This window comes from Microcella sp., from assembly GCF_051860105.1.
Classification (GTDB): domain Bacteria; phylum Actinomycetota; class Actinomycetes; order Actinomycetales; family Microbacteriaceae; genus Microcella.
Genome location: NZ_JBHYEO010000007.1, coordinates 1 through 57307, shown reverse-complemented (window position 1 = coordinate 57307; position 57307 = coordinate 1). Strand labels below are relative to the sequence as shown.

Below are 57307 nucleotides of genomic sequence, written 5' to 3'. Positions count from 1 at the left end.
GATGGGCTTGTAGAGCGCGACGATGCTGCGGCTCGCGGCGACGACCGCGAAGCACACCTGGCGATCGAGGGCGAGCAGGTCGGTCATGCCGCCAGGATACCGGGCGTACAATTGATTCGTGCGCAAAGTAAATCCGCTGAACCCGTTCAACAACAGTCGGGGGTTCTTCGGCGCGCTCGGGCGGACGCTGTGGACGGTCACGGGCCCGGCGGCGGTGGGAATCGGGCGGCCCGAGCAGCCGTATGTCGCCCCCGCCGACCCGCGCTGCCCGCTGTGCAGCGCGGCCATGGCCGAGCACACCATCGAGCGCGGCGCGGGCACAACCCCGACCCGACTGCACTGTCCGCCGGCCGCGGTCTGACGCGGCCGCATCCGGAAGCCTGCCGTCAGCTCTCGCGCGTGATCTCGACCGTGACGAAGAGCTTCGAGCTCGACGGCCCGGCGTAGACGCCGCGCAGGGGCGGCACGTCGCGGTAGTCGCGACCGCGGCCGACGATCACGTGACGGTCACGGATCTCGAGCATGTTGGTGGGGTCGAAGCCCTGCCACTCGCCGTCGAACCACTCGACCCAGGCGTGCGACTCGCCCGCGATCGTCTCGCCGATCTGCGGGTCGCGCGAGGGGTGCAGGTAGCCGCTCACGTAGCGCGCGGGGATGCCGATCGAGCGCAGCGCGCCGAGCGCGAGGTGCGTGATGTCTTGGCACACGCCCTTCTTGTGCGCCCAGGCTTCAGCGGCCGTGGTGTGCACGCCGGTGATGCCCGACATGTACTGCACCTCGTCGTAGATCCAGGCGCATATCTCGCGCGCGGCCGCCTCGGGGTCGGCGGCCGCGGCCGCGAACTCGCGCGCGCGCTCGGCGACCTCGTCGGGCGGCGCCGTGAGCTTCGTCTGCACGGTGTTCTCGACCGAGCCGACCGTCTTCTCGACCGCGACGGCGAGCTCGGCCCAGCTGATCGAGCCCTCCTGCGAGCCGCGCGGGCGCAGCTCGACGAGGCTGTCGGCGGTGAGCGACAGCTCGTGGTGCTGGTCGAGCTGCTCGAAGGCCGCGACGCGCGTGCCGAAGTAGTCGACGTAGTGGTGCTGCGACGAGCTCGGGCTGATGGCGAGGTGCGAGTGCAGCACGACTTGTCCGTCAGAGCTCGCGGGGAGCATCCGTGCCTCGTTGTACGACGCGGTGACGTTGCCCTTGTAGTGGTAGCCGGTGATGTGCCGGATTCTCAACCGGTTCATGTCTTCTCCGCCACCCAGCTCGGCGCCGCGTTGGTCGGGAAGTACCGCTGGCGCACGGCCTCGCTCGTGGCGCTCGTCGCGAGCTGCACGGCATCCATGTGCCGCTGCAGGTCGTCGAGGATGTCGGCGATCGGGCGGTACTCGAGCTCGCTGCGGATCTGCCCGAGCTGGCGCAGCGCCTGGTCGCCGATGCCCGCGCGATCACTGCGTGGCTCGATGTCGCGCAGGCACTGCTCGGCGCGCGTCACCGCGAACAGGATGGAGCGCGGGAAGAGCCGGTCGAGCAGCAGGAACTCGGCGGCGTTCTTGGCGCTCGGCACGCCGCGGTAGGTGCGCAGGTAGGCCTCGTAGGCGCCGACGCTGCGCAGGATCGTCGTCCACGAGGGGCCGGAAGCCTCGGTGAGCGAGCGCGTCGCCAGCAGGCGGGCCGTCATGTCGGCGCGCTCGAGCGAGCGGCCGAGCGTGAAGAACGAGTAGGCCTCGTCGCGGCTCGTCGCCGATTCGACGATGCCGACGGCGAGCGCCGAGCGCTCGCGCACCCAGCCGAAGAACTCGTGCACCTTCTCGGGGGCGACCTTGCGCGGCATGCGCGCCCGAGTGGTGTTGAGCACCTCCCACAGCTCGGTGCTCACGACCTCGCGCGCGCGCCGCGCGTTCTCGCGAGCGGCACCGAGTGAGTACGCGATCGATGCCGGATGCGAGCGGTCGACGGCGAGGATCGCGAGCACATCGGCCCGCGTGAGCGCGTGGTCGGGATCGACGTCGCTGCCCATGACGCTCAGCAGCGACCGGCACGCGGTGTCCTCGTCGATCCACGGGTCTTCGAGCAGCAGCTGCAGGTGCACATCGAGGATGCGCGCCGTACCATCGCTGCGCTCGACGTAGCGCCCGATCCAGAACAGGCTCTCGGCGATCCGACTCAGCATCACTCGACCCCCCTCGAGACTGCGGGAGCGCCATTGCTCTGCTGTTGTGCTTGTTGTTGCTGCTCCGACTGCGCCCGACGCGGGTCGTCTTGCGGATTGTGGTCGATCGCGTGCGCCGCGGCGTCGGTGATGATCGGGATCGACTGGGTGACGGTGGCCTGCTCGGCGACGATGCCCTGCACGTCGTGGCTGTCGGCGACCATGGGCAGCTGGCCCACGACCCAGGTGTCTTTCGAGCCGCCGCCCTGGCTCGAGTTGACGACGAGCTGCCCCTCGGGCAGCGCGACGCGCGTGAGCCCGCCGGGCAGCACCCACACCTCGCGGCCGTCGTTGACGGCGAAGGGCCGCAGGTCGGCGTGCCGCGGACGCATGCCGTCGTCGACGAGCGTGGGGATGGTCGAGAGCTGCACGACCGGTTGCGCGATCCACCCGCGCGGGTCCTCCTGCAGGCGCATCCGCAGCTCGTCGAGCTCGGCGGCACTCGCGGCCGGGCCGACGACGAGGCCCTTGCCGCCCGAGCCGTCGACGGGCTTGACGACGAGCTCGTGCAGGCGGTCGAGCACCTCTTCGAGCGAGTCGGGGTCTTCGAGCCGCCACGTGTCGACGTTGGGGATGATCGGGTCTTCGTTCAGGAAGTAGCGCGCGAGGTCGGGCAGGTAGGTGTAGACGAGCTTGTCGTCGGCGACCCCGTTGCCGACCGCGTTGGTGATCGTGACGTTGCCGAGCCGTGCGGCGAGCATGAGGCCGGGCGTGCCGAGCATCGAGTCGGCGCGGAAGGTCAGCGGGTCGAGGAACTCGTCGTCGACGCGGCGGTAGATGACATCGACGCGCTGCGGTCCGGCGGTTGTGCGCATGAAGACGCGCCCGCCCGAGCAGTACAGGTCGCGGCCCTCGACGAGCTCGACGCCCATGAGCCGAGCCAGCAGGGTGTGCTCGAAGTAGGCCGAGTTGTAGACGCCCGGCGTGAGCACGACGACGGTCGGGTCGTCGACGCCCGAGGGGGCGGATGCCCGCAGCGCGTCGAGCAGCCGCGTCGGGTAGTCGCCCACGGGGCGCACGCGCATCGACACGAAGAGCTCGGGCAGCGTCTGCGCCATCACCCGGCGGTTCGAGATGACGTAGCTCACGCCGCTCGGCACCCGCACGTTGTCTTCGAGCACGCGCCAGGTGCCGTGCTCGTCGCGGATGAGGTCGATGCCCGAGACCTGGATGCGCACGCCGTTGGCGCTCTCGATGCCCGCGGCCGAGCGGTGGTAGTGGCTCGAGCTCGACACGAGCCGCGCGGGGATCACCCCGTCGGCGATGCAGCGCTGCGGGCCGTAGATGTCGGTGAGGAAGGCCTCGAGCACGCGCACGCGCTGGGCGACCCCGGCCTCGAGGTGGCTCCACTCGGCGCGTTCGATGACGCGCGGCACAGCATCCAGCGGGAACGGCCGCTCTTCGCCGGCGAAGTCGAACGTGACGCCCTGCGCGAGGTAGCTCGAGGCGAGCGCCTCGGTGCGACCGCGCAACTCGTCTTGCGACATCTGGGCGAGGGCCGCGTGGATCTGCCGGTACGGCAGCCGCACCTGGCTGTCGGGCGTGAACATCTCGTCGAAGGCGACGGCCGAACCCGACCGGGCGGCTGTCGCCGTGTACCCGTCGAAGAGGTCGGCCATGACGTGAGCCTAGTCGGGGCGTGTTGCGGCGATGTTTCGGTGGATGCTCGCCGCGCGCCTGATCAGAGACGATGCGTGTCGACCACGCCGACACCGCGCACGGTGATCAGCGCGGCTTCCCCGTACCTCAGCGCCACGGTGTGCTCAACATTGCCGGGAAGGCTCAAACGGGTGACCCACTCGCCCTCGGTTGACGCGCGGAAGCCCTCTTCCATTTCGCCGACGAGCACGCGACGGTGGCCGTCAGCACCCACCCAGGCGGTCACCGCCATCGTGTCGTCCCACGCACGGGGGCTCACGCTCAGGCAACCGGCTTCGCGCAGAAGTCGGTTGATCTCGCGTGCGGCCATGACGTATCCGAATGGGCTGCCCATGAGGTCGGGCGTTGACTCATCGACGGCATGACGACCGAAATCCCACTTGCCCGAGTACTCAACCAGTCGATGTTTGACGTCGCACGGGTCCCAGAGCAGCACGTTGCCGCGCCGAATAAGCACAGCAGAACCCTGCACCGAGTAGACAACGTCGACGTCGTCGACGACGGTGTTCGAGCTCCAGTGCTGACGAATCGCGAAACTGTCAGGAAGGTCGGCGTGGCGCTCTGACACCCGCACTGCCTCAAACACCCACTCGATCGGGTAATCGCTGTCGGTGGCGACCCCCGCTCGCTCGAGAATGACCGGATCGATTCCGCCCGCCGGGCTGCCCGCGATCACGAGCGGTCGGCCCGCATCCATCGCCGCCACGACAGTGGTGCGGTCGGCGTCAGTGAGATGCACCGGAGTAGAGAAATAGAAGAGGTCAGAGTCGACCGACGGCAGATACTCGATGCGCGTCGCTGACGAAACCGGAACCGAGAACTTCGCGAGGAAACCCGCTTGCTCATCGGCCCACTCTTTGATGCTGACCTCAGGCCGAGTCGCGTTCATGTGACTCATGGCATCGCGGGCGTACACAAGGGTGGGGCCGTCAACGGCCGTGGCCCCGCGGGCGTCAAGCGTCGCCTCGTTGATGTTCTGGGCGAGATAGGCGACATCGCCTTCGCTGAGCAGACGCTTTCCTTGGTTGAGCCACGAGATGTAGGTGCCGCGTGGGGCAACGAGACCCGTCGGAGTCTTCACGAAGGCGTGCAAGTAGGCCCAAATACCCCAGGCCAATCGCGACGGTGCGGTGTGGATGATGTCCCACGACTCCCACGCATCGAACGTTTCGGTCAGTACGTAGTGTCGGGTGGGGGTTCCGGCCAGAATCGCAGCCCGCATCAGAACGAATCCGAGCTGGTTGGTCCAGCCCTGCAACGGCAGGTTCCAGAAGATGTCTTCTCGGGCCCCGACCTCGTTCCAAGCGCCCGCCCACGTCTGGTCGATCCAGGCGTCAAGGTGGCCCTCGCGGGCGATCGACTCGAGGTCAACGCAGTTGACCCGCCAGTCCGCGACAGCGCTGGCTGCATTGGAGTATCCGATGACCAGAGCGTCGGGGGCGGCGAGCTTCGTCTGGCGCACCAGGTCTGCCGTGGCCTCGCTCCACCGAATGACATCGGCGGGATCCTCGGGGCCTGTCGCACCCCACGGCCCGACCCGCTCGTAGATTCCCTGACCAATCATCGAGTCGCGCAGCACAATCGCGTCGAGACGGAGGTCGCGCGAGAGGGCGCCCCACTGTCGGCCGAAGAACTCGGTCAGCGGAGTGCCGTCGGCGATGCCGTCGGGGTACGCCGCGTAGGGCGTGGCGTCGGCCGTCAACAGAGCGGGAACGTTGAGCAGCTGATCAACCCACGGCCCCTTGAAGAAGGCCTCGGGGTGACGCTCTGACCATGGCGAGAAGTCACAGTGGTAGATGCTGTTCCAGCCGATGACGAACGTGCCGACGCGTACGTTGTCGATTCCGAATACGTCAGCCCCGATCACACGAATCGACTCCGCCACCACGGCGAACTGCCCGTACGTCCAGTCGGGGTACGACTCACCGTCGTGGTCGGCGCGCGACTCGAAGCGTTCTTTCCACTGGTGCTTGCGTTCTGCCTCGGTACCCAGCAGGGGCGAGGTATCGGTGAAGAACTTGTCTTTCACCAGGCCCGCAGGAAAGGGGATTCGCTCGTCGAGATTGCCGTTCCAGGCCATCACGTGATCGACCAACCATCCGGCGTTGACGATGACACCCTTCCAGCCGTCGATCCCCTCCATCAGCGGAGCAAAGCGATGCCAGAACTCGCGAACCGAGCCGTCAATGTCTTGCCGATTGAACCAGTACAGGTCGATTTCGAGCCAGCGGTCGGCGTCAATAGACACGGGTGATCTCTCCATCACAATCAGTGGTCGTCGGATGATGTCAACGCGTGCGCCATGTCTCGGGGAAAACGATGAACCACAGCAACGCCGTACTGCTCAAGCCGTGTCTGCCTCGCCGCCTGACCCGAGAGCAGATCGAGGCCGTCGAGGTCGACGACGTAGGGGCCTGTACCGTGGTTGATCACGACGGTTACGTCACCTCGAGCCACCATCTCCACATCAGGGCCCGCACTGCCGGTGGGAGCACTGTTGAGGCCAGCATCCGTCAGGATCGTAGTCACTAACGTCTCCAGCGCCGACCCCGTCGGTTGGGTCGCCACGTACCAGGCAGAACCGGCGCTGTGCTTCTTTCGGGTGACAGCGGGCCACGACCCATCTCCCTGGGCGAATACCGCACGCACCTCTGCGTCAATCACGCGAACGTGTTCGGCCCAGGTGGTTGCGACTCCAGGCCCGCCTAGCGCCTCACCCTCAATGGGCACGAGGGGGGGCTGCACAGTGTTCGTGTACTGCGGATCAGCTGCGGCAGGCGGGGTGAACTCTTCGATCCACACACCGAGAGTGGTCGACAGTGACCCCAGATAGCCACCCGAGCGCACACACAGTTGCTCGTCGTTGATCGCGCTGAGGTAGGTCACAGCAAGAACGTCGCCCCGCTCGACAACCCCGTTCAGGTTCAGCAGATCGGCGTCGCTGGCGACGAACAGGTGCGGCGCGATGACCACGCGATACCCAGAGAGGTCGCCACCCGGCTCCACAAAATCGACGACCACTCCCCTGCGGGTGAGTTCGGAGTGCCAGGCCTTCATGGCGTCGAGATAGCGAATCTCGGTGGGGTTCGCGTCTTGCTCGATCGCCCACCAACTGTCCCAGCTGAAGACGAGGGCGACCTGGCTCTCAGGCTGGTGCCCAACGATCCCCTCGATGTGCTCAGCTGACAGCATGGCGAGTTCGCCGCCTAGAGCAACCACCTCGCGCCACACTCGAGTGTCAGTGCCACTGTGGGGCACAAGGCCCGAGTGGAAGCGCTCCGCCCCGCGAACCGACTGCCGCCATTGGAAGTACATGATGCCGTCGGCACCGCGTGCGAGCGTTTGATAGGAAGTTGCCCTCATTTGGCCCGCCCGCTTCGCGGCGTTGTGCCGGCGCCACTGCACGGCACTCGGGGCCTGCTCCATCAGCAACCATCGCTTTCCCCTGGCAAGGGAGCGCATCAGATCAGAGCCCATGGCAGAGGTCACCCACGACTCCGGGTCGGCAGGGTCGGGATACGCATCATTCGAGATGATGTCGATCTCTTTCGACCACCGCCAGTAGTCGACGCCTTTCCACAGCCCGATGAAGTTTGTGGTGAGAGGAATGGATGGGGTGACGCTGCGCAGGAGACGAGCTTCCGCTTGATAACAGGCGAGCAACTCATCCGATGAGAATCGTCGGTAATCGAGCATCTGAGCGGGATTGCGGAATGTCGGCGTCACGCGCGGCGGCAGGATCTCGTCAAAGCTCCCGTACCGTTGTGACCAGAAGTCCGTGCCCCACGCGGCGTTCACCGCGTCGACGTTTACGTATCGCTCTCGCAACCAGCCACGAAAGGCCTCGGCCGATACGTCGCAGTAGCACTCCGCCACGTGACAGGCGTACTCGTTATTAATGTGCCACATCTCGAGAGCAGGATGCTCGCCATAGCGCTCGGCAAGCTTCTCTACCAGCCGGATCGCGCGATCACGATAGATCGGCGAACTCGGACAATACGACTGTCGGCTGCCTGGCCACAGCCGCGTCCCTTGGTCAGTGACGGGCAGGGTCTCTGGATACTGACGACTCAGCCACGCTGGAGGAGAAGCGGTGGCCGTAGCCAGGTCGAGTCCGATTCCGTGCGCGTGCAGCGTTTCGATGACCCGATCCATCTGCACGAAGTCGAACTCCCCTTCAGCAGGCTCAAGGCGGGCCCAGGAGAAAACTCCTACCGTCGCCAGGTTCACGCCAGCATGAGTCATCAGTCGAACATCTTCTGCCCACACGTCTTCCGGCCACTGTTCAGCGTTGTAGTCGGCCCCGAACCAGATCTTTTTCGTCACTTCTGAGAAATCCCTCTTCTTCACATCACGATCGATGGTGGTGGTGGTGCCCGTCGCCGACGAGCGATGGTTAGCCCTTGACGCTGCCCGTCGACAAACCGTTCTGCCAGTAGCGCTGCAAGAGAAGGAAGGCGATGACCAGTGGGATGAGCGAAATGAACGAACCCGTCAACACGGTGCTGAACTGCGCTGCTGCTCCCCCGCCCGCAGCGCTTGCGGCTTGCTGCGTCGCAAGACCCACCGTGATCGGGTAGAGCTCAGACCGGCTCAGCATGATCAGGGGAAGGAAGTAGTTGTTCCATGTGGCGACCAGCGCGAACAGGAACACGGTCACGAATCCGGGGCCCAGTAGCCGGAAGCCGACCTGCCAGAAGATTCGCGCCTCACCCGCGCCGTCAATTCGGGCTGACTCGATCAGAGAATCGGGGATGGCGTCGGCCGCGTACACCCGCATCAGGAAGACTCCGAACGGGCTCACCAGCGACGGCAGGATGATCGCGAGCGCGGTATTGGTGATACCGAAGTTGCTGAACAAGAGGTAGGTCGGCATTGCGAGTGCGGTCAACGGAATCATGATCGCGCCGAGAACAACGCTGAACAGAACCGTATTGCCTCGAAAGCGATACTTCGCGAAGGCATATCCCGCCATCGTGGCAAGAATCGACGCCCCCAGTGCACTCACCGTGGCATAGATCGCCGTGTTCACCGTCCATCGCAAGTAGGCGCCATCCTGTGTGGTGAACACCGTCTGGATGTTGTTCCACAGGTTGAACTCGTTGCCAAACCAGAAACCGAACGTGGTGAACAGGTCGGTGTTGTCCTTTGTCGACGCAAAGAAGAGCCAGACCAAGGGAAGGATGAAGTAGAGGCAGCTGACGGCAATCAACGCGGTCAGCAAATTGCTGCGCCGCCGCTCGCGACTAAAGCTCTTGGGTTGCCGACGCCGATTGATCGGAATGACGGGGTCAACTTTGCTGACGCGCTTGTTGTCAACGACGGTCACAGCGCCCGTGAGAGAAGTCATGACCGCGTACCTTCCTTCTTCTGGCTGATGATCTGAACGACGTACGAGAAGACCGCGATGATCAACCCGAGCAGGAATGCCACGGCCGCGGCGTAGTTGACGTCAGAGTTGGTGAAAGCGAGGTTGTAGGCGTAGAAGTTCGGGGTGAACGAACTGTTGATGACCGTCGGTGCGAGGTTGCGCAGAAGGCTCGGCTCGTTAAAGAGCTGGAAGGAGCCGATCACCGAGAAGATCACGGTGAGCACAATGGCCGGCCGAATGGCCGGAATCTTGATGCTCCACGCGATCCGCCACTCGCTGGCACCATCGAGCTCGGCTGCCTCGAAGAGTTCATGGGGAATCGAGCGCAACGCCGCGAACATGATGATCATGTTGTAGCCGATGAATGACCAGGCAACGATGTTCATCATCGACCCGAGCACGTTCTGCTCAGAGAGCAAGTTGGGAGCAGTGAGGCCCAGTGCTCGAAATGCTTGAGAGATCGGGCCAAAGTCGAGACCGTAGAGGTAGCCCCACATCAAGGTGGCGACGACTCCGGGTACGGCATAGGGGATGAAGATCAACAGCCGCATCACACTCATGCCGCGAACGCGACCCGAGTCAAAGGCCAGCGCGAAGAACAGCGCGATCGCCAGCATGATCGGAACTTGGATGACCATGAAGAGGGCAACTCGACCAAGTCCCGTGAGGAACCCGATGTCGGTCAAGGCACGAATGTAGTTCTCAAGCCCCGCGAAGGTCTCGCCGCCCACGAGCTTGGTCTGGAAGAGACTTAAATAGCCCGAGTACAGCAACGGAATGATGAGCATCGCGATGAACACCACGAAGAACGGAAGAATAAAGAGGTAGGCAGAAATCGCCTGGCGCTTCTCGATCGAGCGACGCTTCTGGGGGTTGCCCCCTCGTCGCTGAGGCCCCGCGCTCGTGGTCTCGATTGCCGTCATGTCTCTGGGTTCCGTTCTTCAATCGGTGCGTGGTCCACACAATGGTGCTGCCGGTGGCGCCTCAGCATTGCGAGGCGCCACCGGCAGGTGGGGTCAACCGCCGTTGACCGTGAATCCCTGCTGCGTGCCGTACTCGACAAGAGCGGCCTGCCACGCGTCAAGACCCGCAGCGAAATCACTCTTATCGGCGATCGCCTTGCCAATGGTCTCCGTGAACGTCGAGTACACGACGTCCATGTACGGAACCCAGTCGAACTCGGTGTCAACAGTGGTGGAGATCTCACCGAAGACACCGTTGACCTGCTGTCCGCCGAAGAACTCGAGCTCTTGCTCCGACCAGGTCGTGTCTTCCAGCACCGAGAACTTCGTCGGGAACAGGAAGCGGTCAAGCGAGAGCTGCAGCGCCACGTCGTCGGTTGCCGTCAGCCACTTGACCAGCTGCGCGGCCACGATCGGGTTCTCGCTCTCGGCCATAACCGAGTATGCCGATCCGCCCCAGTTGCTCGAGACGTTCTGGCCCTCTTCCCACTGCGGCAGCGGGGCAGCGGTCCAGAGACCCGAGGTGTCGCCAGCGGTGCCCTGCATGAACACCGGAGCCCACGCAGCCGTGAGCCAGCCGGCGTACTTGCCGTTCGCCAGACCCTGGTACCACCCATCGGTGAAGTCGGGGTCGACACTGATCAGATCGGCCTGAACGAGTTCCTGCCAGTACGCAGCCAGCTCCTTCGCTTCAGGACCGTTGACATCAACCGTGACCGCCTCAGCACCGTCGAAGCCGAAGGGCTTGATGCCCTTCTGCCACATGAGCGCGATGAACTGGCCAGCCTGGTTTGCGGCCAGGTTGGAGATGTAGGAGCCGGTCGTCTCCTTGACGACAGCGGCCGCCTCGGCGTACTCGGCCCAGGTCGCGGGGGGGGTGTCGACCCCGGCGGCGGCAAGAATGTCGTTGCGGTAAACGTTGCCCATCGGGCCCGAGTCGCCCGGAAGCGCCCACACGCTCTCCGTGCCGCTCGTCACCTGGCTCCACACCCACGGCACGAACTCCGGCTCGAGGTCTTCCGCGAGGAACGGGCCAAGGTCGAGGAGAGAGCTGGTCTGCGTGTAGGTCGGAATGTACTGGTACTCCATCTGCACAACATCCGGTGCACCATTGCCCGCCTGGATGACCGTGTTGATCTTCCGATAGTGCTCAGCCGCTGTGTTCTCGAAGTTGACCGTGATCGCCGGGTACTTCTCCTCGAAAGCGTCAACTTCAGCCTGGAAGTCGGCCTTCGCCCAGAACGTGATCTCGGTCGGAGTGTTCAGCGCCTCATCGATCTCGGCTTGAGTGATCTGTGTCGCTTCCTCGCCGGAGCCGGTGTCGGGGCTGCATCCGGTGAGAACGAGCGCAGTGACGAGAGCCACTGAACCGAACGTGAACACCGTCCTTGGTGCACTTTTACGCATGGTCATTCCCTACTGTTTTGGTGAACTCGATGCGGCGGGTTGCCCATCGATCTTCGGTAGTGCGCGGGCTCGATCTCGAAAGGACGATCCGCATTGTGTGATGCCGGCATTCGTGCGCGAGGGAGTCCCGCTCAAGAGTGCTCGTGCACGAGGAGTTCGTAGACCAGTCGGCGGCCGCGAGAGGGCGCGCGTCAACGGTCATGGCAAGAGCCTCGCCATACCGAAGACCGCTCGCAGAGCTCTCGGAGTCGTTCATGGTTGCTATGACCTCTTCGTCAGGGGCAAGGTGCCGATGTCAGCGTACTGTTTATTTCATACTTATCGCAATACCATTCCGCCCGATGTAACTCGGATCTCCACGTCAGCTCATGGACAACAGGGCTCTCACATCCCCCCTTGCACAATAAAACAGGGCAACTATCTCGACTCTCGGCGTTGCCGGAGGCGAGAATCTGGACCGTTCTGTTGGCAGTGATACTGGGAAGATTCACTCAGTTGTGCTGTATCAGGTCTCGATAGATACTACTTATGGTCGATTCTGCACGACCCGATGGGAACACGACACCGTTGACCCAAGCACAGCACAGTCGAGAAAGTTGGCGGTCTCATGATGAACAGCACGCAGCGAGTGGTCGTCACCGGAGCCTCTGGTGGAATCGGCCGCGAGATCGTCGGCCGCTTTCACGCCGCAGGCGCCACCGTCGTCGAATGGGATGCATCCGAACCGGTCAAGAGCAACTCCCACGCCCTGCGAGTGGATGTCACGAACGAAGACGACGTCGCCCGGGCAGCGCAGGTGACCCTCGAGATCCTCGGAGGAATCGACACGCTGGTGACCTCGGCTGCAGCTCTCCGGTCGTCCCCCATTACCGCAATGACTCTGGAGGACTGGAACACCGTGATGGGCGTCAACGTGACGGGAACCTTCTTAACGGTCAAACACCTCGGGCCGGCGATCATCGACGGCGGTTCGATTGTGCTCATATCATCGGTGACCGCGTTCATCGGCGCGGTCACGACAAGTGCCTACGCGACGAGCAAGGGCGCGATCGTCAGCTTCGGACGAGCGATCTCACAAGAGTTCTCAACGCGCGGAGTGCGCGTCAACACCGTTTGCCCCGGGTGGGTTGATGCCGGCTTTACAGATCAGGTTCTGAGGTCCGCAGAAAACCCCGCCGAGATGCGGCGTTCAGCTAATGCGAGTCACTTGCTCGGGCGTATGGCGACCCCCAGCGAAGTGGCACGTGCCGTGACATTTCTTGCGAGCGACGAGGCGAGCTTCATCACCGGCACCGAACTGTTCGTCGATGGCGGCTTCATGGTCAAGAAATAGCCACCGACCGCCTCGTGCACGCCGATTAGGTACGAGACTGCTGCTCACGAAACCGCCGCGGTGACATTCCCACCCGCTCCGAGAACAACCGCGAGAAGTACGCAGCATCGGTATACCCGACGCCTCGAGCGATACGAGTGATCGTTTCGTTGCTCGAGGTCAAGAGTTCGCATGCTCGCGCGACCCTGCGGTCGAGCACGTACTCCAAAGGCGTCAGGCCGGTCTGCCGAGCAACTTCACGTCGGAGCTCTTCGACGGATAGTCCGAGTTGGCGGGCACGTTCGGAAACGGACAGGGTCTCGAAGGCCTGCAGAGCGAGACGGTGCAAGAGATCCTTTTCCGGCGGGGCTCCCGTCGTCGGGTAGTGAGCGCGCACAGTGCCCGCGATGATGCGTTGCGCGAGTACGGAAGTCTCCAGCTGGCCGACGATGGTCGTGTCATGGATGGCGGTCCGCAGTGTCGAAAAGAGCGGGAGCACCTCGAGAATAGAGCGACTGAGAGGGATCACGGGCGACAGCTGAGACAACACGCCGATTTCGGTGTATGCGGCCACCCCTCGCCCGCCGAAAATCAGCCAGTGTTCACTCCAGCCCGAAGGTGCAGGCCCATATCCGTGTTCAACTCCGGGGCTCAGCCACAAGGCATGCGGAGCTTCGATCGCGATTCCAGTCGGTGACGTGGCATCGACGTACCACCCTGAGCCCACTGAAACGAGGACCAGCGCCGGATGCCGAAGTCGACGTCCTCGGAATCCGCGCCACGAACCACTCTGTTCACCGGCGCCAATACACACGAGCGAGTGCTTCGACAGGCCCTCCAGTGGCGTCGTGAAATGACTCCAATTGTCTAAGAGTGTCACCATGCGGTCGATTCTTCCCCGAAAAGTCCAATACTTATGCACGGGAGTCCATGGAGTAAGCGAGGACGTTTATCCAATACTCGTTTCATGATCACCTCCAACGGCTACACGCTAGATGAATCCCCCCGGCGGCTGGGACTCCTCGAACCGGTTCCCGATTCCGAACGTGACGACAAAGATGCGCTCTGGCACCGCATGCGGCGCGACGGCTACCTGTACTTGAAAAACCAGATCGACCCGCAGATCGTCCGAGACTTCCGCGAGTACTACTTCACGAAGATGGCGGCCACGGGGCTCATCGAGCGCGGCTCCGACGTGCGGGTCGGCGTGGATGCCCAGGCCGATATCGACCGCGGGTTGATGCGCAGCATCCTGTTTGACGAAATCGTTCCGGGAGCGTATTACCAGGCGATCACCGCACATCCCGCGATCAAGGGGTGGTTCGAGTGGTTCCTCGGTGACGATGTTCACCTGCATAAGCGCAAGATTGTTCGCCACGTACGACCGGGCGAAGCCGGTATTGGCACGGCCACCCAGGCGCATTACGACCTTGTGTACCTGCGCGAAGGAACCGACAAGGTCTTGTCGATGTGGATCCCGATGGGTGACTGCCCGGTCGACATGGGCGGGCTTGCATATCTAGAGGGAACACACCAGCACGTCATGAAAGACGAGCGTGACGGCATTCTGCGCCCAGCACAGTGGATCACTGCGGACCTGCCGAAGTTGGCAGAGAAGTATGACACCCGGTGGCTCGTCGCCGACTATGAAGCAGGCGATGTCGTGGTGCACTCGGCGCACATTATTCATGCCGGCACTGACAACGTCGATCCGATGGATCGCATCCGTCTGTCGACAGACATTCGCTATCAGCGTGCCGCCGATCCCATTGACTGGAGATGGCAGGATCACTGGCGTGAAAATGACGGGCTCTGACCCGACGGTCGTCATTGGCGGGCGACAGTACCTCTGGGCCGAAACTGATGCCAGCGTTGACGGTATCGGCGGGTGGGCCCACCATGGCGTCGTCGCACTTCCGAACGGAACCGTCATCACGGCTACAGCCAGTGGACGCCACCTCGTCACTTGGGGCACCACGCAGCTCTCGTCGCTCCTGGACATCTCCGAGTGCCACGGCATAGCACTTGACGACCCCGCCGTAACGAACTCGTCATCACTCTGGATCGCCGACAACGGCTACAAGCCCGTACCTACCGGGGTTGACGACGAGCCGCCGCTGGTGACGCCAGGGCGTGCCGTGCGCCTCGACCTTGACGGCCGAGTTCTCAACGAGCTGACCGATGGCGCCCTCCCCGCTGAACTGCAGGGGTGGCGGCCGACCAGCATCGCGGCAGACCAAGACCGCGTCTGGGTCGCGGATGGCTACGGCAAAAGCGCTGTGCACTGCTTCACACGATCGGGTGCCGTGCTCTGGTCAAAGACGGGAACCGATGACGGGATGTCGTTTGTTCAACCTCACGCGATTGTCGTCGACCGGCGGCGCAGTGAACCGAGCCTCATCATCGCAGACCGCGGCAACCGCCGGCTGGTTCGTCTGTCTCTCGAGGGTGACGACGTGTGCCACTTCGGCGACGATGTCGTGACCAGCCCGTCGGGATTTGCGTTCGACGGGTCGACTCTCTGGGTCACAGAACTGTACGGCGGGCTGGTTGCGTTCAACGACCGGGACGAGTGCGTCGCCCGTTACGGCGATCGCTCCCGCAGCACGGACGATGACTGGCCGAACCAGCGCGTCGGCGGCGTGCTCACGCGTCCAACCCTTGAACCCGGTACGTTCCGAAGCCCCCACGGCATTGCGGTGGGCAACGATGGAACGCTGTATGTAACGGAGTGGATTATTGGGGGGCGTCTCGTGACCCTCACGCCGACGTCGGGCACCTGACATAGTGGAAGCGGCTGGTCGACTCGTTGACCAGCATCCACGCACCAGCCGAGGAGACGTCAATGGCCCGGTACCACGAGCGAGGCAGCCACGGACGCGTCGTCCAACTGCTCGGTGAAGAGATCATCTCGGGTACCTACAGCCCCGACGACACCATCGAAACAGAAGCACTCGAACAGCGCTTCGGCGTCTCCCGCACGGTTATTCGCGAAGCCTTCAAGGTGCTGGCCAGCAAGGGGCTCGTCGATTCACGGCAGCGTCGAGGAACTTTCGTGCGCCCAGAACGTGAATGGAACAAGCTCGACCCAGACGTCTTGCGCTGGCGATTTGAGTCGGCAGGGACGACCACCGACCTCTTCGATGAACTGCACGAGATTCGAGAAATGATCGAGCCACCGTCGGCTCGCCTCGCGGCCGAGCGACGGGTGGCCACCGATGTCGAAGCCGCCTCCGAGGCACTGGCCCGCATGTCACGCACGATTCACAATGGCGATATCGAGGGCTTCGTCGAGGCCGACGTCGCTTTCCATGCCGCCCTGCTCGAAGCCTCCCACAACGATCTCGTCGGAAGCCTGTCGGTCATCATCGAGCTAGGCCTCCGTTCACGCGACTCACTCGTGCACAAGACCCTGCCCCCACCGCGGCGCGAGATTGCCCTGCATCGCCGCGTGCTCGACGCGGTCGTCGCTCGTGAAGCCCAAGAGGCGGAAGACGCCATGCGGGCGCTCCTCACCAACGCCGCACGTTCCATTCCGAGACTTGCGCCCTAACGGGGCGTCACGCGTGCACCGCGCTGAACTCAACGCCCACGCGCCACGACAGTGACGCGTGGGGCGCGAGTCTCGCCGCGGTTCCGTTAGCAACAGCGCGATGCAGGTCGTCGTGCCAACCCAGAGCGGGCTGGATCGACACGACATCCGTTTGCGCGATCGCGCCGCGATCGATCCACAATCCCCACTGGGGCGGATGCGGTGCCGACAGCGAGAGCGACACTCGAGCCCCACCGCGCTCCAGCGACATGCCTCGCACCGCGTCACCCCGCCGATTCCACCACTTGCCCGTGCCACCGGGCTCGGCAATGTCGGCCACGCGAACGGAACCGGTCAGCAGGCTGCCACGACGAGCGTCGGTGACTCCGACGAGCGAGGCACCCTCAGTAGACACGTGGTCGGTTTCGTTGACAACGAACTGCGGATGCGCAGCCCACAGGAACGAGACGTCACCATCCGAGAGATTCGTCACGTCGTAGTCGAGGGAGAGCCGGCCCCCAGCCATTAGACAAATGGTTCGCCGAAACGAGACAGGAACGGTGTGACATTCGACACTGACGTCGAGCGACGGTGTCGATGTCGTGGCCCATTCTCGATTCCAGACGTCACCGTGATCGGGAAGGCCCGTGCCGACGATCGTGGGGAACATCTCGTCCCAGCCGCACAACTCGGCGCTCTCGTAGGCGACCCGAGGTTTCGACCAGTCGACGCTCTCACGGGGCTGCAGTAGCCACTCCTCTCCACGCCAGGTGAGTGACGCGATCTTCGCGCCGAGCGCGGGAACAACGTCGATCGTCATCTCGCCGAGCGAGCTGCGAACCGCGTCAAAACCCTGCCATCGGCTCGCCTGCGTCGCGACGGTTGTCATCGCGTGCGGTCACTCTTCTGACTTGAGCGCGGTGTAGCCACCGTCAACCAGCAGGCTCGTTCCCGTGATGTACGACGCGTCGTCAGAGGCCAAGAAGGCCACCGCGGCGGCGACCTCGTTCGGGCTTCCGAGTCGCTTCATTGCCGTACCCGCCGCCGTCTTCTCGTGGGCTTCTACCGGGATGCGATCCCACGCTGCTGTGCGGATCGGCCCGGGCAAGACGGCATTCACGCGAATCTTCGGGCCGTACTCGACCGCCATCTGGCGGGCAAGCGCCACCGACGCACCCTTGGCCGCGGCATAAGCCGGGTACGCAGAGACGCCGATTAAGGCGTGCACCGACGACACGGCGATGATGGACGACCCCTCGACCATGCAGGGAATGATGTGGCGCGCTGAACGGTGCAGGGCGTCGAGATTCACCGCCATCTGACGCGACCACTCGTCGATCGATAACTCGTGAATGGGCTTGGCGATCAAGAGGTACGCGTTATTCACCAGCAGATGAACTCCGCGACGCGAAAGCTCGTGAGTCGCGACCAGCTGCGCCCACGTGGCGTCATCACCCACATCGCCGACAACCTGCTCGCGATCATCAGGGGCGTCGTCGAACGAAAGATCGAGACCGATCACGCGGTAGCCATCAGCGACGAGTCGATCGGCAATAGCGCGGCCAATACCGCGAGCAGCACCAGACACCACGGCGATGCGGTCAACCGTCATGCACGCCACCTTCGGTCAGTGCCAGCAGAGCGGGGCCCTGCCCCCACGGAACACGATATCCACGGGGAACATTCGCGTAGTGCGAGTCACGGGTACAGGCCATCACTGCGACCGACACCTCGGTGAGAAGACCACCATCGCCAATGCTGGCGCGCACGGCGGCGCGCGCACGATCTTCGGCATGGCGCAGGTCGGGGTGGGCGCTCACCCCCAACTCGCGCGCACGACGGAAGCCCTCGGCCATGAACGCGGCGGTTGAGCTCTCCATGCCGCTGGCGGGATCATCGAGTCGAGCATCCCAGTGTCCGTCGGGGCGCTGAGTCACGAGCATCCGCTCAATCAACGCAACGGCCGCATTCTGCAGCGTCTGCCGCTCGTCATCAGTTGCGACTGCGGCGGCGCCGGGTCGTGCGAGGTTCTCGAGCACATCAAGAAGACCCAGTAGCGCCCACCCCTGGCCTCGGGTCCAGCCCGTTCCGAACGTGCCGTCAACGCCTTCCAAAATGAAGTGAGCGAAGTCGCCGGTCGGGCGCTGCAGCTCGCGAATATACCCCTTCGCCTGGTCAACACCGATACGAATCAGAGCAGCGTCTCCAACCAGTTCCCCCAAACCGGTGAAGAACGGCGGATCAAAGTGCAGGCAGTCAAGAAAGGATCCTGCAGGGGGCTGAGCGAGCCACTGTTGCTCGAGCTCAGAGAGCGGTTCTCCGCCGTAGGGCGACATCAGGGGGGAGGATTCCCAGGTGGCATAGATGCCGCGAATCAGAGGGCGAGACGTGAGATATCCCGCAAGATCTCGGGCCGCAGTCAGCAGATCGTCATCGCCATAGCGGCGCAGAATGTGAACCATTGCAGTGCCCGGAGCCGTGGCGTCAAGCCGACGGAATGGGTGCCGGCGTGAAGCCCACGATCGCATCCACGCCCGAGCGAACTGTGCGTACTTCTCGTCTCCGGTGAGTTCACTGGCGCGCACGAGACCTTCAAAGCCCACCGAGTCGCCGAAGTTCCAGGTGTCATAGCTGAGGTCAAGCAAAGATTCCGCAACAGCAACGGTCATTGCGGTGGTGGTCACGCCAGCGCCCATGTGACGGCCGCCCCTTTCGTTCGTACGACGCGACCCTCGCGCTCCAGGTCTTCTAGGTGGCCCATGATCGGCTGAGCGAGAGCCGGGTCGCGGCCCTCTCGAGGCCACGTCGCGATGAGATCACCCACCCGACTCACCATTTCAGGCAGGTCGATGGGCCCATCAGCCTGCGCAAGAACATCGAGTACCGCAGTCTCGGCAGCCTGCGCGAAAACGACGGATCGTTCGAGAAGTGATCGCCCAGAATCCAGACCACTCGTCGGATAGTGCGCCGTTTCGAGAGAGGTAAAGGGCAACGACTGCAGTCGCTGTGCCGACTGTACGTACTCGGCCGGATACCGGTAGGTGGGGGGAAACGACGGAGCCCCATCGGCAAACGGCACGTACGCTCCGAGGGCAGCATCACTGATGGCAAGAACGCCCTGTTCGGCGTCCCACATCGCCAGGTGGCCGAGACTGTGTCCGGGCACGTGCAAAATCTCGAGGCGCCGGTCACCGAGGTCGTAGTCAACATCGCCGTCGATCAGCTGGGTGGGGAAACCCCCCGATGACGAGGCCCGCGACCAGGCAATCACCTCGTCGGGTTCATCGAGACCAAGGTGTCTGAATTCACGGGCACGCTGATCGAGGTAGACCTCGACATTCATCAGAGCAGCGTCTGAGCGATGTGCGATGAGCGCCGCACGCGGAAACACCTCGGCGCAGTCACCGAGACCACCAAAGTGGTCGATGTCACAGTGGCTGACGACGACAGCAGTGACGTCGTCAGCAGACAAGCCGATCTCAATGAGATAGGGCACCACGTGTGCACGGATGTCGCCGGCGCACCCGGTGTCGTAGAGCACGGCACCGCGTGAACCCATGAACACATATACGCGCGAGACTCGCTCACCGAGGGGCATCTCAATCGCATGCACCTTGTCGGCGATCCGATAGCCCGGCATTACTGCCCCGTGAAGCGCGGCTCGCGCTTTTCGCCGAAGGCGGCCCGCCCTTCGGCCGCATCGTCGGTCATCATCAAGTAGCTGAAGGAATCGTTTTCAACGTGCAACGCCACGTCAAGGGGAATGTTCTTCGACATGCGCACCATGAACTTGGTGCGCTGCGTCGCGATGGGCGACCGTGAGGCGATGGTCTGCGCGAGCGCGAGGGCGCGAGGGCGCACATCCTCCGGCTCAACGAGGTGCTGAATCAGGCCCCAGCGAAGAGCCTGATCCGCATCAATGCGGTCACCGGTGAGCAACATCTCTGACGCCGCACCAGCCCCAATCAAGTGAGACAAGAGCTGAGTCGCGCCCGACCCGCCGTGCCAGCCCCACTTGATCTCCCCTGCCGCGAACGTTGATCGGGGAGTGGCAAAACGAACGTCAGCGGCGCACGCCATTTCGAGACCGCCCCCAATGCAGTAGCCATCGATCGCCGCAACAACGGGTTTACGAATCAACCAGACCGCGCGCGCATAGTCACGGCGAGCGTCAAACCGGTTGCGGTATTGCCAGTTGGTGCCGTACCCGTCGAGATCGGTGATGTCGCTTCCCGCGGAAAAGGCGCGATCACCCGCGCCGGTCAGAACCACTGCTCTGATCGCGTCGTCGTTATTGATCTCGTAGACCATCTCGTTGAGATGACGATCCATCGCCACGGTCATGGCGTTGAGCTTCTCGGGACGGTTGAGAGTGATCACGGCCACATGACCGTCATCTTCGCGAAGAATGTGATCGCTCACGAGCTCACCTCCTGGGCAACAGACGCGCGAATGACACCCGAGTCAACCAGGCCGGCGACCTGTTCTGCCGAGTATCCGATCGACGTCAAGATTTCAGCGCTGTGCTCACCCAGCCCGGGCGCCCCGCGGCGAATCGTGGCCGGTGTGCGCGACAGGTGCAGAGGTGGCCGGAGGGTGGTCGTGGGCACACCGCCCTGCGGTTGCTGCACGAAGGCGCCCGTCGCGGCGAGGTGCGGATCTGCCGCGAGCGACACATAGTCGTGCACGGGCCCCGCCCACACTCCGTGCAGATCTGCAAGCTCGACCCATTCGGCCGTCGTGCGACCGAGGAATGCGTCTTTGATGTGCGCATAAATCTCGTCGCGCCGCACCATGCCGTCGTTGTAGTTGGTCAACGACCGCAGCCAGTCGCTGTCGAGCATGTGGCCCAACGAGACCAGAGGCGACATGGCCAACGTCAACCACCCGTCGGCCGTGCGGTAGACCCCATAGGGCCCAGGAATCGAGGCGTGCGCGGCCGGGCTCGCGGTGCGCGTCGGCGCCTCGCCGGTGTTGAGGTAGGTGACGAGCTCTTGCAGCTGACTGTCGAGCACCACCGAGAACATGTCGACCTCAATGTGCTGACCGCGACCACTTCGCTCGCGCTCATGCAGCGCGGCAAGAATGCCGATGGCAGCCTGGTAGCCGGTCATAACGTCGGCCGCCCACAGAGCGCCGGGTGCGGGGGCGTCACCCTCGGCGCCGACCGAGAACATCGACCCGCTGTAGCCCTGCAGAATGAGGTCTTGACCGGGTCGACTGCGGTAGGGCCCAACCCGACCGAAACCACTGATTGAGCAATAGATGATGCCGGGGTTCAGCGGCGCCAGGTCGTCGTAGCCAATTCCGAGTCGCTCGGCCGTTCCGTGCCGAAAGTTCTGAATGAACACATCGCTCGTCGCCGCCAGACGTCGTACCGCATCGCGGCCCTCGTCTGACTTGAGATCGACAGCGAAACTGCGTTTGTTGCGATTGACCGCGAGAAAGGTCGTCATCTCACCCGCGTGACGCACATCGCCAAAGCCGTGGGTGCGGTTGAACTCACCGTCTTTGGGAGGCTCGATCTTAATGACGTCGGCTCCGAGATCACCCAAACGCGTTGCCGCCAGAGGGCCAGCAAGCATCTGGGTGGCATCGAGGACGCGGATTCCGTCCAAGGCTCCTGAGTTCGTCTCCAGCACTGCGTCAGCCTCCTATAAGTATTATTTACTGACCCTGCGAATACTAGGGTGCGCGTTGCGCGAACGTCAACAAATGCCCACCGGCGATGCCGAGCGCGACGCCTTTCGGGCCAGACTCCCCGGCGAGACAGTGAGGTTCGCGCACGATTGACCGCCCGTCGAGCGGCACAATATAGTCACACATTATTGATCGAGCGGATGGATGTTCATGGATCGCATACTCGAGTTGGACATCGACGCGCTGGGCAATGGCCCCGATCGCGAGCGCATCCACACCGTCATGGAGCGTTTGGCTCCCGTGTGGCGGCGAGCCAGTGATGATGCCGTCGCTGGCCTCGTGCTCAATCTCGGGTGGCTGATCGACCCCGTGATGCTGTGGGAGGGCGACGGAAGCCAGAATCTCCCTATTCACTCTCGTCGTCTTGATGCATGGTCACGCGCGACCTACGCAGACCTGCGGAACGTGACCGACATGGTTCGCGACGCAGCAGCTGAACATGGAGTTGCGTCATTAAGAATCGGGATGCTCGTGCTGGGCATCGGCGAATTCGTGAACGAAATCGTGCGCGCCCCCGGCGAATCAACCGAAGAATCGGCGGAAGGCGCGTTGTACCAAGAGCAGGGTGAGTGGTACCGCCGGCAGCCTCACCTGTATCCCTTCGACCCCGCCGTCACTCTGCATGGCCCCGGCGTCGACTGGCGACAACCCCTGCACGCTGATCACCGCGCCCTGGCGACCCGGCCCAACGGAATCGCCGACGGTGATTCTTTCGCCGATCTCTTTGCCGATCAGTGGGCATCGTTTTCCGATTTTGTCGGCTTTGATCTCTTGCTCATGCGTGACGAGACAACCAGCCCCGTGCACGCTGGGCGCATCAATTTCGATGGCGCCAGCGACATCGCGACTACTGACGACGTCACCGAATGGACAACCTCCCTCGTCTCCGTGACGCGAGCGATCAAAGAGGCCTCACCGAGCACCTGGCTGTGTCTGTACTCGACCGGGCTGTCACCGACGGTCGAAACCCGGTTCGGTCGACTCGATATCGCTCGCGTTGTTGCCGAGGGAATGATTGACGGATGGGTTGATCAGACCTGGGGCGGGGCGTGGCAAGACTGGTGGGATGCCGGATGGCAAGGCTGGACCTTTCAGCTCAGTAACCTTCTCGCCCGTGCAGCGCTCATCGCCGAGGGTAACCGCGCGCGCAACGATGGTGGTTGCCGCCACTACCCACTCATTCAGTTGCTCGATGGCTGGGAACCGTACGACACACTGCATGACTACCCCGACAAGTTGACCTGGGGAATCTGGGCGTTCACCCACGCTGTCGTGACATCAGACCGCGGCCTTCACCGCGTGGGAGGTCACTACTTTGCCGTCGGCAACGACCGCACCGGCGCGTTGATTCTCGAAGACGATCTCGCCGTCGTCCTTGACGAGATCGATCACGCAACGGCGAGTGTTGACCGTCTTGAGCGCCCCCTCGGGCCGGTTCTGGTGGCGAGCGGCGCCGCCTCGGTTCTGCACTTCAGCGGGGCCAGCGAACCCACCGAAGACGCTGCCGGATTCCTGCTCAAGTGGGGCTTGCCGGTGATCAGCGCGACGACCGAGCTCATCGCTGGTGAGCACCCCGAAGGGCGCATCGTGGGCCCCGGAGATGCGGATACCGCCATTCATGCTCAGGGCTCACTCGTGGTCGCCAGCGTTGATGACCTCAGCCCGCAGACCGCTGGTGACCTGGGCGTCGACCGCAGCACCGACGTTGCCCCGATGGGCTACGCACGCGGTATCGCTGTCAGTCGTGAGGGGGGCGTCAAAGCCCACGCCTGGCCGTATATGCCGACGCGGTCGGTATCGAGTGCGCGTGCTCACAGCACCGTGATCTACGACTCCAGCGACGGGCCCACCGCGACCGTGACCAACCATGATGTTCATTGGTGGTTTCCACCCACCATTGCCAACGGTACCGACCGACGAATGACGCACTATCAGATTGGCTCTGCCGACCCGCACTACGTCGTCTGCCGATCGATTCTGACCACCCGAGCGTCACACGACTGGCTCAGTTCTGTTCCTGCCGCCATCCACGAAACCGTGTCACTGCATGGCTGGGTATCGAACGGCGCGCTACACATCTTGCTCGGCAATGTCGAGTCGGGATGGCTCGGCGACAGCCGGCACTCGCGCACGATCACGGTGATCGTGCCCACTGAGTTCACCGCCTCACTGTCTCGCCCGGCGCTCATGTCGCGCCAGGGCGTCGAACACCTGGTCGTCGACTCGCGGGCAACGATCACGGTCGCCCCCGAATCGGCGATGATCCTGACCCTCACCGACCTGGCGCAGCCGTGACCGCGCCACCAATCGACGAGATCGTCTCAATCGACTGGGGAACCACGAGCCTGCGCGCCACCGTCGTCACGCGAGGCGAACCTGGCGCATCGGTGCGGGGCGCCACCGGGGTGCGCGGTCGCACCCCGGCAGACCTCGCCACGGCTCTCGACACGGTCATGGCAGAGCTACCCGAAACCCGCGGGCCCATTGTGCTCTCCGGAATGATCGGCAGCACGGCAGGTCTGATGGTCGTTCCGTACGTGGATGCTCCCGCCGGTGTTTCCGAGATTGCTCAGGCCGTGACGCGGGTACCCGCTGACCTACTCGGCCCCGCCTGTGCCAACCGCGAGGTCGTCATTGTTCCGGGCGTGCGGGTCGAGGCGCCCTCGGGCGATGACCTGATGCGCGGTGAAGAAACGCAAGTGTTGGGTCAGGGCATCACCGACGGAGTGGTGATCGCTCCGGGTTCGCATTCGAAGTGGATCACCATTTCGGAAGGACGAATCGTCGGCTTCACAACCGCGATGACGGGAGAAGCCTTCGCCGCGCTGGGTCGGCACACACTGCTCAGTGAGTCACTGACACCCGACCTCTCCGTCGACGATGAGCAGCGAAATGATTTCGTGCGCGCCGTGACCGACGCACACGAGCGCGAATTGCTCTTCACCCTGTTCAGTGTGCGATCAGGCGCGATTGCCGGTTCAGGTCGGGCGGCCAGCACCGCTCGACTCTCGGGGCTCGTGATCGGAGCAGAGTTACACGGCGGGCTTGCCTGGGCGGGGCATCCATCACACATCACTGTCGTCGCCGATGAAACGCTGGCCGAGTGGTACCGCGTTGCCCTGAACCAGGTCGACGTGACCGTCACGATTGCCACACGCCATGCGGCCGCACAAGGAGCCTGGCGGATCACTCAGGAAGGATGGCCGCAATGAGCACGCTCACTGCCGCACTCAACGCCGTTCCGATCCTCGCGATTCTGCGAGGCCTCACCGAAACAGACGCCAATGACGTGGGCGCGGCGCTCTTCGACGCGGGGATCACTGCAATCGAGGTTCCGCTCAATCGGCCCGGTGCGCTCGATGCCGTGCGCCGACTCGTGACGATTGCGCCACGCGACACCGCAGTCGGAGTAGGAACCCTGAGTGATCCGAAACACATTCCGTCGATCGTCGCGGCTGGCGCCACCTTCGCCGTCTCGCCGCACCTCGATCGTGATTTACTCGCGCAGTGCCAGCGGGCGGGTCTTGAGACGGTTCCCGGAGTGATGACGCCGAGCGAGATGTACGCCGCCTACAGCGCCGGGCAACGAACGGTGAAGCTATTTCCCTACGATGCACTGCCCGCTTCCGGCATCGCCGGGATGCTCTCGGTTGCCCCCAGCGACCTGTCATTCATGGCGGTCGGAGGCGTTGATGGCGACAATGCCGCCCGCATTCTCGCCAGCGGCCTCTCGACCGTCGGCGTCGGCTCGTGGCTCTACAGGCCGGGAGACACGCCCCGTGAGGTGCGCGCGAAAGCAGACGCCCTCGTCACCGCAGTTCGTCGTCAGGAAGGATCGCCATGACCGTTGAGGCTCTCGCCCGCCCCGTTCTCGTTGCGGGAGCAGCCGGTGATATCGGCTCGGCGATCGTGCGCACGATGCGGGCGTCGGGGCGTGACGTGATCGAGTGGGATGCTCGGCCAACGCCCGGCGGCACCGTCGTTGACCTCACTGACGAACAGGCCGTGCGCACACACAGTGCCGCATTAGCCGCCACCCAGTCCACCCTCGATGCCGTGGTCATCTCGGTCGGGGCACTGCGATCGGGTCGGATCACCGACATGTCAATCGATGATTACCGCACCGTGATGGACTCCAACGTCATGAGCGTCTTCGTGACCCTCAAACACCTGGGTGATCTCGTTCGAGACGGCGGGTCGATCACGGTAATTGGTTCGGTGGCCGGGCATGTCGGAGCCGACACCACATCGGTCTACTCGTGCGCCAAGGGCGCCGTCATCGCCCTGTGCCGGGCAGCCGCACAGGAATTCGCTCACCGGGGAGTGCGGGTCAATGTCGTCAGCCCCGGATGGGTGCGGGCGGGGTTCACGGCCCAACTGATGAGTGAGGCAGCTGACCCTCAGCATCTCGACGAGGGAGCACGTGCCGCGCACCTACTGGGGCGGATGGCAGAGCCGAGCGAAGTTGCTGACGCGGTTCTGTTTCTTTCTGGATCACAGGCGTCGTTCATCACCGGCACCGAGCTCTTCGTCGACGGCGGGTTCATGGTCAAGCGGTAAGCGGTGGGCGGTACGCGGTTAACCTCACCCCGCAGCGAGCTGGCGCTCGAACCGCTCGACGACGTCGCGGTGACACAGCTCGGTGGCCTCGGTCGTCGCGGTCGCCGCTCCGGCCGCGACGCCGCCGCGAAACGCCGCCGCGAGGTCATGGCCCTGCGCAAGACGCAGCACCATCGCGCCGAGAAAGCTGTCACCCGCACCGACCGTCGAGTGCACGGTGATCGGTGGCGAGGCGAGACGCGTGACGCCCTCGGCCGTGACGAGCACGGCGCCGTCGCCCCCGAGGGTCAGGGCAACCACCTCGACGCGGCCGCGCGCCACCAGCTCGCGGGCGGCCTCAACCTTCTCGTCGATCGTCAGCGTCGGGGCGCCGACGAGCTCACCCAGTTCGCGCCCGGAAGGCTTCACCAGGTACACGCCCTCTGCGACCGCCTCGGCGAGCGCCGCCCCCGACGCGTCGACGACGCAGCGCACCCCCAGCTCGCGGGCGCGGCGGGCGACACGCGCATAGAAGTCGTCGGGCATGCCAGGCGCGAGCGAGCCGCTCGGCACCACGTAGCCGCCGAGGTGCATGGCTGCTTCCGTGGCCTGAAGGCAGCGCATCCATTCGGCCTCGCTCAGGTGAGGGCCCTGCAGCACGAAGCGAAATTGCTTGCCGGTCGATGTCTCGTCGATCGTGATGTTCTCGCGTGTGGACCCGGCGATCGCAATGGCACGGCCGATGATGCCCTCGGCCTCAAGCAACTGTCGGTACGCCTGCCCCGTCGGGCCCCCGACCGCGTAGATCGCGGTGGAATGCCCGCCCAGCCGCTCGATGACGCGGCTCACGTTGACTCCCCCGCCCCCGGGGTCGACGCGGCTGGGCCCGCAGCGCATCTTGTGCTCGGGCATGACCGTCTCGGTCGTCGTACTGACGTCGAGCGCGGGGTTGACCGTGAGCGTGACGATGGGCGCCGGGTGGGCGGCAGATGCTGCAGGGCTGTGCGCCATGCCCTCAGGCTAGTGAGAGATGCGCGCGAAGGCTGCCGCATAGGCGGCCCGCACGTGAGGCTGCGCCGGATGCTCGACCGCCGCATGCAGCGCGAGCGGCCACTCGACGCCCGCGCCGAGCCGCCCGGCCGCCTGCCGCGCGGCACCGCGGGCGACGTACTCGCCCGGCTCGGGCACGACGACGGGCAGGCCGAGCACGGCCGCGGCGATCGTGGGCACCGCCCGCGACCGCGCCGCGCCGCCGACGAGCAGCAGGCGCCGGGGTCGCAGGCCGTGCCGCACGATCGCGTCGAGTCCGTCGGCGAGGCCGCACAGCATCCCCTCGATCGCGGCGCGGGCCAGGCTCTCACGGGTGGTGGAAGCGAGAGTCAGGCCCGCGAGCGTGGCGGTGGCGTCGGGCAGGTTGGGCGTGCGCTCGCCCTCGAAGTAGGGCAGCAGCACGAGGCCGCCCGCGCCGGGCTCGGCCGCGAGCGCGAGGTCGGCGAGGCCGTCGTGGTCGACGCCGAGCAGGGCGGCGACGGCGTCAAGCACGCGCGCCGCGTTCAGGGTCGCGACGAGGGGCAGGTATGCCCCCGCAGCATCGGCGAAGCCGGCGACGGCGCCCGACTCGTCGACGACGGGCTCGGGGCTCACGGCGAAGACCGTGCCGCTCGTGCCGATCGAGATGACGACGTCGCCCGGGCCGGAGCCGAGGCCGAGCGCCGCGGCGGCGTTGTCGCCCGCGCCCGCGCCCACGAGCACGCCCGCACGCGATCCCCGCAATTCAGGAGTCTCGGCGTCGACAGTCGTCGACACGCTCGGCCCGAGCACGCGCGGCAGTACGACCGCGGCCGGAACTCCTGAATTGTGGACACCACCGGATGCTCCGCTCGGGTCGGCCTCGCGCGCCGGGCGCCCCAGCGCGAGCGCGAAGAGCTCGAGGTCGTACGCGCCGGTCGACGGCGACCAGTACCCCGTGCCGCTCGCGTCGGAACGGTCGGTGACGAGCTGCTCGAGCACGGGCCCGAGCGGGCTCTCGCCGGCGGGCCCGTAGCCGCGCAGCCGCCAGGTCAGCCAGTCGTGGGGCAGGGCGACGGCCGCAATACGGGGCACGAGATCGGGCTCGTGGTCGCGCATCCACCGCAGCTTCGTCGCCGTGAACGAGGCGACGGGCACCAGGCCGGTGCGCGCCGCGTACTCTGCCGCGCCCACCTCGGCCACGAGGTCGGCGGCGGCGCCGGCCGAACGGGTGTCGTTCCAGAGCAGGGCGTCGCGCACGACGCGGCCCTCGGCATCGAGCGCGACGAGGCCGTGCTGCTGGCCGCCCACCGCGATCGCATCGACGTCGGCGAGGCCGCCCGCCTGCTCGACGGCCGCGACGAACGCCGACCACCAGGCGGCGGGGTCGACCGCCGTGCCGTCGGGATGCGGCGCGCGCCCCTCCCGTACGGTCGCCCCCGTCGCGACGTCGACGATCAGCACCTTACAGCTCTGCGTCGAGGTGTCGACGCCCGCCACGAGGGTCATCGTTAGCGGGCGCCCATCAGGTGCTCGGTGGCCAGCTGCTGCAGGTGCACGAACCCGAATCCGCGACCGTTGAAGTAGGCGCCCGAGTCGAAGCTCTCGTACGCGGTGGGGTCGGCGAGCAGGTCGTCGACCGTCTCGCCCGCGCCGAGCGTGGGCTGCGCGAGCTCGTCGACGCGGGCCGCGGCGAGCGCCGCCTGCACCTCGGGGTCGGCGCGGAACGCCGCGGCGCGCTCCTTGAGCAGCAGGTAGGTGCGCATGTTGGCGGCGGCCGAGGCCCACACGCCGTTCTCGTCTTCGGTGCGCGAGGGCTTGTAGTCGAAGTGGCGCGGGCCGTCGTACGCACGACCGCCGCCGGGGGCGCCGTTCTCGAGCAGGTCGACGAGCGAGAAGGCGTTGTGCAGGTCGCCGTGGCCGAAGACGAGGTCTTGGTCGTACTTGATGCCGCGCTGGCCGTTGAGGTCGATGTGGAAGAGCTTGCCGGCCTCGAGCGCCTGCGCGATGCCGGCCGTGAAGTTGAGGCCCGCCATCTGCTCGTGCCCGACCTCGGGGTTGAGGCCGACGAGCTCGGGGTGCTCGAGCGTCTCGATGAAGGCCATGGCGTGGCCGAGGGTCGGCAGCAGGATGTCGCCGCGCGGCTCGTTGGGCTTGGGCTCGATCGCGAAGCGGATTCCGTAGCCCTTGTCGGTGACGTACTGCGTCAAGATGTTGACGGCTTCGCGGTAGCGCGCGATGGCCGAGCGCACGTCTTTCGCCGCGTCGTACTCGGCGCCCTCGCGGCCGCCCCACATGACGAAGGTGTGCGCGCCGAGCTCGGCGGCGAGGTCGAGGTTGCGCAGCACCTTGCGCAGCGCGAAGCGGCGCACGGCGCGGTCGTTCGAGGTGAAGCCGCCGTCTTTGAAGACGGGCGCGCTGAAGAGGTTGGTCGTGATCATGGGCACCTTGAGGCCCGTGGATGCTGACGCGGCGATGAGCCGATCGATCTGGGTGCGCCGCTCGGCGTCGGTGGAGCCGAACGCGAACAGGTCGTCGTCGTGCAGCGTGAGGCCGTAGGCGCCGAGTTCGGTGAGCTTCTCGACGACGTGCACGACGTCGAGGGGCGCGCGGGTCGGCCCGCCGAAGGGGTCGGCACCGTTGTAGCCGACGGTCCAGAGCCCGAAGGTGAATTGGTCGGCGGGGGTCGGCGTGAGGGCCATGAACGTCTTCTCTCTGCGCTGAGGGGTATATGTTGTGGAGCACAACGTATCACCCGATGGCGGAGACCGCCAGACTGGATGCATGGTGGCAGAGCGGGCGGCGACGGATGCGGGCCGGGTGCGCCAGCGCAACCTCGCCGCGGTGCTGCGGCTCGTGCACGAGAGCCGCGGTGTGACCCGCGCCGACCTGACGCGCGCGCTCGGCCTCAACCGCTCGACCATCGGCGATCTCGTCGGTGTGCTCGTTGAGCACGGGTGGGTCGACGAGCGCGACGACGGGCAGCGATCGGGGGTCGGCCGGCCCAGCCCGCTCGTCATCACGCGCGACCAGTGGCTCGTCGCTGCGATCAACCCCGAGCTCGACGTCATCGACATCGCGCTCGTCTCGCTCGGCGGAGAGATCGTGGCGCGTCGGCGCACCGCGGTCGACCGCCCGGGCGTCGCCGAGGTCGTGGCGATCGTGGCCCGCGTCGTCCGCGAACTCTCGGCCGCACATCCCGAGGCACAGGTACTCGGCGCGGGCGTCGCGGTGCCCGGCCTGGTGCGCCGCGACGACGGCTACGTGCGGCTCGCCCCCCGGCTCGGCTGGAGCGATGAACCGCTCGCCGCCCCGCTGGCGTTCGCACTCGACATGCCCGTCGCAGCGGCGAACGACGCACACCTCGGCAGCCGCGCCGAGCTGACCTTCGGGGCCGGGCAGGGCGCGGCCTCGGTGCTGTACCTCAATGGCGGGCCGAGCGGCATCGGCGGCGGTCTCGTCATCGACGGGCACCCGGTCGATGGATCAGCGGGCTACGCGGGCGAAATCGGCCACGTGTCGGTCGACCCGCGCGGCGCGCTGTGCGCCTGCGGCGCCCACGGCTGCCTCGAGGCGCTCGTGCGGCGCGACGCCCTGTCGGCGGCCGTCGACCTGAGCCACCCCGATGACGACGAACTGGATGCCGCGCTGCAGTCGGCCGTCGCCCTCGAGGGCTCCGAGGGGCCGGTCGGGGCGATCTTGAGCGAGCAGCTCGGCTGGCTCGCGATCGCCCTGCGCAGCGCCGTGAACCTGCTCAACCCCGAGCGCATCGTGCTCGGCGGGCATCTGGCGGCGCTCTGGCGCGCGGTGGGCGAGCACGACCGGCACACAGTTCTCGCCGAGGCGTTGCCCGTGACGGCCCGCGATGTGCGCATCGAGGTGGCGGCCCTCGGCGCGCAGCGGCTGCTGATCGGCGCGGCCGAGCTCGCCTGGGACGCGCTCATCGCCGACCCGACCGAGGTGCCGTTGCGCCCGATCGCGCCCTAGCGTCCGGTGCCGCGGACGACCATCACGGCCGCGGAGACGCGACGAGCAGCACGTCGGCATCCAGGGCGGGCGTGCCGGACGCCCGCGGACTCGTGGCGTACCAGAACGAGGTCGAGGCAATGTCATCGCGGCGCACCAGGTACCGCCAGTCGGGTTTCCAGCCAAGGTTCTGCACGGTCACGCGCAGGCGGCTCGTGAACGCGACAGCGTCGTCCGAGTGCCAGCGATACATGCCGAACCGGGTCTGGCTGCTGTAGAGACCATCGGGCCTGATGACCTGATGCAGTCCCACGCGCTCGCTGAAGTAGGGGGTGTAACCGCGCCCCGGAACGTCGAAGTTCCAGGCTCCGCCAAAGTAGTCCTCGGTGCCCGTGCCCACGATGGTGGCGAACTCACCGTCGTCATCGAGGAAGAACTTCAACTCGCCCTCGCCCCACCAGCCGGGGTGGTTCACCCCGACGGCGAGATAGGTTCCGACGTACTTGCCGGCGCCTGAGACGTCGAGCAGCGTGTGTATGCCGCCCTCGACGGGGTTGCTGCGGTTCCAGGTGGCGTGGAGGTACATCGCGTCGTCGGGAACCTCACCGAGGCCGTAGTCGAGGTAGTAGTAGAGGAAGGTCTCGTCGTCGGAGATGTTCTCGATGGTCACGCGCGCGCCGGTGCGGAACGGCATCGGCCAGTACACGTTGAGACCGCAGTAGGGGGCCGTCACCACTCTCGACGACGAGAAGACGGTGAACTCGTCCCAGCCCAGCCCGAAGAGATCCCCGATGGGCAGTTCGATCGAGGGCTCGTCGGCGCCATCCCAGTAGAACCGAATAACGAGACGTCGCCACCATTCGGGGCGCACGGGAACCCACAGGTGTTGCAGCATGCCGCTGCCCTCGATCGCCGCGAGCTCGACGACCGAGCGGGCCGGCAGCGGGATGCTCGGGCTCACCTTCCAGCCCACTCCGAGATCGCGCGCCGCCTCCGCTCCGGTGCCGGTCGTTGCACGCCCGCCCTGGCCGGGAAGGCCAGTGGGGTTCTCGGGGCTGATCGATCGGCTCGCGAGGGCGGAGGGGCGGGCAAGGCCGAAAGCGTCAATGTTGGGCTGAGACATACGACGTATGATACGTCGCCGGAGTCTCCCGTGCCGCGGGCAATGTGCCGTGCAGCGTACTACCGAAGCGTCATGGTGAATTCCGAAGCGCCTTTCGGCACGGTCACGTCGGCCCGAGCATCCGCCCGCGACAGCGCATAGTCGCCCGCGAAGCCCGAGAGCCGGATGCGTCCGGATTCGTCGGTGCGCAGCATCGTCGGCGCCAACCACCACTCGCCCCGGATGAGGCGTTCGAGCGTGTCGTAGCCGGGTTTGCGCGTGCCGTCGAGGCGCACAAGCCCCGCAGGCGCACCGAGCCAGGCATCGCGGTCGGTGATGCCGAAGTAGGTGATCGACTCCACCGCGGGGTGCCCCACGAGCATGCGGTAGTGCTGCTCGAGCTCGTGCGCCTGCCGCGCCTCCCCCTCGGGGGTCGACGGCCACGTCTCGACCTGAAAGTCGTTAAGGTCGACGATCTCGGAGGGCATCAGTTCACCAGAGACGATTGTCGTCTCGGTGAAATGCACGGGCAAGCCGAATCGCCCGAAGCGGTCGGCGATGTCGAGCAGCTCGGCGCCGCGGAAGCCCTGGTGCATGTGAGTCTGCACGCCGATCGCATCGAGACGGATGCCCGCCTCGAGCACGGCCTCGATGAGGCGCTCGTAATCGGCCGAGAGATCGAAGTCGTTGAGCAGCAGGCGAGCGGTCGGGTCGGCGGCGCGCGCCTCGTCAACCGCGAGGCGCACCATCTCGACACGGCCGAGCCGCTGAGCCAGGCGAGTAATGGGGTTGGGGATACCGTCGGGCTCGTTGACGAAGTCGGGCATGATGACGACCTCGTTGATCGTGTCCCACTCATCGACCAGGCCGGCGAAGTCGGTCACGTCGCGGCGCACCCGGTCGCGCACGAGGCGCTCGACCTCATCGAGCGGCACGCCGTCGAGCCACGGCACCTTCACCGTGTGCCACACCAGGGGGTGGCCCTTGACCCGCGCTCCTCGCTCACGGAACCAGCGAGCCGTCTGCTGCAGCCGCGCCGTGTCGGGCCGACCGCGCTCGGGTTCGAAGTCACCCCAGTAGAACGGCAGGATCGCCAAGTCGAACAGCCCGAACCAGTCGTCGGCCAGAGCGCTCTCGTCACGCGAGCCGTTGGCGTGCTCGACGAAGTCGAAGCCGATGCAGCCGAACCCGAAGGCGTGCCGCGTTTGCGCGACCATGACATCGGTGTGGGCGAGGGGATGCCCGTCGGCTCCGAGGACCGTCAGCTCTGCCGACGCCCGCCGGTGGGCATAGGGCTCAGTCACCGTTCGCTGTCTCTGTGATCATGGGGGTTCTCTTCCGTCTCGATGGGCAACCGTGCGCCTCGATGTGAGGGTGAGAGCACCGTAGTGCGGTGCTGACGGAGCGTGCGGGCCTGCACATCAGTCCGGAAAGATTTCCGACTTGGCCCGAAGTATGGTGAGGGTCATGGGCACCGAACCGCTCCCCGGCCGCGATGCTGCGCGTCGGAGGCCGACCCTGGCCGAGGTCGCACAGCACGCCTCCGTCGCCGAGTCGACGGTCTCGAAGGTGCTCAACGGGCGCCCGGGCATCACCCCAGCGCTGCGAGCGCGCGTCGAGAGCAGCCTGCACCAACTCGGCTACCGCCGCCGCGGGGGCGATGCCACCCCGGGCGCGCTCATCGAGCTCGTGGTCGACCGCATGAGCAGCCAGTGGTCGCTCGACGTCTTCCGCGGGGTGCAGCAGGTCGCGCTCGAGCACCGCACGGCGATCATCCTGACTGAGCGCGCCCGTCGTGACCCCGGCGAGGACTGGATCGATGGCGTCATCCAGCGTCACCCGCTCGGTCTCGTGCTTGCGCTCTCGCAGCTCACGAGCGCCGCCAAGCGCCAGTTACAGGTGCGCGGAGTGCCGTTCGTCATCGTCGACCCCGCCGCGCTTCCCGACGGCGACTCGCCCGCCGTCGCCTCCGCCAACTGGGAGGGCGGATGGATGGCAACGCGGCACCTGGTCGCCCTGGGCCACCGGCGCATCGCCGCCGTCACCATGCCCACCTCGCTGCTCTTCGCCCGGGCCCGCCTCTCGGGCTACCACGCCGCGCTCGAAGAGACCGGGGTCGAGATCGACCCGGCGCTCATCGTGACCACCGGTTCCGGGCGCGACGACGGTCTGGCCGCCGGCCTGCGACTGCTGGCGATGACGCCGCGGCCGACGGCGATCGTGGCCAGCACCGATCTGCAGGCGATCGGGCTCTACGAGGCCGCCCGCCAGTGCGGTCTCTCGATCCCCGGCGATCTCTCGATCGTGGGCTATGACGATATGCCCGCCGCCGAATGGCTGGCACCGCCGCTCACGACCGTGCGGCAACCGGTCGTGCAGATGGCCGAACAGGCCGCCCGCATGCTCTTCACCCTGATCGCCGGGCGCCCGCTCGCTGTGTCGCGACTGACCCTCGACGTCGCCCTCATCGAGCGCGGCAGCACGGCCGCCCCGCCTCGGTGAGCATTGGACGGGAATCCGTCGAAACGGAAAGGTTTCGGAGTCGGGCACCGCGAGCGCGTCGACACGAGATGGTCTCCTAACCTGGCCGCACTCCAGCAGAAAGCAGATCCGCGATGCTCCTCCGTACTCCCACCCCGGGCCGCTCGTGAAGACCGCCCTCGTCGTCCGAGGCGGATGGGACGGCCACCAACCTCAGGAAGCCACCGAGCGGTTCATCCCCCACCTCGAGCGCAACGGGTACACGATCCGCGTCGAAGAATCGACCGCGGTCTACGCCGACGCCGAGTACATGGCCACGGTCGATCTCGTCATGCAGGCCAACACCATGAACACGATCGAACGCGAGCCGCTTGATGGGCTCATCACGGCCGTCCGCAACGGCACGGGTATGGGCGGCTGGCACGGCGGCATCGCCGACTCGTACCGCAACAGCGCCGACTACCTGCACATGATCGGCGGCCAGTTCGCCCACCACGCCGGCATCGAGCCCGAGAAGCGCATCGGCGAGCAGTCCGACAACTACCTGACGTACACGATCAACATCGTTCCCGAGAAGCGCGACCACCCAATCGTCGCGGGTATCGACGACTTCGAGCTCACCACCGAGCAGTACTGGGTGCTGAGCGACTCGTACAACGACGTTCTCGCCACCACCACGGTCGCCGCACGCCCCTTCGACGCCTGGCTCGAACCCGTCGTCAGCCCCTCGGTGTGGACCCGCCGGTGGGGCAAGGGACGCATCTTCGTCTGCACCGCGGGGCACCGCGTCGAAGTGCTCGACAACCCAACCGTTCGCACCATCATCGAAAGGGGCCTGCTGTGGGCAAGCCGTTGACTGTAGGGATCGTCGGAATCGGCACGATCTCGGGACAGTACCTGACCACCATCGATTCGCTCGCCGACGTGCAGCTCGTCGCCGTGAGCGACCTCAACGCCGAACGGGCTGAGGCCGCCGCCGCCGAGCGCCCGGGCGTCGTCGCCCTGAGCACCGAGCAGCTCATCGCTCGCGACGACATCGATGTCGTGCTCAACCTCACAACGCCGGCTGAGCACGTTGGGGTGGCGCTCGCCGCAATCGCCGCCGGCCGCAGCGTGTACGGCGAGAAGCCACTCGCGACGAACACGGCCGATGGCCGACGGATACTTGAGGCCGCGGCCGCCGGCGGCGTGCGCGTCGGCTGTGCCCCCGATACCGTGCTCGGCACGGGCATCCAGACGGCCCGCAAAGCGATCGATGACGGGATGATCGGCGCGCCCATCGCCGCGAGCGCCACCATGGTCACCCCCGGCCATGAGCGCTGGCACCCGGCGCCCGACTTCTACTACCAGCCCGGCGGCGGTCCGCTGTTCGACATGGGCCCGTACTACCTCTCGGCGCTCATTACGTTGCTCGGCCCAGTGGCGGCCGTCACCGGTATGGCGAGCCGGATGCGCAGCAGCCGCACGATCGCCACGGGCGACCGGGCGGGGGCCGTCGTGCCCGTCGACATCGACTCGCATGTCACGGCCCTTTTGCAGCACGAGAGCGGAGCGATCAGTACGCTCATCGTCTCGTTCGACGCCGTCGGCACCCGATCGGCGAACATCGAGGTGCATGGCGAGACGGGCACCCTCGCAGTTCCCGACCCGAACTTCTTCACGGGTGATGTCGACCTGCTCGGGCTCGACGAGTCGGAGTGGCGAACGCTCGCCCCGAGTGCGGGTTATGTTGACGGGGGCCGCGGCATCGGTCTGGCCGATCTCGCCGCGACACCGCACGGTATGGAGGCTCGCGCAGGAGGCGACATGGCCTTCCACGTGCTCGATGTCATGGAGTCGACGCTCACCGCGGTCGCGCAGCGATCGACCGTCGAGATCGGCAGCACAGTGACCCGCCCGGCGGCGGTTCCGCTCACCGAGCTAGCTCGTCGCTGACCCGAGCGACCCTGCGCGGCAGCACGAGCTCGTGCGATCCCGGCCTCAGCTCGAGGTCGGGGTCGCCGGGCCAGACGACCACCGCGGTCGTTCCGGAGGGAATCGTCACCTGCAGGCGCACGAGCTCGCCATCGGTTCGCCAGTGCACCGCGGCAAGACCGTGCGGTGTCTCGAGCGAGGTGCTCGCCCAGTCGATGCCCGCGGCAACCTGCGGGGCGATGCGCATACGGCGGTAGCCCGGTTCGAGCGGCGCGAGCCCGCCGAGGCTGCGGTGCATCCAGTCGGCGACAGCGCCGAGCGCGTAGTGGTTGAAGCTCGTCATGTCGCCGGGGTTGATCGAACCGTCGGGCAGCATCGAATCCCACCGCTCCCAGACTGTGGTGGCCCCCATCGTGACGGGGTACAGCCACGACGGGCACTCCCGCTGCAACAGAAGGCGGTACGCCGTGTCGATATGCCCGGTCATGGTCAAGGCGTCCATTACGAAAGGCGTGCCGGCGAATCCGGTCGAGATGCGATCGCCACTCGCCGCCACGAGCTCGGCGAGCCGGGCGCCCGCCCACGCGCTCTGCTCGGAGTCGAGTAGCCCGAACACGATGGCAAGCACGTACACCGTCGCGCAGTCGCTGCTGATTCGCTGATCTCCCACGTACTCCCGTTGGAACGCCGCACGGAGCTCGGTGGCCATCCGCGCGAACTCCTCGTGCTCCGCGGGGCGATCGAGAAGCTCTGCCACGGCGCTGATGCACACGGCCGTTCGATAGGCGCACGCGGTCGCCACCACACCACGATCCGCCTTGGCGGCGCCCGGACGATCGGGAGGAGCGTCTGGGTCGAGCCAGTCGCCGAACTGGAAGCCAGCATCCCAGACGCCCGATGGCGACAGCAGCGACCGCACCCGTCGACCATGGGCCACCATCGAATCGACCGTCGACCGCAGCACCTGCGGGTCGCCGTAGGCCTCCCACAGTGCCCAGGGCACCCAGACGGATGCATCGCTCCAGATCGCCGTCGCCTCCGGTGACCCTGCACCGAGCGGCGGGTCGGCGGCGTACTTGAGAATGTCGGGCACGGTATACGGCACGACACCACCGTGGTGCGACTGCTCGAGGCCCACATCGACGAGCCAGTCGGCGAGGAACTGTTGCACATCGAACAGGTACGCCGCCGTCGGCGCGAACGCGGAGATGTCGCCCGTCCAGCCGAGCCGCTCGTCGCGCTGTGGGCAGTCCGTCGGAATATCGATGAAATTGCCGCGCATGCCCCGCACGACATTCTCATGTAGCTGGTTCAGCTCGGGCACGGAGCACGCGAAATGACCCGTGCGGTGGAGGTCGGTGCCGATCACGACTGCGCGCACGGCCGCGCCGACATCGTCCGGCTGCCCCGGCCAGCCCTCGAGCTCTGCGTAGCGGAAGCCGTGGAACGTAAAGGAGGGCTCGAAGGTGTCGACGCCGCCGCTGAGGGTGAAGCGGTCGGTGGCCGCGGCCGTGCGGAGCGGCCGCGTCGCGAGCCTCCCCCCGTCGAGCACCTCGGCATGCCGCGCTGTAACCACCTGCCCCGACTCCCCGCGCAGGGTCAGGCGCAGGAATCCGACGATGTTCTGACCGAAGTCGACGATGATCGAGCCCGACTCGCTGCTCCAAACTCGCTGCGGAGCGAGCTCGGCGATCCGCCGCACCGGGGCGACGGGGTCGGAGACCACCGCACCCGCGTAGTCGAGAACCCGCACCGCACCCCAGAGCGGACTCGAGAAGCCGGGCTGCTTCCAGTCATCATCGGCGAGCCGTGCGTCGATGCTTTGGCCATCGTAGAAGTCGTTCGCCGTGATGCTGCTGGGCCCGACCTGCCACGACTCATCGGTGACGATGACCTGCTCATGAGCATCCTCGAAGACCAGGCGAAGTTCCGCATAGGCGGCGAGGCGATCGCCGTAGCGCTGTGTCGGAATCCACCCCAGGCGTCCGCGGTACCAGCCGTTGCCGATCGCGATGCCCATCGTCGACTGCGGAGCCATCAGCGCGGTGACATCGTGCGTGACGGAGTGCAGCCGCCACTCGTAACTGGTCCAGCCCGGTGTCAGCAGGTCGTTGCTCACGGGCGTGCCGTTAATCCACGCTTCGACGATGCCGAGGGCGCTGAGAGTAAGGCGCGCCGACACCACAGCACCGTGGCCCTCATCGATCGGAAGATCACGACGGAAAAGCGGCGCGCTGTCGGGTTCGTTCGCGGGAGTGATGAACCGCGGCACCCGGTCGATCACGAGGCGGGGTCGCTCTGCACGTCGTGCCACTGCCGATCGCTGTCCATGCCCCAGACCAGCGCAAGCGTGGCGCTCGCGTCGGCACGGTCATCGACGAGCTCGTGGATGATGGCATCCCAGGCCGCGTCGATCGGCCCCCGCACACCCAGGCGATCGAAGAAGTCGTCGAGCCCGTGACGCGTCTCGATCATGTGGAAGACGGTCGAGCCGTCGATCCAGATGCGCCAGGCAATGAGTCCCTCGTCGCGCAGCACATTGGCAACCGCCTCGGGAATCTGCTGATGAGTTTCAACGTAGCGCTGCGCGGCATCCTGCCTCAGCGTCGTTCGGAAGCCTGCGATCACCTCGAGAGCATGACAGAAAGTTCCACTCCATAACAAGAGACATGTGATGTATTCTGTTTCTGCGCGCACAGCGCCTCCCCGCTCCAGCAAGGACGCTATGAAGATCACTGGCTACCGCTGCCTGCACACGACTCACGATTGGCAGCGGCCCATCGGAGACTCGAACGGCGTCATCGCCTCGGGACTCACCGGGGTGGCGATCGTCATGGTCGACACCGACCAGGGGGTCACAGGGGTCGGCCTCGGCTCCGACTTCGGTGTCGAGCACCTATTCCGGGCCATCGAGGGCGAAGACCCCCGGTCGGTCACTGCGCTCTACGACCGGATGCTGGCGAGCGTCTTCAAGGCCGGGCACAACGGCGACATTTTCGGCGGGATCGGCGCCCTCGACATGGCACTCTGGGATCTCAAGGCGAAGCTTGCCGGCGAGCCGCTCTGGCGCCTGCTCGGCGCGCGTGACCGTTTCGTGCCCGGATACGCCTCGGGCCTCGACATCGCCCTCAGCGACGATCAGCTCGCGCGCTTCTACGCGGACATGGCCGAACGCGGCTTCTCGAGCGGGAAGCTCAAGGGCGGGCTCGACGTCGATATCGATCTCCGACGCCTCGACATCCTCGAGGCTGAGCTGCGCGTCAACGCACCGCGCCCTGCCCTCATGCTCGACGCGAACGAATCATGGAACCTCAAGCAGGCGGTGCGCTACATCACGCGTATCGAGCGGGAACGCGACCTGACCTGGATCGAAGAACCCCTGCGGCGATGGGATGCACCGGGGCATGCCGCGCTTGGCCGCTCGGTCAACGCCGCGGTCGCCACCGGGGAGAACCTGACCGGCCTCGAGCAGTACGCGCCCCTGTTCGACCACGGAGCCGTCGATATCGTGCAGGTCGGGGGCATGTGGGGCATCACCCACTTCCTCCGCGTCGCGATCGCCGCTCAGGCGCGCAACCTGCCGGTCAGCCCGGTCGGACTCACGATGAGCCCCAGCACGGCCCATGCCGCGGCCGCGGTTCCCAACCACCTTGTCACCGAGGTGCAAGACCTGAGCACTCCGCTGGGCGTCTCGATCGATCACGAGATCTCCGGCGGCGGCATCCTGCTCGGCGACCAACCGGGAAGCGGCATCACGATCGACGAGTCGGCCTTGGTGGTGGCTCCGGAGCGGGAGTTCGTGCACGCGGAAAACGGCCCTCACATGCGGCCCCTGCGCGCGGGCCTGCGATTGGGCAGCTAGGCGCGCCCACCGCGCTCGTGCTCGCGACCACTCGCCGTGTGATGTCGGACGTTAGAGTGGAGCCATGATGGAGGAGACGCCGGAAACGGCGGTGAAGCAGCAGTCGTTCCTCGGACGTGCTGACGCACGCCAACCCGCCGCGCGCCTCGGTGTCGCCGTTGTTCGCGACCTGGTGAGCGCGATCGTCACCGGTGAGGTCACTCCGGGCTCGTTCCTTCCGCCGGAGGCCGAGCTGTGCACCCACTTTGGCGTCAGCCGCACAGTAATTCGCGAGTCAGTCAAGCGCATCGAAGAGAAGGGCCTTGTTCGCGTCGAACACGGTCGCGGGACGACCGTGCAGCCCTCGACGAGTTGGAACATCCTTGACCCGGTTGTGCTCTCCGCTCTGGCCGACAATGACGACTCGCTCGGCTTCCTCGATCAGCTGGCCGTCGTGCGCACCGCGCTCGAGGGCTCGATGAGCGCGCAAGCCGCCGCGGTGCGCACCGACGAGCAGCTGGCCGCGCTGCGGGCCGCGTTCACGACGATGGCGACGTCTCTCACCGACGGCGAGGCCTTCCAGCAGGCCGACGCCGACTTCCACTTTCTGGTCATGACGATGTCGGGCAACCTTCTCGCCGCGAGCATGACCAAGATCCTCTTCGAGCGCGCCCGTGAGAGCGCGCGCTTCACCTCGAACGCCACCGAAGCGGCATTCCGCGCGACCCTCGACGAGCACGGGCGGGTGCTGGAGGCGATCGCCGCCGGCGATTCGGCCGGTGCCGAAGCGTGCATGCGCTCGCACATCACCGAGGCGTGGAACCGGCGACGGCTCCCCACCGCGACCGCCCGCTGACCTACTCCTTGCTGCCCCCGGCGGTGAGCCCCGTGATGAGGAACCGCTGCGAGAACAGGAAGATCAGCAGCACGGGCAGGATCGACAGCAGGATCGCTACGAACATGACGGGCAGCTCGATCGCGATCGAGCCCGCCGACGTGGGGTTCAGCTGCTTGACGTTCGACAGCATCTGAGCGAGCCCGACCTGCACCGTCGACATGCGACCCGGCACCACGAGGAACGGCAGGAAGTAGTTGTTCCAGGTGCCGACCACGCTGAAGAACCCGACGAGCGCGACGACCGGGGTCGCCAGAGGTAGGGCGATGCGGGCGAACACGAGAAGCTCGCCAGCCCCGTCGATGCGCGCCGCATCCAGGAGGTCTTTCGACATGTTCGTCGAGAAGTAGATGTAGGTCAGGTAGACGCCGAAGGGGAAGAACGCCGACGGCAGGATGACCGCGAGCGGTGACCCGATCAGCTTGAACGCGCTCAGCTCGAGGAAGATCGGCAGCACCAGAGCCGTGCCCGGGATGAGCATGACGATGAGCGTGGTGATCAGCAGCGGGCGACGCAACCGGAAGCTCGAGACCGCCAAGGCATAGCCGGCGGGGATGCTCACGACGAGGGTGATGACGAGCGCCGCACCGGAGTACAGCACCGAGTTGCCCATCCACTGGAAGAAGAGACCGTCTTGGAAGCCGATCAACTGGTTCCAGTTGGCGACGAAGGTCTCCAGTGTGCCCACGCTCAGGGGGTTCTCGAAGTAAAGCTGCTGCGCCGTCTTCGCCGGGGCCAGCAGGAGCCAGATGATCGGGATGATGAAGAACACCACGAAGAAGCCCAGGAAGACGATCGTGAATGCCCTGCCCAACCAGCGGGCAGGCTCGAACGACGAGGGACGAGCGGCCGAAGCCTTAGTTGCGCTCAAAGAGGCCTCCGCGGAAAACGAGGAAGGCGGCGAGCGCCCCGGTGACGATGAGGAGCATGAGGGAGAGTGCGGCCGACGCGCTGAAGTCGGCCTGCTTGAAGGCGTACCAGTAGGCGAGCTGGTTCAAGGAGTACTCGGGCGGGATTGCCCCCCGCGAGACGCCGGCGAGGAGGCGCGGCTCGACGAAGAGCTGTGTGCCGGCCGCGATCGAGAGCACGCCCATGTACGCGATCCATTTGCGCAGCATCGGAATCTGGATGTAGCGGGCCGTCTGCAGCGCATTCGCGCCGTCGATACGCGCGGCCTCCATGACGTCGTCGCTGATGTTGTTGAGCGCGCCGTACATGATGATGATCCAGCCACCCGCCCCCGTCCAGAAGGCGATGAGGGTGAAGATGACGGGCAGATTGCCCCCGGTGACGAGGGAGATCGACTCATCGAAACCCCACAGCTGCAGGAGGGGGCCGACGGGGCTGAGCTGAGGGTCGAGCATGAAGAGCCACAGCAGCACGCTCGCCACACCGGCGAGCGCCCCGGGCAAGTAGTAGAGGAATCGGAGCGACGTCGAAAGCCAGCGCTTCTTGACCGAGTGCACGAACAGCGCGATCACGACGACGAGCACGATCAGGGTGACGAGCATCACCATGAGGTAAAGGGCGACCGCCTCGACGGCGGGCCAGAACCGGTAGTCGGCGAACACCTTGGCGAAGTTGTCGATACCCGCCCACGCGCCGTTCTTCGTCACGCTCAAGTACACGGCGTACAGCGTCGGGAAGACGCCGAACGCGAGAAGCAGAACGGCATAGCCAGTGATGAATACGTACCCCATGGTCCGCTGGCTGCCGTCACTGCGGCGGGCGCGGGGCGCCCCCCGCCGCCGGCTGTCGCCGACGACGGGGGGCAGGGTGCTGCTGATAGCGATGATGAGCTCCCTAATTACTTAACCGTGTAGCCCTGAACCTGGGCCTGGTTGCGGTACTCCTGCTCCCAAGCCTCGACAGCGCTGGCAACGGTGCCTCCTTCGGAGAGCACGGGGTTCACGATGGTGTCCCACGCGGTCTCGGCACTGAAGTTGGGGAAGCTCCATCCGCTCCAGACGCTCCCGGCGGCCTTGGTGAGGGCCCCGGTGAAGTCGCCGACGAAGTAGCCAGCCTCCTCCTGCTTGGCGAGGTAGGCGTCAACGGCATCCTTCTGAGCGGGCAGACCCGACGCCAGCTCGACGGCCGAGTCGGAGCTCGTGACGAACTCGAGGAACTGCGCAACAGCCTCGAGGTTGGTCGAGTGGCTCGAGCCGTACCAGGTGCCGCCACCGACGTTGCCTGTGACCTCCTCCTGGCCTTCCCAGTACAGCGGGTTCGCAGCACCGATCTGGCCGGGGGCCGCATCGAGGATGCCGGGGTTCTGGAAGATCACGCCGGCGAACCATGCGGGGCCGGGCATCGTCAGAACCTTGTCCTTGTAGTTGGTGACGAAGGCGGGGTCGAAGACGTTGGTGTTCGTCAGCGTTCCATTGGCCAGCATGTGGTCGATGAGCTCCGTCATCGCCACCGTGTTGGGGTCAGAGAAATCGGTCGAGAACGTGTCGCCGTCGACCTGGAAGATCGGCGCGGCTGCTCCCCAGTAGTACGCGAGAACGGCCATGAAGCCACCGCCCATCGAGCCCATGATGTATCCGGGGTGCTCCTCGGCCAGCACATCGCTGAGATCCTTGAACTCTTCCCATGTGGTCGGAATCTCGTAGCCGAACTCGTCAAACAGCGTCTGGTCGTACCACAGCACGACCGGAGCGAGGTCGTTGCGCAGACCGTAGACCGTGCCATCGACGGTCACTGGGTCGAGCGCACCAGGCATGAAGCTGTCGAGGAACTCCTGATCCATCAGACCCTGGTTCAGCACGGCCGCGTAGGCCTGCACGCCGTTGGTCTCCTTGGCCGCCCACGACGCGTCGTTGGTCTGGCTGGAGAACACGACATCCGGCCAGCCCGAGCCTGCCTGGTCGAAGAGCGCGATCTTCGTCTGGAGGCTGCCGCTGCCACCGGGGTTGCCGTCGTAGGTCTCGATCTTGATCGGGACGTCGGGGAACTGCTCCTGGAAGGCGAGGGCGAGCGGCTCACGGGTGGTGTCGACCAGCACCGTGATCTCACTACCGGGAACCTGCTCGGCCGCGGGGAATCCGAACTCGCTGCCGCCGTTGCCGGTGTCAGCCGTGCAGCCGGTGGCGATCAGGGCGAACGATGCGAGGGCGGCGGTCAGAGCGACCGCACGAGATGTGCGCCGGGCTGAGCGGCGGTGATGCTGTGTTGACATTTCGCGTCCTTTTCTGGTCGACGTCGTTGACGACTGCCCAATCGGGCCGATGGGCTACTAGTAGTAGATCACACATGTGATGTGTTTGGACACCCCCAATTTAACGCCGCGGCCGCATCCGGAGATGCGTCACGCCGCCGTCGACCTCGAGAGCGGTGCCCGTGGTCGATCGGGAGAACGGTGACGCGAGGTAGAGAATGGCGTCGGCCACCTCCTGGGGGGTGACCATGCGACCAGTGGCCTGGCGGTCATCCAACGCTGCACGCTCGGCGATCGGATCATCGAAACGCTGCAGCATCCGGTCGACAAACGCGGTCGAGACGGTTCCCGGGCTCACGCAGTTCACCCGTACCCCCTCGCGAATGTGGTCGGTCGCCATCGCGTAGGTCAACGACAGCACGGCTCCCTTCGATGCGCTGTAGAGCGCCCGATCGGGAAGGCCGTTGAGTGCGGCGATCGAGCAGAGATTCACGACAGAAGCCGCCGCCGATCGCCGCAGCCACGGCAGGGCCGCGGCGACCACCCGCGCGATGCCGGTGACGTTGACGCTCAACACCCGCGCCCACTCGGCATCGTCGTTCGCCTCGACCGTGCCGATCGCACTGATGCCGGCGCTGTTGACGACGATGTCGATTCCGCCGAGGGTTTCCGCGACGGCCGCGACGGCCGCTTGCACCGATTCCCGGTCGGTGACGTCGGCCCGATAGCCATGCAGCTCGGGCGGCAGCCCCTCGGGCGCGAGATCGAGCACGGCAACCGTCGCTCCCGCGTCTCGCAGCGCCGCCGCGGTGGCCTGGCCGATTCCGGATGCTCCGCCGGTGACGATCGCCACGAGACCCGTGAAGGCGCTCATGCCTGTGCCACCTCCTGCCGAGCCTGACCGAGCCCGCTGATCTCCAGCTCGACCACATCGCCCGCGCGTAGGTACGGGTGATCGGGCAGCCCGAGCGCCACCCCAGCCGGCGTGCCCGTGTTGATGAGATCACCGGGGTGCAGCACCATGAACTGGCTCACGTACCAGATGAGGTGTGCCACCGAGAAGACCATGTCTGAGGTCGACCCGTCTTGCCGCGCCACGCCGTTCACGAGCGTGCGCAGCCGCAGCATCTGCGGGTCGGCGACCTGGTCGGCGGGCACCAGCACGGGGCCGAGCGGGTTGAACGTCTCGCAGCTCTTGCCTTTGTCCCACTGGCCGCCGCGCTCGAGCTGGAACTCGCGCTCGGAGACGTCGTGCGAGACGGCGTAGCCGGCGACGTGAGCCAGCGCATTCGCCGGCGACTCGAGATATCGCGCCGTGCGCCCGATCACCACGCCGAGCTCGACTTCCCAGTCGGTCTTCGTCGAGCCGCGCGGCACGAGCACGGTGTCGAACGGCCCGACCACGGTCGACGGGTCTTTCATGAAGATCACGGGCTCGGCGGGAATCTGCGCGCCCGTCTCTGCCGCGTGGTCGCGATAGTTGAGCCCGATGCAGACCACCTTTCCCGGGCGGGCGATCGGAGCGCCCACGCGGACCCCCGCGGCCCCCTCGAGCTCGGGCAGGCTCCCGGCTGCCGCCGCCTGCCGCGCGCGGTCGATGCCACCGGCCGCGAGGAACGCGCCGTCGATGTCGAGGGTGATCGAGCGCAGGTCGTACGTGACTCCCTCACTCGTCAGCACCGGCACTTCCCGGCCGGGCTCTCCTAATCGGGCAAGGTTCATGAACTAGTCCTCATCGGTCAACCGGTAGAAGCGGCACGCGGTGCCGCCCATGATCTGCGCGCGCTCCGTCGTCGACAGCTCCGCGACGAGCGAGGTGAGAGCATCGACGGCGCGCTCGTACCCGCCGGCGAGCTCGACGACGGGCCAGTCTCCGCCGAACATCAGGCGCTCGGCACCGAAGAGCTCAAGCGCGTCGGTGACGAACGGTCGCAGCAGGTCGGGCGTCCACGCGGCGAGATCGCCCGTCGCCGAGTAGAGCCCCGAGATCTTCGCGTGGGTGCGGGGATTCTGGGCGGCTTCCGCGAGCAGGGTGCGCCACCGCGCTCTCTCCTCCGCGGTGCCGCCGATGGGCGGTTTGCCGAGGTGGTCGATGACGAGGTTCAGATCGGGGTGCCGTCGGCCGATACCGGGCAGGCGCGCGAGCGCCGTCGGGTCGCTCGTGACGACGTCGTAGCTGAAGTCACCCGCGGCGAGCATCCCGAACCCCGTATCGACCTCGGGGCGCAGCACCCACTCCGGCGGGAAGGTGTGGATCGTGTTCCGGATGCCCGGCACCACCTTCTGGTCGTGCAACCACTCCAGGCGCTCCTGAAGAGCGGTCGGCCGATCGAGCGGCGCCCACGCGACGACGGCGCGCACCCGCGGGTTTCGTGCGGCGGCATCGAGCATGACATCAGTGTCGTCGGCATTCTCGGCCGCCTGCACGAGCACGCACCCGTCGATGCCGAGGCGGTCGAGCGACGGGGCGATGTCGTCGATCAGCAGCGTGCGGTTGATCGGAGCGAGCGCGTCGGTGAGCCAGTCGTACTCGGCACGAGCGAGATCCCAGACGTGCAGGTGGGAATCGATGATCATCGGGTCAGCCCGGCCTCACGAAGCTCGTCCCAGAGACCGTCGGGGATCGCCGTCGCGTAGCGATCAACGCTGCTCACCACCTGCTCGGCGGTTCGCGTGCCCACGACCACCGAGGAGATGAGCGGGTTGCGCAGCGGAAACTGCACGGCGGCGTCAGGAAGAGCGACGCCCCAGCGCGCACAGACCTCGGCGATGTCACGAGCCCGGGCGAGCAGCTCGGGCGGCGCGGGAGCGTAGTTGTAGTGTGCGTTCTCGGGCACGACAGGTTGGCTGAGCAGGCCCGAGTTGTAGATGGCCGCGGCGACGATGCCGATACCGCGAGACTCAGCGATCGCGAACAGCTCGTCGACACCCGACTGCTCGAGCAGCGTGTACCGACCCGCGAGCATGACCACGTCGATGTCGCACTGCCGGGCGAAGTCGACGAGCATCGCGGTCTGGTTCATGCCGGCACCGATGGCGCGCACGACTCCTTCGTCCCGCAACTCGATGAGAGTATCCGCCCCTGTCGTCGAGGCCGCCTGCCAGTGATCGTCGGGGTCATGCAGAAAGGCGATGTCGATGGAGTCGAGGCCGAGTCTCGTCAGGCTCTCGTCGATCGATCGGCGGATGCCGTCGCGACTGAAGTTCCACTCCCGGCGATAGACGGCGGGGGTCAGGAAGCCCCCGTCGTCGAGCTCGGCAGCGTTCTCGGGCGTGGGCACCAGCAGTCGCCCCACCTTGGTCGAGACCACGAACTGATCGCGGGGGTATCGCTGCAACGCTGCCCCGAGCCGCTGCTCTGAGAGGCCGAGACCGTAGTGCGGGGCGGTGTCGAAGTATCGGATGCCCCGCGCCCATGCCTCCTCGACCGCCTCGATCGACGCCTCGAGGGTGGTTTCGCGGTTGAGGTTGCCGAACTGCGCGGCGCCGAGGCCGAGCTCCGTCAGTGTCACATCGCGGTGGAGAGCACGCGTGTGGAGCTGGTGACGAACACTCACTGGCTTGCCATCCCTTCGGAGTCATATCAGCTCGAAGCTTCTGTGCCTGCGCGTACACCACCCACGCATTCCTACGCCACGTCAGCACTATAGCGATATATATGATGTCTTATATCCGTCACTTAACCGCTCGGGAGAGACAATGTCACGGCGATTCATTCCTGGAGGTGAGTGGTTCACCGGCGCGGGTCTCGGGCTCTTCGTTCACTGGGATCACGCCAGCGCTCAAGGCATCGAAATTGGCTGGCCCATTGTGGGAAAGTCGATCATTCCTGGGACAACAGACGTCGAGGATGCCGTTACCGCTGAGCAGTACCACTCGAGTGCACCGGGATTCAATCCGACTGAGTGGGACGCTCGCGCACTCGCCACGGTGGCGCGACAGGCGGGTGCAAGCTACGTAGTGTTCACCGCGAGGCATCATGGCGGTCATTCCATGTGGCACACGCGTGCTTCTGACTACTCGATTGAGAACACGCCTTTCGGCCGCGACATCGTTCGTGAGTACGTCGAAGCGGTGCGGGCGGAAGGCTTGCGCGTCGGCCTCTACTACAGCCTCTCCGACTGGCATCATCCGGACTACCCCGCCTTCCAAGACAGCGACCGCCCTTACCCGCGTGAGCACCATCCGGAGGCAGGCTGGCCCGAGAACGTTGACCTCCCGGCTCAAGCGGATCGACACCGGCGCCCTTCGCCGGAGCAGTGGGAGAGATATCTGCACTACGTGCGTAGCCAGCTGTCTGAGCTTCTCACTGAATTTGGCCCGATCGACTTGCTGTGGTTCGACGGCGATTGGGAGCGCAGTGCAGAAGAGTGGAACAGCGCAGGCCTTCGGGAACTCATTAAGGGTCTCCAACCCAACGTGATCATTAACGAGCGTTTGCCCGGACAGGGCGACTACTACACGCCGGAACAGTCAATGCCGGCTTTCCCCCCCGACACGCCGTGGGAGATGTGTCTGACGATCGGCGACATGTGGGGATGGAGACCAACGGACACGAACAACAAGTCGGTCGTATCGCTCCTTACGTCTCTCGTGGAAGCTGTAGCGCTCGGCGGCAACCTCTTGCTGAACACCGGAATCCGCGGCGACGGGTCACTGAACCCTGATCACGTGGAGGTGTTTCGTCAGATCGGCGCGTGGATGGCGGCGCACGGGGAATCCGTCAAGGGGGTGTTACCCGTTGAACGGGCTCGTTCGTGGGCTCCCATGACAGCACGGGGCGACTCGGTCTACGTCCACCTCATCACGCGTCCCATCGGAGAACTCGTTGTTCGTGGGATCCCTGTCGATCGAATCCGGCGGGTCAGCCTGATGGCGGCTGAAGTGACTCTCGACTACTCCGTCAGGCTTGACGTACACCATCGCCCCGCGCCTGGAGAGGAGAAGACAGGCGAGCTTCGAGTGTCCCTCCCGGCTTCATCACCTGGTGTTCTTGATGTTGTTCATGTCGAACTGGATCCGGTATAGCGCCTATCGCCGAGGGAAGAAGTCGATTCAACGGGTCGATTGCGCCGAGCACCGCTGGGAAGCGCATGGGATTACTGAAGGTGCGCACGGAAACGGTCAAACGCTGGGGCCATCATCGTGGGGCGCGTGGCACGCTGCACTGAAGCCGTGGGACTCCATGCCGTTCACCCCTTGACGGCGAGGCGCTCGCGGGGCATCTGATCGACCCGAGCAAGCGCTATCAGCGCCAACACATGAAGAGCGGCCGAACCCTGTTACTGGGGGTTCACTCGTTGACAGTGTTCTGAGACATCACCGCACGCGGTGCGAGCCGCTGAGGTGGATTCATCCGGAAGACGAAGGTGCGCACTTTTTCGAGCGAGCCTCCCGCGCCTCGTGGTCGCGCCTGCACGAGCACGTTGCCGATCGCCGTGGCCTCCACCGGCCCGGCCAGAACGGTGAGGCTTGAACGGTCGGCGACGAGCTGGCAGAGCAGCGTGTTGAGCGCCCCGCCCCCGACGAGATGAATGACGCCGACCTCGCGCTCGGCCAGCACCGCCGCTGTGCCGATCGCGGCGGCGAAGGCGGCGGCGAGGCTCTCGACGATGCTCCGGGTGAACGCCGCCCGATCTTCAGGCACCGGGTCGCCCTTTTCCCGAAGGAGGTCTGCGATGCGGCCCGGCATGTCACCCGGAGGCATGAGCCGGGGGTCGTTGGCGTCGAAGATCGGAACCTGCTGGCTCACAGCGGCGGCATCGGCGAGCAGGGCGCCGAGGTCAACCGGCCCCGACTCGGCCTCCCACGCCCGCACCGACTCACTCAGCAGCCACAGCCCCATCACGTTGTGCAGGAAGCGCACGCGACCGTCGACGCCGCCCTCGTTGGTGAAGTTGGCCGCGCGGCTTGCCTCCGTGATGACCGGATGCTCGAGCTCGAGCCCCACGAGCCCCCACGTGCCGCAACTGATGTAGGCGGCATCGGGCCGCGTCATCGGAACGCCGACCACGGCCGACGCCGTGTCGTGGGATCCGACGGCCGTGACCATCACCCCCTCGGGCGCACCAACCTCCGCGACGACGGCCGCTCGTAGCGGTCCGAGATCGTCCCCCGGCTGCACGAGCTCGGGGAAGATCCCGCGAGGCAGACCGAGGCGTTCGATGAGCGCCTCGTTCCACTGCCGGGTGCGGGGGTCGAGCAGCCCCGTCGTCGAGGCGTTGGTCACCTCGGCCAACGAGCGACCGGTCAACCAGAAGGCGACCAGGTCAGGGATGAGCAGCATTCGGTCGGCGGCGGCGAGGCGCTCCGAGGACTCGGCCGCGAGCTGGAAGACCGTGTTGAACGGCAGATGCTGCAGCCCCGAGGCGGCGTAGAGCTCGTCGGGCGGCACGACGGCGTGCACCGCGGCCACGCCGCGCGCGGTGCGGTCGTCGCGGTAGTGAAAGGGCTCGGCGAGCATCCGATCACCCGCCATGAGCGCGTAGTCGACCCCCCAGGAATCGACGCCGATCGAGGTGATGAGGGGGTCGTCGGCGAAGGCCTGCCGCAACCCGGCCATGATGTGCCCCCGCAACGCCGCGATGTCCCAGTGCAGGCCGTCGTCACGCTGCACTGGCCCGTTCGGGAACCGTGCGACCTCGATGAGCTCGAGCCGGTCGGGGTCGATGACGGCGCGCATGACCCGGCCGCTCGTGGCGCCCAGATCGATCGCGGCGACGCGGATACTCAAGGCGGCTACCGCAGGAAGGCCGCGGCGACGCCCGCGTCGACGGGAATGTGCAGTCCGGTCGTGTGCGAGAGGTCGGGCCCCGTGAGCACCGCGACCGCGTTGGCCACGTGCTCGGGCAGCACCTCCCGCTTGAGAATGGTGCGCTGGGCGTAGAACGCCCCCAGTTCTTCTTCGGGCACGCCGTAGGTCGCGGCGCGGTTGGCGCCCCAGCCGCTCGCGAAGATGCCCGAGCCGCGTACGACGCCATCGGGGTTGATGCCGTTGACCTTGACGCCGTGCTCGCCGAGCTCGACGGCGAGCAGTCGCACCTGGTGGGCCTGGTCGGCCTTCGTCGCCGAGTAGGCGATGTTGTTGGGGCCCGCGAAGACGGAGTTCTTGCTCGAGATGTAGATGACGTCGCCGCCGAGCCCCTGGTCAATGAGCACGCGGGCTGCGGCCTTCGAGACCAAGAACGAGCCTTTCGCCATGACGTCGTGCTGCAGATCCCAATCGGCTTCGGTCGTCTCGAGCAGCGGCTTGCTGAGCGACAGCCCCGCGTTGTTGACGACGATGTCGATGCCGCCGAACGCGAGCACAGCATCCTCGATGCCCTTCGCGATCTGGCCCTCATCGGTGACGTTGACCTGCACGCCGAACGCGACGTCGGTCGACCCGAGCTCGGCCGCGGCCGCCTGCGCCTTCGCGAGGTCGAGGTCGGCGATGACGACGCACGCTCCCTCGGCTGCGAGGCGAGTGGCGATGGCCTTGCCGATGCCGCTCGCCGCGCCCGTCACGAAGGCGACGCGCGTGGCGTGGCTCTTCGGTTTCGGCATGCGCTGCAGCTTGGCCTCTTCGAGCGCCCAATACTCGATGCGGAACTTCTCGGCGTCGCTGATGGGCGTGTAGGCGCTCACCGACTCGGCGCCGCGCATGACGTTGATGGCGTTGAGGTAGAACTCGCCCGCGACGCGCGCAGTCTGCTTATTGGCTCCGAAGCTGAACATGCCGACACCGGGAACGAGCACGATGAGGGGATCGGCGCCGCGGATCGCTGGCGAGTCGGCGTCGGCGTGCTTGTCGTAGTACTTCGTGTATTCGGCGCGGTACGCCTCGTGCAGTTCTTTCAGGCGCTGGATGCTCGCCTCAACGCTCGCGCCCGCCGGAAGGTCGAGCAGCATCGGCTTGACCTTGGTGCGCAAGAAGTGGTCGGGGCAGCTCGTCCCCAGGTCGGCCAGGGCGGGAGCCTTCGCCGAAGCGAGGAAGTCGAGCACCCGCGGGTCGTCGGTGAAGTGCCCGACCATGGGGCGGTCGTGGCTCGCGAGGCCCCGAATCGTGGGCGCGAGCGCGGCGGCCTTCGCGCGGCGCTCCTCGGCCGGAAGCGCCCCGTAACCCTTGCGCTCCCGACCGAACGGCGCCTTCTTGCCTTTCGCGTCAAGGTAGGCCCGCGCGGTGTCGATGATCCAGCGGCTGTTCTTCTCGCACTGGTCGCTCGTGTCGGCCCAGGCGGTGATGCCGTGCCCGCCGAGGATGCAGCCGATCGCCTGCGGGTTCGCGGCCTTGACGGCGGCGATGTCGAGGCCGAGCTGGAAGCCCGGTCGGCGCCACGGCACCCACACGACCTTCTCCCCGAAGATCTTCTTGGTCAGTGTCGAACCATCTTTCGCCGTGGCGATGGCGATGCCGGCGTCGGGGTGCAGGTGGTCGACGTGGGCCGCATCCACCAGCCCGTGCATGGCGGTGTCGATGCTGGGGGCCGCGCCGCCCGTGCCGTGCAGGCAGTAGTTGAAGGCCGCGACCATCTCGTCCTCGCGCTCGACGCCGGGGTAGACGTCGACGAGCGCGCGCAGGCGGTCGAGGCGCAGCACGGCGAGGCCCTGCTCGGTGAGGGTGCCGAGATCGCCGCCTGAACCCTTGACCCACAGCAGCTCGACGGGCTCGCCCGTGACCGGGTCGGTCTCGGTGCCCTTCGACGAGGTATTGCCGCCGGCGTAGTTGGTGATGTGCGGCTCAGCACCCAGGCGGTTGCTGCGGGCGATGAGGTCGGTCTGCGCGGTCATTGGTGAAGTGCTTCCGATCGGTCCCGGTGCGGGAGACGGGTGATCCAGTCGAGAACCAGGGCGACGGTGGCGCTCGCCTGCGGCAGCTCGGGTCGATTCAGGTGTCCGTGGGTCGTTCCGACCGCGATGTGAGATTCGACGGCGACTCCGGCCGCGCGCAGCGCATCGGCGAAGGCCTCTCCCGAGGCTCGAAGCGCATCGACGTCGTCGTTGATGATGAGCACCGGAGGAAGGCCGACGAGGTCGTCCCGCTTAGCCTCCCCGGGTACGGCGACGAGCGGCGCCTCCTCTACCGCCGTGCCGAGGTACACCTCGTACATCGACCGGATGCGGGCGTCATCGAAGACCAGCTCGGTCGGAAGGGTCGCGACGGCAGCTGCGAGTGCGGGAGCGGGAGGGGGTTGCACGGCGTGCAGAGTCGGGTACGCGAGGAACACCCCCCACGGCAGCGGCCCCGGCCCGTCGTGCAGGCGAAGCGCGACGCCAGCGGTGAGGTTCGCCCCCGCGCTCGCCCCGCCGATCACGATGCGGTCGGCATCGATTCCGAGGTCGGACGCCGCACCCCTCGTCCACCGATAGGCCGACAGGACATCGTCGGAGGGCTCGGGGTACCGGATGGTCGATGAGGCCCGACGGTAGTCGACCGACACGACAGTGACACCTGCGTCCGCCAGCGTCGTCGCGACCCAGTGCGCCTCCGGCATCTCGAGGTCACCTCCTGCGAAGGCGCCCCCGTGCGACCAGACGAGGGCGGTGCCGACGTGTGGCCGTGCGGCGGGATAGACGCGAACGAGTCCATCGTGGGCGGAATACGGAGTGCGGGCATCCATGCGCGGGTCTAGGCGCCCCATCCGGCCTGCGTGCCGCCGACTCGCTCGGCCACGATGCGCTCGCGGTAGCCGCTCGCGACGAAGGCCGCCATCGGGTCGGCGGGCAGTCCGCGCGACTCCCGCCAGGAGGCGAGGTCGGCGCGGACATCCGTGTAGAAGGCGTCCATGAGAATGCCGTTCGCGGCGAGCACATCGTGGGCGCGCTGGGCGGCGCCGAGCGCCTCACGGTCGACCAGCAGGGCCCGGGCGGTCATCTCCTGCACGTTGAGCACGCTGCGGATCTGGCCGGGGATCTTCTCTTCGATGTTGTGGCACTGGTCGAGCATGAAGGCGACGTCGCTGCCCTCGTCATACCCGCCACCGCGCACGACCTCGACCATGATGCGGAAGAGCTGGAACGGGTCGGCTGCGCCGACGATGAGATCGTCGTCGGCGTAGAAGCGCGAGTTGAAGTCGAACGAGCCGAGCTTGCCGAGGCGCAACAGCTGCATGACGATGAACTCGATGTTGGTGCCCGGCGCGTGGTGGCCGGTGTCGAGGCAGACGACGGCGCGGTCGCCGAGCGCCGCCACCTGGGCATACGCGGTTCCCCAGTCGGGAACATCGGTGTGGTAGAATCCCGGCTCGAAGAACTTGTACTCGAGCACGAGGCGCTGCTCGTCACCGAGCCGCGCGTAGATCGTCGCGAGGCTCTCGGCCAGATTGTCCTGCCGACGCCGCAGGTCGTCCTGCCCCGGATAGTTGGTGCCGTCGGCGAGCCAGATCTTGAGATCGCGCGAGCCGGTCGCGTGCATGATGTCGATGCAAGCGAGGTGGTGGTCGACGGCACGCTGACGAGCCGACGGTTCGCTCGCCGCGAGCGAGCCGAACTTGTACTCCTCGTCCTGGAAGGTGTTGGAGTTGATCGTGCCGAGGGCGACGCCGTGCTCTTCGGCGTGAGCGCGCAGGGCCGAGTAGTCGTCGACCCTGTCCCACGGGATGTGCAGTGCCACCGTCGGGGCGAGGCCCGTGCAGGCGTGCACCTGGGCCGCATCCGCGATCTTCTCGAACGGGTCGCGCGGCGTGCCCGGCGTCGTGAAGACCCGGAAGCGGGTGCCCGAGTTGCCGAAGGCCCACGAGGGCAGCTCGATCGCCTGCCGCTCGAGGTGCGCGGCAATATTGTCGAAAGTCGTCATTGACGGATGGTGCCTTTCGTGCGGCGAAATGAATCGTTTCACAGCGTAGGGAGCAATGCAGTACTGGTCAAGCGAATCATTGCCACTAGCCTCGGCTCATGGCTGGTGCGGGCATCAAGGACGTCGCACGACGCGCTGGCGTTTCCGTCGGCACAGTCTCCAACGTGCTCAACCGACCCGATCGCGTCAGTGCCACCACCGTCGCTCGCGTGCGGGCCGCCATCGATGAGCTCGGCTTCGTTCGCAACGACGCCGCTCGCCAGCTGCGCGTGGGCCGCAGCTCGACCATCGGTCTCATCGTGCTCGACATCGGCAACCCCTTCTTCACGGAGCTCGCTCGCGGCGCCGAAGACGCCGCCGCAGCCGCCGGGCTCTCCGTGATGATCGGCAACAGTGACGGAAATGCGTCGCGAGAAGCCTCGTATCTGGAGCTGTTCCACGAACAACGCCTCCGGGGCGTCCTGATCTCGCCGATCGGTGACGTGACCGATCACCTCCGTCGACTGCGCAAGGATGGCACCGGAGCCGTGCTCGTCGACCGCAAGGGAACGGATGCGGAGTCATCGTCCGTCTCAGTCGACGATGATGCCGGGGGATACATGGCGGCACGGCACCTTCTCGATCAAGGTCGCCGCCGAATCGCGTACCTGCGCAGCGAGGCCGACATTCGGCAGATGGTCGACCGGGGCGAGGGTGCCCGTCGCGCCGTGGCGGAGACCCCAGGCGCGAGCCTCGACCTCACCACGGTGGGCGGTCCGACCGTGGGCGACGGACGCATCGCCGGTCAGCAGCTGATCGCCCGCCATCCCGATGACCGACCTGACGCCGTCTTCGCCGCCAACGATCTGCTCGCGATCGGCCTGCTTCAGACCCTGGTACTGGATGGTGGGGTTCGCGTACCCGACGACATCGCCATCGTCGGCTACGACGACATCGATTTCGCGGCTGCCGCTGTCGTTCCGCTCAGCTCGGTGCGCCAGCCGAGCCGGCTTCTCGGCGAAACGGCCGTGCGGATCCTTCTCGGGGAATCGGTCGACCCGACCGGCTCACCCCAGGAGATTGTCTTCACGCCCGAGCTCGTCATCCGCGCGAGCTCGGCGAGCGCCCGTCAGCGCTGAACGCGGCACATCCCATCACGAGACGCCGCAACGCTTCCCGTGACGATCACACGGGGATCGTCACGACATGGTGGCCCGACCCCAGCGTGCGCTGTGCTGACGGCACAACGATCCGAGCCTCAGAGCCGTCGGGCACCGAGGCCTCGAAGCGCCAACCGCCGGGCCCGCGCTCCCATTCGACGCTCGCGATGCCGCGAGGAGTCCGATGCCAGCAACGGGCACGGGTCACTGTCGACGTACTTCTGCACATCATCGGCCACCCGAGGGGCCGAGTCCGGAAGCGTGCAACCGCTGTAAACGTACGGACCCGGGGGGGGGGGGGGGGGGGGGGGGGCCGGCGGGGGCGGCCGCCCCCCGGGGCGGGGGGCGGCG

General features: G+C 66.2%; 52 protein-coding genes (1 of these 52 cut by a window edge). 17 read left to right on the top strand and 35 right to left on the bottom strand.

What is annotated here, in order from left to right; translation table 11 throughout:
• A protein-coding gene (locus tag ACTIE9_RS05735; protein WP_439564620.1) for a MarR family winged helix-turn-helix transcriptional regulator crosses the window boundary here: on the bottom strand, positions 1-87 show its beginning. 381 nt of this gene lie to the left of the window's left edge; the window shows 87 of its 468 coding nt (coding positions 1-87); the start codon lies at positions 85-87; its stop codon lies off the left edge, out of view.
• A gap of 31 nt (positions 88-118) precedes the next feature.
• On the opposite strand from ACTIE9_RS05735, the gene ACTIE9_RS05730 reads away from it, so the two are divergent.
• Positions 119-361 carry a hypothetical protein gene (locus ACTIE9_RS05730; protein ID WP_439564619.1) on the top strand — a complete coding sequence of 81 codons (243 nt, stop codon included), beginning with the start codon at positions 119-121 and terminating at the stop codon, positions 359-361.
• Positions 362-386: 25 nt separating this feature from the next.
• On the opposite strand, the gene ACTIE9_RS05725 is transcribed toward ACTIE9_RS05730, so the two are convergent.
• The 8 genes from ACTIE9_RS05725 to ACTIE9_RS05690 all read right to left on the bottom strand — a co-directional run bounded on the left by ACTIE9_RS05725 (position 387) and on the right by ACTIE9_RS05690 (position 11554).
• Positions 387-1232 (bottom strand): transglutaminase family protein, encoded by an 846-nt coding sequence (locus tag ACTIE9_RS05725; RefSeq protein ID WP_439564618.1) that lies wholly within the window; start codon positions 1230-1232, stop codon positions 387-389.
• Positions 1229-2158: an alpha-E domain-containing protein gene (locus tag ACTIE9_RS05720; protein ID WP_439564699.1), complete on the bottom strand. Its 930-nt coding sequence runs from the start codon at positions 2156-2158 to the stop codon at positions 1229-1231. Before ACTIE9_RS05720 ends, ACTIE9_RS05725 begins: the two co-directional genes overlap by 4 nt.
• Positions 2158-3816, bottom strand: a complete 1659-nt coding sequence (locus ACTIE9_RS05715) for a circularly permuted type 2 ATP-grasp protein (RefSeq protein WP_439564617.1) — start codon at positions 3814-3816, stop codon at positions 2158-2160. The genes ACTIE9_RS05720 and ACTIE9_RS05715 overlap by 1 nt, the downstream gene beginning before the upstream one ends.
• A gap of 62 nt (positions 3817-3878) precedes the next feature.
• The gene (locus ACTIE9_RS05710; protein WP_439564616.1) at positions 3879-6104 is read right to left on the bottom strand and encodes a hypothetical protein; all 2226 of its coding nucleotides are present in this window, start codon (positions 6102-6104) and stop codon (positions 3879-3881) included.
• A 20-nt stretch (positions 6105-6124) separates the two neighbouring features.
• The gene (locus tag ACTIE9_RS05705) at positions 6125-8182 is read right to left on the bottom strand and encodes a beta-galactosidase (protein ID WP_439564615.1); all 2058 of its coding nucleotides are present in this window, start codon (positions 8180-8182) and stop codon (positions 6125-6127) included.
• A 70-nt stretch (positions 8183-8252) separates the two neighbouring features.
• Positions 8253-9206 carry a carbohydrate ABC transporter permease gene (locus tag ACTIE9_RS05700; protein ID WP_439564614.1) on the bottom strand — a complete coding sequence of 318 codons (954 nt, stop codon included), beginning with the start codon at positions 9204-9206 and terminating at the stop codon, positions 8253-8255.
• The gene (locus ACTIE9_RS05695; protein ID WP_439564613.1) at positions 9203-10150 is read right to left on the bottom strand and encodes a carbohydrate ABC transporter permease; all 948 of its coding nucleotides are present in this window, start codon (positions 10148-10150) and stop codon (positions 9203-9205) included. Before ACTIE9_RS05695 ends, ACTIE9_RS05700 begins: the two co-directional genes overlap by 4 nt.
• Positions 10151-10243: 93 nt before the next feature.
• Complete coding sequence (locus ACTIE9_RS05690) at positions 10244-11554, bottom strand: ABC transporter substrate-binding protein (protein ID WP_439564612.1); 1311 nt, start codon at positions 11552-11554, stop codon at positions 10244-10246.
• A 649-nt stretch (positions 11555-12203) separates the two neighbouring features.
• Here ACTIE9_RS05690 and ACTIE9_RS05685 point away from each other — a divergent pair.
• The gene (locus tag ACTIE9_RS05685; RefSeq protein WP_439564611.1) at positions 12204-12929 is read left to right on the top strand and encodes an SDR family NAD(P)-dependent oxidoreductase; all 726 of its coding nucleotides are present in this window, start codon (positions 12204-12206) and stop codon (positions 12927-12929) included.
• Positions 12930-12954: 25 nt separating this feature from the next.
• On the opposite strand, the gene ACTIE9_RS05680 is transcribed toward ACTIE9_RS05685, so the two are convergent.
• Positions 12955-13791 (bottom strand): helix-turn-helix domain-containing protein, encoded by an 837-nt coding sequence (locus ACTIE9_RS05680; protein WP_439564610.1) that lies wholly within the window; start codon positions 13789-13791, stop codon positions 12955-12957.
• A gap of 84 nt (positions 13792-13875) precedes the next feature.
• Here ACTIE9_RS05680 and ACTIE9_RS05675 point away from each other — a divergent pair, with 84 nt between their 5' ends.
• The 3 genes from ACTIE9_RS05675 to ACTIE9_RS05665 all read left to right on the top strand — a co-directional run bounded on the left by ACTIE9_RS05675 (position 13876) and on the right by ACTIE9_RS05665 (position 16461).
• A complete protein-coding gene (locus ACTIE9_RS05675; RefSeq protein WP_439564609.1) occupies positions 13876-14724 on the top strand; it encodes a phytanoyl-CoA dioxygenase family protein in 849 nt (282 codons plus the stop codon).
• A complete protein-coding gene (locus ACTIE9_RS05670) occupies positions 14705-15691 on the top strand; it encodes a hypothetical protein (RefSeq protein WP_439564608.1) in 987 nt (328 codons plus the stop codon). Before ACTIE9_RS05675 ends, ACTIE9_RS05670 begins: the two co-directional genes overlap by 20 nt.
• Before the next feature lie 62 nt (positions 15692-15753).
• Positions 15754-16461 (top strand): FadR/GntR family transcriptional regulator, encoded by a 708-nt coding sequence (locus ACTIE9_RS05665; RefSeq protein ID WP_439564607.1) that lies wholly within the window; start codon positions 15754-15756, stop codon positions 16459-16461.
• Between the two features lie 7 nt (positions 16462-16468).
• Here the strand turns inward: ACTIE9_RS05665 and ACTIE9_RS05660 are convergent, their stop codons facing one another.
• Genes ACTIE9_RS05660 through ACTIE9_RS05635 form a run of 6 tightly spaced genes read right to left on the bottom strand, consistent with a single transcriptional unit; the run spans position 16469 to position 22082 of the window.
• On the bottom strand, positions 16469-17329 hold the full coding sequence (locus tag ACTIE9_RS05660; RefSeq protein ID WP_439564606.1) for a hypothetical protein: 861 nt from the start codon (positions 17327-17329) through the stop codon (positions 16469-16471).
• Positions 17330-17338: 9 nt separating this feature from the next.
• Positions 17339-18052, bottom strand: a complete 714-nt coding sequence (locus ACTIE9_RS05655) for an SDR family NAD(P)-dependent oxidoreductase (RefSeq protein ID WP_439564605.1) — start codon at positions 18050-18052, stop codon at positions 17339-17341.
• The gene (locus tag ACTIE9_RS05650) at positions 18042-19124 is read right to left on the bottom strand and encodes a glycoside hydrolase family 88 protein (RefSeq protein WP_439564604.1); all 1083 of its coding nucleotides are present in this window, start codon (positions 19122-19124) and stop codon (positions 18042-18044) included. Before ACTIE9_RS05650 ends, ACTIE9_RS05655 begins: the two co-directional genes overlap by 11 nt.
• A complete protein-coding gene (locus ACTIE9_RS05645) occupies positions 19121-20080 on the bottom strand; it encodes an MBL fold metallo-hydrolase (protein ID WP_439564603.1) in 960 nt (319 codons plus the stop codon). Before ACTIE9_RS05645 ends, ACTIE9_RS05650 begins: the two co-directional genes overlap by 4 nt.
• Positions 20080-20862: an enoyl-CoA hydratase/isomerase family protein gene (locus ACTIE9_RS05640; protein WP_439564602.1), complete on the bottom strand. Its 783-nt coding sequence runs from the start codon at positions 20860-20862 to the stop codon at positions 20080-20082. Before ACTIE9_RS05640 ends, ACTIE9_RS05645 begins: the two co-directional genes overlap by 1 nt.
• Positions 20859-22082: a CaiB/BaiF CoA transferase family protein gene (locus ACTIE9_RS05635; protein WP_439564601.1), complete on the bottom strand. Its 1224-nt coding sequence runs from the start codon at positions 22080-22082 to the stop codon at positions 20859-20861. The genes ACTIE9_RS05640 and ACTIE9_RS05635 overlap by 4 nt, the downstream gene beginning before the upstream one ends.
• Before the next feature lie 208 nt (positions 22083-22290).
• On the opposite strand from ACTIE9_RS05635, the gene ACTIE9_RS05630 reads away from it, so the two are divergent.
• Genes ACTIE9_RS05630 through ACTIE9_RS05615 form a run of 4 tightly spaced genes read left to right on the top strand, consistent with a single transcriptional unit; the run spans position 22291 to position 26700 of the window.
• On the top strand, positions 22291-24435 hold the full coding sequence (locus tag ACTIE9_RS05630; RefSeq protein ID WP_439564600.1) for a hypothetical protein: 2145 nt from the start codon (positions 22291-22293) through the stop codon (positions 24433-24435).
• A complete protein-coding gene (locus ACTIE9_RS05625) occupies positions 24432-25352 on the top strand; it encodes a 2-dehydro-3-deoxygalactonokinase (RefSeq protein ID WP_439564599.1) in 921 nt (306 codons plus the stop codon). The genes ACTIE9_RS05630 and ACTIE9_RS05625 overlap by 4 nt, the downstream gene beginning before the upstream one ends.
• Complete coding sequence (locus tag ACTIE9_RS05620) at positions 25349-25984, top strand: bifunctional 4-hydroxy-2-oxoglutarate aldolase/2-dehydro-3-deoxy-phosphogluconate aldolase (protein WP_439564598.1); 636 nt, start codon at positions 25349-25351, stop codon at positions 25982-25984. Before ACTIE9_RS05625 ends, ACTIE9_RS05620 begins: the two co-directional genes overlap by 4 nt.
• Complete coding sequence (locus ACTIE9_RS05615; protein WP_439564597.1) at positions 25981-26700, top strand: SDR family NAD(P)-dependent oxidoreductase; 720 nt, start codon at positions 25981-25983, stop codon at positions 26698-26700. The genes ACTIE9_RS05620 and ACTIE9_RS05615 overlap by 4 nt, the downstream gene beginning before the upstream one ends.
• Before the next feature lie 24 nt (positions 26701-26724).
• Here ACTIE9_RS05615 and ACTIE9_RS05610 read toward each other — a convergent pair whose 3' ends face one another.
• Genes ACTIE9_RS05610 through xylA form a run of 3 tightly spaced genes read right to left on the bottom strand, consistent with a single transcriptional unit; the run spans position 26725 to position 30389 of the window.
• Positions 26725-27690, bottom strand: a complete 966-nt coding sequence (locus ACTIE9_RS05610) for a 1-phosphofructokinase family hexose kinase (RefSeq protein ID WP_439564596.1) — start codon at positions 27688-27690, stop codon at positions 26725-26727.
• Positions 27691-27699: 9 nt separating this feature from the next.
• The gene (locus tag ACTIE9_RS05605) at positions 27700-29196 is read right to left on the bottom strand and encodes a xylulokinase (RefSeq protein ID WP_439564595.1); all 1497 of its coding nucleotides are present in this window, start codon (positions 29194-29196) and stop codon (positions 27700-27702) included.
• A gap of 2 nt (positions 29197-29198) precedes the next feature.
• Positions 29199-30389: a xylose isomerase gene (xylA, locus tag ACTIE9_RS05600; RefSeq protein ID WP_439564594.1), complete on the bottom strand. Its 1191-nt coding sequence runs from the start codon at positions 30387-30389 to the stop codon at positions 29199-29201.
• A gap of 82 nt (positions 30390-30471) precedes the next feature.
• Between xylA and ACTIE9_RS05595 the strand changes: the two genes are divergently transcribed.
• The gene (locus tag ACTIE9_RS05595; protein ID WP_439564593.1) at positions 30472-31674 is read left to right on the top strand and encodes an ROK family protein; all 1203 of its coding nucleotides are present in this window, start codon (positions 30472-30474) and stop codon (positions 31672-31674) included.
• A 22-nt stretch (positions 31675-31696) separates the two neighbouring features.
• Here the strand turns inward: ACTIE9_RS05595 and ACTIE9_RS05590 are convergent, their stop codons facing one another.
• Positions 31697-32776, bottom strand: a complete 1080-nt coding sequence (locus tag ACTIE9_RS05590) for a glycoside hydrolase family 172 protein (protein WP_439564592.1) — start codon at positions 32774-32776, stop codon at positions 31697-31699.
• A 59-nt stretch (positions 32777-32835) separates the two neighbouring features.
• The gene (locus ACTIE9_RS05585; RefSeq protein ID WP_439564591.1) at positions 32836-34059 is read right to left on the bottom strand and encodes an endo-1,4-beta-xylanase; all 1224 of its coding nucleotides are present in this window, start codon (positions 34057-34059) and stop codon (positions 32836-32838) included.
• Positions 34060-34222: 163 nt separating this feature from the next.
• On the opposite strand from ACTIE9_RS05585, the gene ACTIE9_RS05580 reads away from it, so the two are divergent.
• From ACTIE9_RS05580 to ACTIE9_RS05570, 3 genes are all read left to right on the top strand, one after another.
• Positions 34223-35257, top strand: a complete 1035-nt coding sequence (locus ACTIE9_RS05580; protein WP_439564590.1) for a LacI family DNA-binding transcriptional regulator — start codon at positions 34223-34225, stop codon at positions 35255-35257.
• Positions 35258-35402: 145 nt separating this feature from the next.
• Positions 35403-36092, top strand: a complete 690-nt coding sequence (locus ACTIE9_RS05575; RefSeq protein WP_439564589.1) for a ThuA domain-containing protein — start codon at positions 35403-35405, stop codon at positions 36090-36092.
• Positions 36077-37171 (top strand): Gfo/Idh/MocA family protein, encoded by a 1095-nt coding sequence (locus ACTIE9_RS05570; RefSeq protein WP_439564588.1) that lies wholly within the window; start codon positions 36077-36079, stop codon positions 37169-37171. The genes ACTIE9_RS05575 and ACTIE9_RS05570 overlap by 16 nt, the downstream gene beginning before the upstream one ends.
• Here the strand turns inward: ACTIE9_RS05570 and ACTIE9_RS05565 are convergent.
• Both ACTIE9_RS05565 and ACTIE9_RS05560 read right to left on the bottom strand, forming a co-directional pair.
• Positions 37149-39464, bottom strand: a complete 2316-nt coding sequence (locus tag ACTIE9_RS05565) for a family 78 glycoside hydrolase catalytic domain (protein WP_439564587.1) — start codon at positions 39462-39464, stop codon at positions 37149-37151. The two genes, ACTIE9_RS05570 and ACTIE9_RS05565, sit on opposite strands and share 23 nt — an antisense overlap.
• Entirely contained in the window at positions 39431-39778 is a 348-nt protein-coding gene (locus ACTIE9_RS05560; RefSeq protein WP_439564586.1) for an L-rhamnose mutarotase, read from the bottom strand. Before ACTIE9_RS05560 ends, ACTIE9_RS05565 begins: the two co-directional genes overlap by 34 nt.
• Positions 39779-39875: 97 nt before the next feature.
• Here ACTIE9_RS05560 and ACTIE9_RS05555 point away from each other — a divergent pair, with 97 nt between their 5' ends.
• Together ACTIE9_RS05555 and ACTIE9_RS05550 are read left to right on the top strand one after the other, a co-directional pair.
• A complete protein-coding gene (locus ACTIE9_RS05555; RefSeq protein WP_439564585.1) occupies positions 39876-41012 on the top strand; it encodes a mandelate racemase/muconate lactonizing enzyme family protein in 1137 nt (378 codons plus the stop codon).
• A 64-nt stretch (positions 41013-41076) separates the two neighbouring features.
• Positions 41077-41847, top strand: coding sequence for a FadR/GntR family transcriptional regulator (locus tag ACTIE9_RS05550; RefSeq protein WP_439564584.1), 771 nt, complete (start codon positions 41077-41079; stop codon positions 41845-41847).
• Position 41848: 1 nt separating this feature from the next.
• On the opposite strand, the gene ACTIE9_RS05545 is transcribed toward ACTIE9_RS05550, so the two are convergent.
• The 7 genes from ACTIE9_RS05545 to ACTIE9_RS05515 all read right to left on the bottom strand — a co-directional run bounded on the left by ACTIE9_RS05545 (position 41849) and on the right by ACTIE9_RS05515 (position 48555).
• A complete protein-coding gene (locus tag ACTIE9_RS05545) occupies positions 41849-42700 on the bottom strand; it encodes a carbohydrate ABC transporter permease (protein ID WP_439564583.1) in 852 nt (283 codons plus the stop codon).
• A gap of 43 nt (positions 42701-42743) precedes the next feature.
• Positions 42744-43586 (bottom strand): carbohydrate ABC transporter permease, encoded by an 843-nt coding sequence (locus ACTIE9_RS05540; RefSeq protein WP_439564582.1) that lies wholly within the window; start codon positions 43584-43586, stop codon positions 42744-42746.
• 107 nt (positions 43587-43693) lie between these two features.
• The gene (locus ACTIE9_RS05535; RefSeq protein WP_439564581.1) at positions 43694-45064 is read right to left on the bottom strand and encodes an ABC transporter substrate-binding protein; all 1371 of its coding nucleotides are present in this window, start codon (positions 45062-45064) and stop codon (positions 43694-43696) included.
• Between the two features lie 100 nt (positions 45065-45164).
• On the bottom strand, positions 45165-45917 hold the full coding sequence (locus ACTIE9_RS05530; protein WP_439564580.1) for an SDR family NAD(P)-dependent oxidoreductase: 753 nt from the start codon (positions 45915-45917) through the stop codon (positions 45165-45167).
• Complete coding sequence (locus ACTIE9_RS05525) at positions 45914-46765, bottom strand: fumarylacetoacetate hydrolase family protein (RefSeq protein ID WP_439564579.1); 852 nt, start codon at positions 46763-46765, stop codon at positions 45914-45916. The genes ACTIE9_RS05530 and ACTIE9_RS05525 overlap by 4 nt, the downstream gene beginning before the upstream one ends.
• Before the next feature lie 3 nt (positions 46766-46768).
• Complete coding sequence (locus ACTIE9_RS05520; protein WP_439564578.1) at positions 46769-47620, bottom strand: amidohydrolase family protein; 852 nt, start codon at positions 47618-47620, stop codon at positions 46769-46771.
• Complete coding sequence (locus tag ACTIE9_RS05515; protein ID WP_439564577.1) at positions 47617-48555, bottom strand: aldo/keto reductase; 939 nt, start codon at positions 48553-48555, stop codon at positions 47617-47619. Before ACTIE9_RS05515 ends, ACTIE9_RS05520 begins: the two co-directional genes overlap by 4 nt.
• A gap of 187 nt (positions 48556-48742) precedes the next feature.
• On the opposite strand from ACTIE9_RS05515, the gene ACTIE9_RS05510 reads away from it, so the two are divergent.
• Positions 48743-50071 carry an alpha-L-fucosidase gene (locus ACTIE9_RS05510; protein WP_439564576.1) on the top strand — a complete coding sequence of 443 codons (1329 nt, stop codon included), beginning with the start codon at positions 48743-48745 and terminating at the stop codon, positions 50069-50071.
• A 265-nt stretch (positions 50072-50336) separates the two neighbouring features.
• Here ACTIE9_RS05510 and ACTIE9_RS05505 read toward each other — a convergent pair whose 3' ends face one another.
• From ACTIE9_RS05505 to rhaI, 4 genes are read right to left on the bottom strand one after another with little or no spacing between them, the layout of a single operon-like run.
• Positions 50337-51776, bottom strand: a complete 1440-nt coding sequence (locus ACTIE9_RS05505) for a rhamnulokinase (RefSeq protein ID WP_439564575.1) — start codon at positions 51774-51776, stop codon at positions 50337-50339.
• Positions 51777-51781: 5 nt separating this feature from the next.
• On the bottom strand, positions 51782-53812 hold the full coding sequence (locus ACTIE9_RS05500; protein WP_439564574.1) for a bifunctional aldolase/short-chain dehydrogenase: 2031 nt from the start codon (positions 53810-53812) through the stop codon (positions 51782-51784).
• Complete coding sequence (locus ACTIE9_RS05495) at positions 53809-54663, bottom strand: alpha/beta hydrolase (RefSeq protein WP_439564573.1); 855 nt, start codon at positions 54661-54663, stop codon at positions 53809-53811. The genes ACTIE9_RS05500 and ACTIE9_RS05495 overlap by 4 nt, the downstream gene beginning before the upstream one ends.
• Positions 54651-55817, bottom strand: a complete 1167-nt coding sequence (rhaI, locus tag ACTIE9_RS05490) for an L-rhamnose isomerase (RefSeq protein WP_439564572.1) — start codon at positions 55815-55817, stop codon at positions 54651-54653. The genes ACTIE9_RS05495 and rhaI overlap by 13 nt, the downstream gene beginning before the upstream one ends.
• Positions 55818-55915: 98 nt before the next feature.
• Between rhaI and ACTIE9_RS05485 the strand changes: the two genes are divergently transcribed.
• The gene (locus ACTIE9_RS05485) at positions 55916-56935 is read left to right on the top strand and encodes a LacI family DNA-binding transcriptional regulator (protein WP_439564571.1); all 1020 of its coding nucleotides are present in this window, start codon (positions 55916-55918) and stop codon (positions 56933-56935) included.
• Positions 56936-56981: 46 nt separating this feature from the next.
• Here the strand turns inward: ACTIE9_RS05485 and ACTIE9_RS05480 are convergent, their stop codons facing one another.
• Positions 56982-57185, bottom strand: coding sequence for an alpha-L-rhamnosidase C-terminal domain-containing protein (locus ACTIE9_RS05480; protein WP_439564698.1), 204 nt, complete (start codon positions 57183-57185; stop codon positions 56982-56984).
• Positions 57186-57307 lie beyond the last annotated feature (122 nt).

Bases quoted from the DNA above. Each gene is read 5' to 3' on its own strand.
- ACTIE9_RS05525 (WP_439564579.1), bottom strand. From the start codon at position 46,765: ATGAACCTTGCCCGATTAGGAGAGCCCGGCCGGGAAGTGCCGGTGCTG.
- ACTIE9_RS05480 (WP_439564698.1), bottom strand. From the start codon at position 57,185: ATGTGCAGAAGTACGTCGACAGTGACCCGTGCCCGTTGCTGGCATCGG.
- ACTIE9_RS05655 (WP_439564605.1), bottom strand. From the start codon at position 18,052: ATGACGGTTGACCGCATCGCCGTGGTGTCTGGTGCTGCTCGCGGTATT.
- ACTIE9_RS05675 (WP_439564609.1), top strand. From the start codon at position 13,876: ATGATCACCTCCAACGGCTACACGCTAGATGAATCCCCCCGGCGGCTG.
- ACTIE9_RS05485 (WP_439564571.1), top strand. From the start codon at position 55,916: ATGGCTGGTGCGGGCATCAAGGACGTCGCACGACGCGCTGGCGTTTCC.
- ACTIE9_RS05500 (WP_439564574.1), bottom strand. From the start codon at position 53,812: ATGACCGCGCAGACCGACCTCATCGCCCGCAGCAACCGCCTGGGTGCT.
- ACTIE9_RS05520 (WP_439564578.1), bottom strand. From the start codon at position 47,620: ATGATCATCGATTCCCACCTGCACGTCTGGGATCTCGCTCGTGCCGAG.
- ACTIE9_RS05530 (WP_439564580.1), bottom strand. From the start codon at position 45,917: ATGAGCGCCTTCACGGGTCTCGTGGCGATCGTCACCGGCGGAGCATCC.
- ACTIE9_RS05555 (WP_439564585.1), top strand. From the start codon at position 39,876: ATGAAGATCACTGGCTACCGCTGCCTGCACACGACTCACGATTGGCAG.
- ACTIE9_RS05535 (WP_439564581.1), bottom strand. From the start codon at position 45,064: ATGTCAACACAGCATCACCGCCGCTCAGCCCGGCGCACATCTCGTGCG.
- rhaI (WP_439564572.1), bottom strand. From the start codon at position 55,817: ATGACGACTTTCGACAATATTGCCGCGCACCTCGAGCGGCAGGCGATC.
- ACTIE9_RS05595 (WP_439564593.1), top strand. From the start codon at position 30,472: ATGGTGGCAGAGCGGGCGGCGACGGATGCGGGCCGGGTGCGCCAGCGC.
- ACTIE9_RS05610 (WP_439564596.1), bottom strand. From the start codon at position 27,690: ATGGCGCACAGCCCTGCAGCATCTGCCGCCCACCCGGCGCCCATCGTC.
- ACTIE9_RS05550 (WP_439564584.1), top strand. From the start codon at position 41,077: ATGATGGAGGAGACGCCGGAAACGGCGGTGAAGCAGCAGTCGTTCCTC.
- ACTIE9_RS05725 (WP_439564618.1), bottom strand. From the start codon at position 1,232: ATGAACCGGTTGAGAATCCGGCACATCACCGGCTACCACTACAAGGGC.
- ACTIE9_RS05590 (WP_439564592.1), bottom strand. From the start codon at position 32,776: ATGTCTCAGCCCAACATTGACGCTTTCGGCCTTGCCCGCCCCTCCGCC.
- ACTIE9_RS05685 (WP_439564611.1), top strand. From the start codon at position 12,204: ATGATGAACAGCACGCAGCGAGTGGTCGTCACCGGAGCCTCTGGTGGA.
- ACTIE9_RS05620 (WP_439564598.1), top strand. From the start codon at position 25,349: ATGAGCACGCTCACTGCCGCACTCAACGCCGTTCCGATCCTCGCGATT.
- ACTIE9_RS05605 (WP_439564595.1), bottom strand. From the start codon at position 29,196: ATGACCCTCGTGGCGGGCGTCGACACCTCGACGCAGAGCTGTAAGGTG.
- ACTIE9_RS05495 (WP_439564573.1), bottom strand. From the start codon at position 54,663: ATGGGGCGCCTAGACCCGCGCATGGATGCCCGCACTCCGTATTCCGCC.
- ACTIE9_RS05580 (WP_439564590.1), top strand. From the start codon at position 34,223: ATGGGCACCGAACCGCTCCCCGGCCGCGATGCTGCGCGTCGGAGGCCG.
- ACTIE9_RS05720 (WP_439564699.1), bottom strand. From the start codon at position 2,158: ATGCTGAGTCGGATCGCCGAGAGCCTGTTCTGGATCGGGCGCTACGTC.
- ACTIE9_RS05540 (WP_439564582.1), bottom strand. From the start codon at position 43,586: ATGGGGTACGTATTCATCACTGGCTATGCCGTTCTGCTTCTCGCGTTC.
- xylA (WP_439564594.1), bottom strand. From the start codon at position 30,389: ATGGCCCTCACGCCGACCCCCGCCGACCAATTCACCTTCGGGCTCTGG.
- ACTIE9_RS05645 (WP_439564603.1), bottom strand. From the start codon at position 20,080: ATGCCGGGCTATCGGATCGCCGACAAGGTGCATGCGATTGAGATGCCC.
- ACTIE9_RS05665 (WP_439564607.1), top strand. From the start codon at position 15,754: ATGGCCCGGTACCACGAGCGAGGCAGCCACGGACGCGTCGTCCAACTG.
- ACTIE9_RS05695 (WP_439564613.1), bottom strand. From the start codon at position 10,150: ATGACGGCAATCGAGACCACGAGCGCGGGGCCTCAGCGACGAGGGGGC.
- ACTIE9_RS05660 (WP_439564606.1), bottom strand. From the start codon at position 17,329: ATGACAACCGTCGCGACGCAGGCGAGCCGATGGCAGGGTTTTGACGCG.
- ACTIE9_RS05630 (WP_439564600.1), top strand. From the start codon at position 22,291: ATGGATCGCATACTCGAGTTGGACATCGACGCGCTGGGCAATGGCCCC.
- ACTIE9_RS05715 (WP_439564617.1), bottom strand. From the start codon at position 3,816: ATGGCCGACCTCTTCGACGGGTACACGGCGACAGCCGCCCGGTCGGGT.
- ACTIE9_RS05615 (WP_439564597.1), top strand. From the start codon at position 25,981: ATGACCGTTGAGGCTCTCGCCCGCCCCGTTCTCGTTGCGGGAGCAGCC.
- ACTIE9_RS05680 (WP_439564610.1), bottom strand. From the start codon at position 13,791: ATGGTGACACTCTTAGACAATTGGAGTCATTTCACGACGCCACTGGAG.
- ACTIE9_RS05510 (WP_439564576.1), top strand. From the start codon at position 48,743: ATGTCACGGCGATTCATTCCTGGAGGTGAGTGGTTCACCGGCGCGGGT.
- ACTIE9_RS05700 (WP_439564614.1), bottom strand. From the start codon at position 9,206: ATGACTTCTCTCACGGGCGCTGTGACCGTCGTTGACAACAAGCGCGTC.